This is a genomic window from Kitasatospora sp. CB02891, from assembly GCF_002803145.1.
Taxonomy (GTDB): domain Bacteria; phylum Actinomycetota; class Actinomycetes; order Streptomycetales; family Streptomycetaceae; genus Kitasatospora; species Kitasatospora griseola.
The window spans coordinates 1-56319 of sequence record NZ_NNBO01000018.1 but is presented as its reverse complement, the minus strand read 5'-3'; the positions used below and the strand labels follow the sequence as shown (position 1 = coordinate 56319).

The following is a 56319-nucleotide window of genomic DNA, read 5'->3' as shown; positions in this document are numbered from 1 at the left end:
CCGGTCTTGGTGGAGCGGGCGTCCGCGAGGTACATCCGGCGTCAGTTCCAGATGCCGGTGATGTCGGAGGCGGAGGCGGCGTTGCCCGCGTGGGCGCTCAGGCCGGCCAGGTCCTCCAGGGTGCGCAGCACGTTGTAGTGGTTGTAGGTGGTGGCGCTGGTGGAGCCGGGGATCACGTGCTGCCCGTAGACCACGGTCGGGATGCGGTTGCCGGAGAGGCTGTTGTCCTCGTCGAAGGTGACCACCAGCAGGCTGTTGTGGGTCTGCGCCCAGGTGGCGTACGCGCCGAGGTTGTTCTTGACCCAGGTGTCGCCGGTGGAGACCGAACAGTCGTGCATGTCGCTGCACAGGTTCGGCACCACGAAGGAGACCTTCGGCAGCGTGGTGTAGTCGGTGGGGAACTGGGCGAAGGTGTAGGCGGTGTTGGTCGGCACGTTGGAGAAGCCGAACCACGGGTTGTGCTTCTGCGCGTACTTGCCGCTGGAGCAGACCGTGGAGCCCTGGCTGGGCAGCGTCTCGTTGTAGGAGCCCCAGCTCTGTCCGGCGGCGATCAGCTCGGACGCCAGGTTGGGCGCGGTCATCGAGCCGACCTTGACGCAGCTGTCGTCCGTGCGGCCCTGGTTGGAGCCGGAGAACAGCATGTAGTAGTTCGGCTCGGACGGGTGGGTCAGGCCGTAGGACTGGGTGAGGTTGGCGCCGCCGGCCACCAGGGTGCCGTTCAGGTACGGGGCGCTGGAGCTGCCGATCACCTGGCTGTAGGCGTGGTTCTCCATCACCACCACGACGACGTGGTCGGGCGCGGGCAGCGCGGCGGCCTGCGCGGTGGAGCCGGTGGCGGCCCACAGGCCGAGCGAGGCGGCGGCGAGCGCGACGGTGCTTCCGATCGCGGTGAGGCGGCGCTTGGTGCGGCGGCTGAGCGGTGCAGCGGTCATGGCGAGGTCCCTCCGGGGCAGGGAACGTGCGGGACAGGGCTGGTGGGGCGCGCTTGTTGGAGCGCCGGAAACCCTAGGCGCGGGCGGTGGCCGACGAAGCTTTTGACAGGTTAAGAACAAGCGAACGCTTGGTCGGCCGACAAGGCCGCCCCGGCGCTTTTCGGCCAGCGGAGCGGCGCGGCTCACACCTGTCCCGATTGACCCGCCTCGGACCGACATGGTGGGATCTTTCCGGCCCGGCGCGCACGACCGGCACGGTGAACGAGGAACGGGAGGGCCGGGCGTGACAGCCGCCTTCGCTTCTCCGCCGCCCGCCCCCCGCGTGGTGCTCGGCCTCGGGCTGCGCCGCGGCGCCCCCGCCGCCGAACTGCTCCGCACCGCCGACGCCGCCCTCGCCGCCTGCGGCCTCGACCGCTCCGCCGTCACCCTGGTCGCCACCCTGGACCGCAAGCTCGCCGAGCCCGGACTGCGCGCCGCCGCACGGGAGTTGAACGTCCCCGCGGTCGGCCACCCGGCCGCCGTGCTGGCCGCCGTCCCGGTGGCCGGCTCCGCCCGGGTGGCCGCGGCGGTCGGCACCCCGAGCGTCGCCGAGGCCGCCGCGCTGGCCTCCGCCGGACCGGGCGGCCGCCTGCTGGCGCCGCGCACCGCCTCGGCGGCGGCCACCGCCGCGCTCGCGGAGAGCGCCCCCGCAACCGCCGCCCCGCCCCAGGAGGCCACCAGGTGAACGCCGAGCCCGATCTGCGCCATCACGGCGACGCCGAAGTCCGCTCCGCCGGACTGGTCGACCTCGCGGTGAACGTCCGCACCGGCACCCCGCCGCCGTGGCTGCGCGCGCACCTCGCCGCCACGCTGGACACGCTGGCCGCCTACCCGGACGGCACCGCGGCCCGTGCCGCCGTCGCCGCGCGGCACGGGCGGCCGGTCGCCGAGGTGCTGCTCACCTCCGGCGCGGCCGAGGCGTTCGTGCTGCTCGCCCGAGTGCTGCGGCCGCGCCACGCGGTGGTGGTGCACCCGCAGTTCACCGAACCGGAGGCGGCGCTGCGGGACGCCGGGCACACCGTCCACCGGGTCCTCCTCACACCGGAGCAGGGCTTCCGCCTGCGGCCCGGGGCCGTTCCGGAGGACGCCGACCTGGTGGTGGTCGGCAACCCCACCAACCCCACCTCCATCCTGCACCCGGCCGCCGCACTGGCCGAACTCGCCCGGCCCGGGCGGACCCTGGTGGTCGACGAGGCGTTCATGGACACCGATCCGGGCGAGACCCAGACCCTCGCCGGGGCCCGCGACCTGCCCGGCCGGGTGGTGGTGCTGCGCAGCCTCACCAAGACCTGGGGCCTGGCCGGCCTGCGGATCGGCTACCTGCTCGCCCCCGCCGACCTGGTCGCCGAACTCGCCGCCGCCCAGCCCCTGTGGCCGGTCTCCGCTCCCGCGCTGGCCGCCGCCGAACTCTGCTCCACGCCCGCCGCCCTCGCCGAGGCCGACGACGCCGCCCGCACCACCGCGCTCGACCGCGAGCACCTGCTGAAGGGCCTCGCCGCACTCCCGGACGTCCGGGTGCACGGCGAGCCGGCGGCCTCCTTCGTGCTGATCCGGCTCCCGGACGCCGCCGCCGTCCGCGACCGCCTGCGCACCGCCGGGTTCGCCGTCCGCCGCGGCGACACCTTCCCCGGCCTCGGCCCCGACTGGCTGCGGCTGGCCGTCCGCGACCGCGACACCACCGACCGCTTCCTCGACGCCCTGGCGGCCGCGATCCCCGGCTGACGCCGCGTCAGTGCAGCTCGACCTCGTCCCCGGCCTCCACCGTGCCCGGGGCGAGGATCTGCGCGTACACCCCCAGGCAGGGCAGCGGATCCATGCCGGGCAGCGGCACGACCCGGTTGAGCCGGGCCGGGCGGCGCAGCGCCTCCGGGTCGGCGGGCAGCTCGCCGTGCGCGAGGGTGGGAACGGCGCAGCGCGGGCTGGCGGCGATCAGGCGCAGCCGCAGGTCCGCGCCGACGGTGAGCTCGCGGCCGACCCAGTCGTTCTCCGCGAACGGCTCCCCGTCCGTCTCCAGGACCAGGTTGGGGCGGTAGCGGGCGGCGGGCGTGCCGGCCAGGGTGGCGGTGGTGACCAGGTGCAGCGGGGCGAAGTCGAAGAAGCTGCCGGGGGCCGCCGCCTTGCCGAAGTCCTGGACGGTGTACTCCACTTCGGCCTCGATGCCGTCGGCCAGCACCTGTTCGGGCACCGAGCGCAGCAGCACGGAGCCGGGCGGCCGTTCGGTGATCAGCCGGACGGGTCGGCCCACCAGCGCGCTGATCGCGTCCTCGTCCAGCTCGCCGCCGTCGGGGCCGGTGATCCGCACGCCGTCGTCCTTGGTCTCGGCGCGCAGGGTGAGCAACTGCCGCCAGGCGCGCGGCTGTTTGGCGCTGGCGACCCGGCCGGTGGTGACGTCCAGCAGGGCCCGGCGGCGGTCGCCCTCGACGCCGTGCTCGTCGATCCGGGCCCGGGAGACCTCCTCGCCGAGCATCGACTTCACGGGGTGGCGGTACAGCGCGGCGACTCTCAACGGTCCAGCTCCTCGGCCCAGGCGGTGAGTTGTGCGAAGTGTTCGGGCTGAAGCCCGTACCGGTGGTCGATCTTCAGGGTGAGCGCCGGGCCCGGGTGGTTGGCGGCGATCCACTCGGTGTCCTGCGGTTCGATCTCGTCGTCCACCCAGGCGAACGGCTGCTGGTCGGCCCACGCCACCAGCTGCCGGGTCTTCCAGTGCAGCCCGTCCGGGTCGCCGTGGTGCATCGACTCCCAGTTCACGTACGGGAACCTGGGCAGCCCGAGCAGCGGCGCCAGGAGCTCGTCCGCCTCCTCCCGCCAGGCCGTCGCCCACACCGGGCTGTACGGCAAGGCCAGCAGGGACGGTCCGTGGTCGGGGTGCAGCCAGACCCGCAGCGGCTTCGGCCTGCGCACGCCCTGGTCGAGCTGCCGCCGGTGCCAGGCCCGCGACTGCACCCGGCGCGTCCGGTAGCCGCCGGGCCGCCGGAACCTGCCGTACGGGGCTATCGGGCCGTCGACGTCCAGCATCAGCAGCGGCCGGTCCGCCATGTACGCCTCCTGGGTGCTCGGTGCTCGGTGCCGGATTCTCTCCCGCACCGGGCCCGCCCGGCCACCGCTTTGCGTCAGGACGGCTGCGCGGCCCGCCAGTTGCGGGCGGCGGCGATGCGGCGGGTGGCGCTGGGGTGGGTGGAGAGGAGCAGTTCGAGGACGCGGGGCGGGTTCGGGTCGGCGACGTTGGCGACGGTGAGGCGGCGCTGCATGGCGATGAACTGCTCGGCGTCACCGGTCAGTTCGAGGGCGTGACGGTCGGCACGGGTCTCGATCCGGCGGCTGACCGTGCACTGGGCGGGGGTGCTGGCGGCCCCGAGCAGGGCGGCGAGCGCGGCGAGCAGCGGGAGGGAACGCGGGTCCTGCGGGTGCGCGGCGCCCGCGGCGTCGAGCAGCGGCTGCCAGGCGAGCAGCGCCGCCAGCACCGGCACCACGACGGCCGCGCCGATCGCCCCCAGGACGGTGCCGGTGGCGACGTCGCGGTGCTTGACGTGGCCGAGTTCGTGCGCGGCGACGAGTTCGACCTCGCACGGCTCGGCGGTCCGCAGCAGGGTGTCGTAGACCACGATCCGCCGGGTCGGGCCGAAGCCGGAGACGTACGCGTTCAGCGCGGTGGTCCGGCGGGACGCGTCGGCGACCAGCACGTCGCGCACCGCGATGCCGTCGCGACGGGCCAACTCCAGCAGGGTGGTGCGCAGTTCGCCGTCCGGCATCGGGGTGAAGCGGTTGAACAGCGGTTCGAGGACCAGCGGGTGCAGGAACGACAGCGCCACCGTCAGCAGCGCCGCGGCCAGGGCGCCGGGCGCCCACCAACCGGTCGGCGAGTGCCCGATCAGCGCGTACAGGCCGAGCGCGAGCGGCAGGAACAGCGCCAGGGCCACCGCCGTTCCGCGCACCGCGTCCACCGCCCAGCCCTTCCAGCCCTGGGTGACCAGGCCGAACCGGGCGCGGGCGGTGCGGACCTCGGCAGCGAACGGCAGCGTCACCACCCGTCCGAGAAGCACCAGCGCCGCGCTCCCGGCCAGCACCTCGGCCGCCCAACTGCCCCCGAACCATCCGCCGACCGCCGTTACCAGCCCCGCCCCGGCCGCCGTGAACCCGAGCACCGCCGACAGCGCCAGCGAGGCCAGCTGCCCGCCGAGCGCCCACGGCAGCTGGGCCCGCCGCAACGCCCGGCCGCGGGCCAGCTCCTGCGGGGTGAAGTCGCCGGACGGGACGGAGGGCGGTGTGTCGGCCATGCCCCCAGCGTAGTGACCCGGCGCTCCGTCGAACCCCTGCGCGCGCAGCGCCGCCGTGCACCGCGCGGCCCGTCCTGCCGTCAGGCCGCCGCGCGCAGCGCCGCGGTGAACCACGCGAACACCGGCCCCAGCGACGACGGCGCCGGCCAGCCGTTGATCCGGGCCAGCAGCTCCCAGTAGCGCTCCACCCGGGGGTCGCCCGCCACCTCCAGCCTGGTCAGCAGCCAGGCCCGGAGCGCGGCGTCGTCCGGCCGCCCGAACACCCGCGCGTACCGGGCCGTCAGGCCGGCCACCACCTGTCCGGCCCGGGCCGAGTCCGGGGCGACACCGGCCGCCAGCGCCCCGCCGACGGCCTCGCGGACCTGTTCGGTCAGCCGGTGGTGCAGCCCGGTGGTGTCGCCGGCGGCGCGTTCCGCGGCCTGGTAGGCGGCCATCCGGCGCAGCGAGGCGCGGAAGTCCTCGTCGCGGGTCAGTTCGGCGAGCTCGGCCCAGGCCGCGACCTGGGCGGGGCCGGGCTCCTCGGGCAGTTCCGGCACGGCCGTGCGGAGCAGTTCCACCAGTTCGGGGTTGGCGTCCGCCGTGCCGAAGGTGTCCTCGACGAACTCCTCGATCATGCGGCGGCGTTCCTCGTCGGACAGCTTCGCCAGTCGGTGCATCATCGCGATCTCCTCTCCTTCGCTTCCCTGTTCGGCGACCGCGCGGAGCACGGCCCGGCGCAGCCGCAGCGTCCGGATCTGCACGTCCAGGGCGTCCGCGTGGGCGCGGGCCACCTCGCCGACCGCGCTCTCCCGGTCCAGCACCCGGCGGACGGTCCCCAGGTCGAGGCCCAACTCGCGCAGGGTGCGCACCAGTTGCAGTCGCGCCACGGCCTGCGCCCCGTACCGGCGGTACCCGGCGGGGCTGCGGTCGGTGGACGGCGCCAGCCCGGTGTCCGCGTAGTACCGGACGGTCTTCACCGTCAGTCCGGTCCGCCGCGCCAACTCGCCGATCGTCACCAGTTCTTCGCCGTCCATGGCCCCACTGTGGGGTCTCCCCCCACGGGAGACTCAAGCCGAATATTCCTTCGGGTACATCCGTCGGCCCGGCCTACGATGGCCGGATGGTGGGCGAGGAGAGTTTGCGGACAGCGCTGGAGTTCCGTCGCGGGTTCGCCCGTCGGCAGGCCGACGAGGTGGTGGAACTGCCGGGCGGGTTCGCGGTGTTGAGCGAGCGGTACCAGTATTCGCACGAGCACAATCAGCTGGTCCTGGACGTGCCGCCGAGCGGGGTGGACGTCGCGGGGCTGGCCGAGGAGGTGCTGGGGCACCTCGGGCACCGGCGGATCGCGGTGTTCGACGAGGCGGCCGGGCAGGCGCTGGCGCCGGGGCTGGTCGCGGCCGGGTACCAGCACGAGGTGGAGCTGGTGATGGTCCACCGGGGCCCGGTGCCGGCCCCGGGCGGCGCGGAGCAGGTCGGACTCGCCGAGCTGGCACCGGTGCTGGAGCGCCAGTGGCGCAGCTGGCTGCCGTGGGCGGCGGACGACTCGATCGCCCAGCTGGTGTCGCGGCGGACCGCCCGCGAGGCCGGCGCGGACCGGGTGCTGATCCTGGCCGCCCGGGACGCGGACGGCCAGTTCGGCGCCTGGGCGGACCTGTACCAGGACGCGGCGGGCACCGCGCAGATCGAGGACCTGGCGACGGCGGAGCACCGCCAGCGCCGCGGCCTCGCGGACCGGGTGCTGACCACGGCCCTGCACCTGGCCGCCGAACAGGCCCCGGACGGCCTGCGTTTCCTGGTCGCGGACGCCGAGGACTGGCCGCAGCAGTGGTACGCCCGCCGCGGTTTCGTGACGGTGGGCCGCACCCACGGCTTCGTCCGGATGTGACGACGGCGACGACGGCGCCCGCCGACCCCCCGAGCAGGGGTTCGGCGGGCGCCGTCGTACGACGTGCGGCGGATCAGACCTGGCCGGCCTTCTCCAGGGCCTCGCAGCAGGTGTTGATCATGAGGCGGGTGACCACGTACGGGTCGACGTTCGCGTTCGGGCGGCGGTCCTCGATGTAGCCCTTCTGGTCCACCTCGACCTGCCACGGGATGCGGACCGACGCGCCGCGGTTGGAGACGCCGTACGAGTAGACGTTCCACGGGGCGGTCTCGTGCTTGCCGGTCAGGCGGGACTGGATGTCGTCACCGTACTGGTTGACGTGCTCCAGCACCTTCTCCTGGGAGGCGCCGAGCGACTCGCAGGCGGTGATGATGGCCTCGTAGCCCTCGCGCATCGCCTTGGTGGAGAAGTTGGTGTGGGCGCCCGCGCCGTTCCAGTCGCCACGGGCCGGCTTGGCGTCCAGGGTGGCGTCGATGCCGAACTCCTCGGCGGTGCGGTAGAGCAGGTAGCGGGCGATCCACATGTCGTCCGACACGGTCAGCGCGTCGACCGGGCCGATCTGGAACTCCCACTGGCCGGGCATGACCTCGGCGTTGATGCCGCAGATCGCCAGGCCGGCGCCGATGCAGCGGTCGAGGTGCAGCTCGACGATCTCGCGACCGAAGACCTCCTCGGCGCCCACGCCGCAGTAGTAGCCGCCCTGCGGGGCCGGGTAGCCGCCCTCCGGGAAGCCGAGCGGGCGGGAGCCCTTGAAGAAGGTGTACTCCTGCTCGATGCCGAAGATCGACTCCTGGTCGGCGTAGCGCTCGGCGACCTCGCGCAGCAGGGCGCGGTTGTTGGACTCGTGGGGGGTGCCGTTGGTCTCCAGCACCTCGCACAGCACCAGGATGTGCTCGCCGCCGCGGATCGGGTCCGGAACGACGCGCACCGGGTCGAGCACGCGGTCCGAGGCGTGGCCCTCGGCCTGGTTGGTCGAGGAGCCGTCGAAGCCCCAGGTGGGGATCTTGTCCGCGTTCGGCAGGACACGAGTCTTGGAACGCAGCTTCGCGGTCGGCTTGGTGCCGTCGATCCAGATGTACTCGGCCTTGATTGCCATCGCGGTGAACCTCACTGCTCGGGTGGTGGGTGCCTGCGTAGCCTCGCAAGCCGCCGTTTCCCGGTTGTTCCTCCGATGTAACGCCCATGTGAACCAACGGTGCGCAGTGACATGCTCACTGTCCGGGAGGGTCACTCCCGTTACGCAGGCATGTCACTGGGGCACCGCGGGCGTGCTCAGCGGTGGCGGGCGTGCGCGGCGCGCCGACGACGGGTCATCCACACGGCGGCCCCGCCGGCCACCACCAGCGTGACGCCGCCGGCGGCCAGCGCGGTGGTGCCGGTCGAGCCGGTGTACGCCAGTTCCTCACCGGCGTCCTTCGGCGTCGTCCGGTTCTGCGCCGTCCCCGACGCGGCGCCGGACGGGTTCGGCGCGGCGGACGAGGCCGCGGCCGGCACCACCGCCGCCACCGGCTTCTCGCACGACACCGCGGCGACCGTCACCTTGCCGTCCACCTTGGCGACGTTCAGGTTCAGCGGGTTGATCGACACCTGCACCTCCAGCGCGGAGGCGGCGGCGGTGCTGCTGGTGACGGTCTTCTTCGAGAACTCGACGTCCACCGAGCCGATCGTCGGAACGTCCACGTGGGTGGGCGAGTTGAGGCCCAGCGTCACCGACTTCCCGAGCACCGTGAGCTTCGCCGGGGCGGTCACCTTGGCGGTCGGCTGTCCGTTCACCGGGCAGCTGACCTCGGCGCTCATCGCATCCAGCCCGAGCAGCGTGGTCAGCGGCAGCCCGGGGACGTGCACGTCCGCGCCGACCAACTGCACGGAGGCGGTGGCCTGGTTGGCGTCCGTCTTGGTCACGGACTTGCCGACCTGCGCCTTCACCAGGGTCACCGGCTGCCCGTTGGCCACCCCGTCGACCGCCGCGGTGAGCATCGCCCCGTCCCGCTGGGCCGGCGACTCCACCTTGTTCAGCGCCACGTCGACGGGCACCTTCACCGTATTCAACAGCGTGACGTCCAGGGCGAGTTCGGCCGTCACCGCACGCGCCTTCCCGGGCTTCGCGGGCGTACCGGCGTCGGCGGCGTAGGCCGGCAGCGGAAGCGCGACCGCGAGGGCGGACGCGGCCAGGGCGGACACGGCAACCGTGCGCAGAACAGACATGACAGGAACCCCCACACATGGTGAACGGCAGAGCGCACCCGCGACCTCACCCGGCACCACGCACGGGGAGGGGTTCGCGCTCTCGACTGCCGCCAGTCTTCTCGAACCCTGCGTCACCTCAGCAACACGGAGCGTCAGTTCACTCCTTCGGGTGAGGTTGACGATCCGGACTGACCTTTTCCGGAGAGATTCCGGCACGCATCGGAGCCTTCCCACCGGGAAAGGGCGCGGGCCTGTCCGGACACCACCGGCAACTGGCCATCCGTCAGCCGTCCCAGCGGCGCAGCCGCAGGAGGCCGAGGGCCAGTGCGGCGGCCGTCCAGGCCGACAGCACCAGCAGGCCGCGGAGTTGGTCGTGGGAGCCCACCGTGAGCAGCTCGGCGCCGGCCCGGTCGGGCAGGTAGTGGGCGAGCTGCCGGGTCGCACCGAGCAGCGACAGCAGGTGCGAGCCGGCCAGCACCATGGGCAGCAGGACGACCAGCGGGACGACGGCGTTGCGCGCCGCCGCGGCGAGGCCGGCCGCGAACAGGCTCATCAGCACCAGGTAGCAGGCCGCGCCGAGCAGCGCGACGGGGACGCCGGCGGCGCCGAGGCCCGCGCCGTGCGGGCCGAGCGCGCACTGGGTGACCAGGTAGCCGGCCACCGTCACGGGGGCGCCGACCGCGAGGGCCGCCAGGGCCGTCGCGACGGTCTTCGCCAGGTAGAGCCGGCCCCGGTCGGGCACGGCCAGCAGTGAAGTCCGCAGCAGGCCCGAGCCGTACTCGCCGGCCACCGCCAGCACCGCGAAGACGATCAGGGCGAGCTGGCCGTACTGGATGCCGTCCAGGCCGGTCTGCTCCGGGGTGAAGTCGGCGCGCAGCAGCGGGTTGTGCGCGTCCAGCGCGGAGCGCGCGGAGACCCCGTCGAGGGCGCCGATCCCCAGGCTGACCGGGGCGAACAGCAGCAGCGCGAGGAAGGTGCCGCGCACCCTGCGCAGCTTGACGAGTTCGCCGCGCAGGGCGGCCAGGGTCTCAGGCACGGGCGTCGCTCCTCGCGGCGAGCAGGGCGAGGAAGGTCTCCTCCAACGACTCGGTCCGGGCGCCCAGTTCGTCGAGCGCCAGGCCGCGGGCGGCGGCCAGCCGGCCGATCTCGGCCGCGGGCAGCCCGGTGACCTGGAGGCTGCCGTCCCCGGTGCGCCGCACGGTGGCGCCGACCCGCTGCAACTCGGCTGCCAACGAAGCCGGTTCGGGGGTGCGGACCTGGACGTGCGAGCGGGCGTGCCGGGCCAGGAACTCCGCCAGCGGGGCGTCCGCGACCAGTCGGCCGCGGTCGACCACCACCAGCCGGTCCGCCACCATCGCCGTCTCGGCCATCAGGTGGCTGGACACGAACACCGTGCGCCCGTCCGCAGCCATCGCCCGCAGCAGTTCCCGCAGCCGGCGGATGCCTTCCGCGTCGAGGCCGTTGGCCGGCTCGTCCAGCACCAGCACCGGCGGGTCGCCGAGCAGCGCCGCAGCCAGCCCCAGGCGCTGGGACATGCCGAGGGACAGCGCCCCGACCCGCTTGCCGGCCGCCGCGCCGAGGCCCGTCAGGTCGAGCATCCGGCCGACCCGCTCGGGCGCGATGCCGTTGCTCCGGGCCAGCCAGCGCAGGTGGTCGCGGGCGGTGAGGCCGCGGTGCGCCCCGCCGCCCTCCAGCAGGGCGCCGACCTGCCTTACGGGTAACCGCAGTTGACGGTACGGCAGGCCGTTGATCAGGGCGCTGCCGCCGTCCGGGCGGGTCAGGCCGAGGATCATCCGCATGGTGGTGGTCTTCCCGGCGCCGTTCGGGCCCAGGAATCCGGTCACCGTGCCGGGCCGGGCGGCGAAGGTCAGCCCCTCCACGGCGGTGTGCCGGCCGTACCGCTTGGTCAGGTCGTTGACGTCGATCACGCCGTCCAGTCTCGGCGGGTGGCGCTGGCGCCGCATCGGACCCCGGTCCGGTCCCGCCGGCCCCGGGCCGGCGCCCGAACCCCTACCCGGGGATGAGATTCCGTCAGTACGGCAGCACCGCGCGGACGGTCCAGCCGCCGCCGTCGCCGGGCCCGGCCGTGAGGGTGCCGCCGTGGGCGTGGGCCCGCTCCCGCATGCCGAGCAGGCCGAGGCCGCTGCCGGGCACCGGCCCGGCCGGCCCGCCGCCGGACGGCCCGTCGTCGGCCACCTCGACGGTCAGTCCGCCGTCGGCCGCGACCACCCGGACCCGGCAGCGGGTGGGGGCGGCGTGCTTGGCGGTGTTGGTCAGCGCCTCCTGCACGATGCGGTACCCGGCGAGCGCGACACCGCCCGGCGGCTCCACCGCGCAGCGCGTCGTCAACTCGACCCGGACCCCCGCGAGTTCGGCGGCGCGGACCAGCTCGGGCAGGTCGGCCAGACCCCGGGCCGGCCGCAGGTCGCCCCCGTCGGAGCCGTCCTCGCCGCGCAGCACCACGAGGGTCGCGCGCAGGTCGCTCAACGCCTTCCGGCTGATCTCCTCGATGGCGGTGAGCGCGAGCCCGGCCTCCTCGGGACGGGTGGCGGCGACGTGGTTGGCGATGCCCGCCTTGACCGCGATCAGGCCCACGCTGTGGGTGACCACGTCGTGGATGTCCCGGGCGATCCGCAGCCGCTCCTCCCGCCTGGCCCGCTCCCCGGCCTGCTCGATCGTCCGGCGCACGCCTTCCCGGCGCTCCCGCACGGCGAGGCCGGCCGCCCAGGTGGCGCCGAGCACCAGCACGCCGAAGAGCACCTGCACCGCCTGCGTCCCGCCCGGGTAGTGCGGACTGCCGCCGACGGTCAGCAGGACCACGCCCGCCGTGCTCGTCCCGCCGATCATCGCCGCGCCCCGCCCGAACGGCGGCGGGCCGGTCCGCAGCGCGACCGGGTACGCCGCGAAAGCGGCGGCCAGGAACGCGGTCGGAGCCAGGCCCAGCGGGATCGAGCCCACGGCCACCGCGAGCACCGTGAGGAACACCGGCCACGGCCTGATCCGCCGCACCACCAGGGGCGCCGCGGCCGCCACGGCCGCCGCCCACAGCACCCAGCCCGGCACGCCGTCGCCGGCCTGCCGCCGCAACGGGGACAGCGCCGGGAGCAGCACCAGCCCCACCGCGGCAGCGGCGTCGACCGCGATCAACTGCCGTACAGCGGAGGCCTTTCGGAATGCGGACAGCATGCCGACAACGCTACGGCCTGCCCGAACCGGCGGTCCGCTTCAGAGCTGCGGCATGCCAGGCACGCCGTCGCCGGCCTGCCGCCGCAACGGGGACAGCGCCGGGAGCAGCACCAGCCCCACCGCGGCAGCGGCGTCGACCGCGATCAACTGCCGTACAGCGGCGGCCTTTCGGAATGCGGACAGCATGCCGACAACGCTACGGCCTGCCCGAACCGGAGGTCGGCGTCAGAGCTGCGGCATGCCGGGCTCGGCGATGCCGGCCTCGTAGGCGACGATCACCAGCTGGGCTCGGTCCCGGGCGCTCAACTTGGCCAGCAGGCTGCCGACATGGGACTTCACCGTGGGCAGGCTGATCACCAAATGCTCGGCGATCTCCTGGTTGGAGAGCCCGTTGGCGATCTGGACCAGCACCTCGTGCTCGCGGCGGGTCAGCCCGACCAGCCGCGGCTCGGGCCGGGCCGGTCCGGCGTTCCGGGACACGTCCGCGATCAACCGCCGGGTCACCGTCGGCGACAGGATGCCCTCCCCCGCCGCGACGGTCCGGATCCCCGCCACCAGGTCGGCCGGTGTGGCGTCCTTCAGCAGGAAGCCACTGGCCCCCGCCCGGAGTGCCGGATACACGTACTCGTCCAGGTCGAACATGGTCAGCGCCAGCACCCGGACGCCCGCCGACTCCGGATCGGAGCAGATCTCCCGGGTGGCGGCGATGCCGTCGAGCACCGGCATCCGAAGGTCCATCAGCACGACATCCGGCCGCAGTTGCCGCGCGAGCCGGACGGCCGCCGCCCCGTCGGCGGCCTCCCCCGCGGCCACCAGACCGGGCGTGGAATCCACCAACAGCCGGAAACTGCCGCGCAGCAGCGCCTGGTCGTCCGCGATCAGCACCCGAATCTCGCCCGCCATGGCCCCCACTGTATGCGCCGCGGGCCGGCGCCGAAGCTCCTGCTGCCGGTGGCCCGGTCGGCCGAGGGCGAAGCACGACGCCGGGAGTCCGGGCTCGCCGGTTCACCTGCGAGGCGCCACCTCCGACTTGTCGTCAACTCCCGGGCAGAGCGCCCGAGCCAGCAACGCCCGGGCCGCCGGCAGCGGATCGCCCGGGCCCCAGGCGGTCCAGTCGAGCGTCACCTGGCGGCTGCCGTCGAGGGAGTGGAAGGAGAGCGTGTGGTAGCCGGCCGCGCCGCCGCCGTGGCCGGCGATCGGGCCGCACGGGAGGTCGGCGAGTTCCAGCCCGAGCCCCCAGCCGCCCGCCGACGGGTCGGTCATCGCTCGCAGCAGGGCCGGGGTGAGCAGCTGGCCGGTGAGCAGCGCGGCATAGAAGCGGTCGAGGTCGGCGGTCGTGGAGACGAGGTCCCCGGCGGCCGCGGCGATCGACAGGTTGACGACGGTGAAGTCGACGGGTCGCACGCTGCCGTCGGGCAGGGCGGCCGGCTCGTAGGCGTGGGCGTGCGGGCCCGGGAGGGCGGGGGAGGAACCCGGGAGGCGGGTGTCGCGCAGACCGAGCGGCCGCAGGATCCGGCGGTCGATCTCGGTGGCGTAGGAGTCGCCCGTGGTCCGTTCGATCAGCTCCCCGAGGACCAGGTAGTCGGTGTTCGAGTAGTGGTGCGCCCCGCCCGGCGCGAAGAGCAGCGGCTCCGCGGCGACCCGGCGGATCAGCTCGGCGGCGGTCCAGGTCCGGAAGCGGTCGATCGGCGCATCGCCCCGCACCAGGCCGTCGGTGTACTCGGGCAGGCCGCTCGAATGGTCCAGCAGCTCCTTGACGGTGATCCGCTCGCTGCCGGGCGCGGAGAGCAGGCCGGGCGCCAACGACCGTACGGTGTCGTCCAGGCGCAGCCGTCCCTCCCCGACCAGTTGCAGCACAACCGTGGCGGTGAACGTCTTGGTGACGCTTCCGGCCCGGAACCTGGCGTCGGCGGGCACCGGCCGGCCGCCCGTCAGGGTCGTCCGCCCGCTCCCCGCCCGCCGCACGGCCGCTCCCCGCCGGACTTCGGCGACCGCCCCCACCGCGCCGTCGGCGGTCAACCGGTCGAGCAGCAGCCGCAGTTCGCCCGAGTCCGCCGGGCCCGGACCCCGATCCGCCGCCTGCGCCCCGGGGGCGCCCGCCCCCAGCAGCACGCAGCCGGCGAGCACGGCCGCAGCAGCCGCCCTCAGATGTCGCATGACACCTCAACTCCCCTCGCCCTCACGGACATTCGCCCACCCACCAGGCTCGGCGGACCGGCCGGGTGAGGGGATCGGCCGTACGGACGAGGAGCACCCGGAGGATTCGGCGCCGGGCCTCGGGGTCGGGTGAGGGTTCGCCGGTCGACCACTCCCGGCCGGCCGGACGGGGCCTAGCGTGAAGTCCCGGCGTGTGCCCGGTACTTGGCGAACCGGTCGGCGATCTCCTGCGCCCGGGCCTCCGCCTCCGCGAGGGGCATCTCGTCGCAGGAGTAGCCGATCTCTTCGGTGAGGATCTGCATCGCTCCCGGTTCGAAGCGCACCGTGCCGTCCGGGCGGATCTCGCTGATGCCGTCGGCGAGTTGGCCCGAGACGTTGATGGCGAGGGCCTCCTCCGAGGTCATCCCCTCCGGCAGGCGGAGCTGGATCTTTCCGCCTTCCAGGGCCACCGGGTAGCCGCCGAGCATGCCGTCCGGGCCCGGTGCGTGGACGAGGGCGTCGCGCTCGTCGACCAGGGGTTCGAGGACGCTGAGGGCCGAGGTGGCGGTCATGGCGTGGCCGGCCAGGCCGCCGGTGCGGCGGTATTCGTGCGGAAGGCGCTTGAGCAGGGCCGGCAGGTCGAGGTCCGCGGTGATGTCGTGGCCCTGCCGCAGCACGGCCAGGCCCATGGCGGCGGGGTCGCTGTCGCCGTGGCGGGACAGCCGGTGGGAGACGTAGTGGTGGGCGACGAGTCGCACCTCCAGCTCCGCGGCGGCGCAGCCGAGGGTGTCGGCCACCACGGCCTGGATGCCGGGGACGTTGTTGGCGACATTGCCGATGCCGAGGTCCGGCGAGAGTCCGGCCGCGGAGAGCGCGGGGTGGACGGCGTCCGGGTAGGCGGCGTTCACCACGACGGCCTGGCTGCCGGACAGCTTGACCGCTTCCATGGCCTTCATCACGGGGACCAGGTGCATGGGCAGCCAGGGGCCGAAGTTGGCGGCGTACAGCCGCGCGAAGGAGTCCTGGGGCAGGGTCGAGATCACCCACCAGGACTGGTAGCTGACGGCGAGGAAGATGACGTCGGGGGCGAACTCCGCGATCCGCTCGGCGGTGCGGGCGGTGTCGGTCAGGTCGCTGACCGAGCCGCTGACCGTGGACGAGAATCCGCGCTGCAGCGCACAGAACCTGGCCAGGTTCACGGCTCGTACGACGGCTTCCTGGTCCCTGCCGACGAGTTCGACGTGGCGCCCACGGCTGGTCTGCGCCAGTTCGTGGAACACGCGGCGGCCGATGTCGCCTGCACCCAGGACCATGACCTTGCGTGCGTCGTCCATCATGATGTGCCTCCGGGAGGAGCAGTGGATAGGGGCGGGTGGCCGGGGTCGTTCCGGGACCGGGGCTACAGCTCGGCGATCAACCGGGGCAGGTCCCGCATCGAGAAGAAGGGCCGCACGTCGTCCCGGTGCGGGGTTCCGGCCGGATCGGCGGTGTACTGCAGGACCCGCATGCCCGCGCCGAGCGCGGCGTCGACGCCGACCCGGCTGTCCTCGATGACGACGCAGTCGTCGGCGGGGACGCCGCATTCCGCGGCGGCCCAGCGGAACAGGGCGGGGTCGGGCTTCCAGGCGGCGACCTCGTAGGCGGAGTAGATCCGGGTGCCGAAGTGGCGGAGCACCCGGGCCTTCGTCAGCCGGCGTTCGATGATGTCGCGGGGGCTGTTGGACGCGACGCACATGGCGAATCCCCGGTCCGCCAGCGCTTCGAGGGCCTGCGCCACGCCGTCGATGGGGTCGATCCGGTCGCCGATGAGTTCCTCGCACCTGGCCCGGGCGAGCGGGACGGCGTCGGCCGGCGGGCTCGTCCGGGCCAGGTCCGCCATCAGGTCGATGCACTCCTGCATCTTCTTGCCGGAGAACAGCTCGTGTTGACGCTCCTCGTCGAGGGTGAGCCCCATCAGCTCCCCCACGTACGCGATTCCGGCGTTCTCGGCCGCCTGGGTGTCGACCAGGACGCCGTCCAGGTCGAAGATCACCAGCTTGGGGGCCCGCGACGTCAGGGGCTCAGTACTCATAGCTGATCCAGTCCGCACTCTCGATCGCGGCCACCGTCGCCGCCAGTTCCTCATGGGTCGCGACGGCCCCGGTGACGGCCGCCACGTTGGCCTCCGCGCCGATCTGCCAGCCGACTTCGGTGCCGGGCTCGGTCAGCACGGAGACCCGTTCCACGTTCGGCAGTCGCCGCAGGGCGCCCACGTCGCCGATCGCCCGGACCCGTCGGGCGTCCGCGGGCGGCACGATCAGGTAGTGGAAGGCGATCGGGCCGGCCGTGCTGATCTCCGGGGTCTCGCAGGGCCGGCCGAGCGCCGCCCGGATCGCGGTGTCCGCGGGGTCGCTGGTGCGCGAGCGCACCGCGAGGTCGTCGACCCAGGCGCCGAGCCGGCCGTTGACCTCGATGACCCGCGGCCCGGCGGCCGTCAGTTTGATCTCGACGTCCGCGACGCCGTGGATCCGCAGCGCGCGAACCGCCGCGCACGCCAGGTCGATCACCGCGCGCACCTCGTCCTTCGGCACCACGGAGTACCCGCCGTAGCCGCCGCGTTCGCGGAACGGCTCGGCGAGGGCGAACTTGCTGGTGACGAACACCGGGCGGACGTCGTCCCCGAACGCGACGCAGTCCACGGCGATGTAGTCGCCCCACGGGCGCGGTTCGGGCCGGCCGACGAGGAGTTCCTCCACCATCACGGCCGTCTCCACCGGCCCGCCGGAGTCCTGGTCGAACATCCGGGCCAGCGCGGCGCGGCACTCCTCGGCGGTCGCCACGGCCACGGTGTTCCGGCTGGACGCCCCGACGACCGGCTTGATGATGGCGGGGAGCCCGACCAGCTCGATCGCCTCGTCGGCCTGCGCGGCGGAGGTGACGGTGTGGAACCCGATGCTGTCGATGCCGGCCTGCGCGAAGCGCTCCCGCTGCCGGTCCTTGTGCGTGATCGCGTCCAGGTCCGCGGTCCGGTGGTACGGGAGTCCGAGCGCTTCGGCCAGCCGCGCCGTGGTGCGGATCTGGTCCTCGCCGAAGGTGAGGATGCCGGCGGGCCGCAGCTCGCGCAGGCTCCGCAGGACGTCCTCCTCGGTGCGGTCCACGGTGTTCACCACCGCGCCGAACATCTCGAGGATCACGATCATCTCCTGCGCGTGCTCCGTCTCCGGGGCGACGAACACGACGTCACATCCGTTGCTCCGGGCGGCCTCGGCGATCCGGGTCGGCGCGAGGCTCCCGGTGTCGTAGACGACGAGCAGCACCGGCTTCTGGCTCATGGGTAGACCTCGCGTTCTGGGCCGTCCGGGCGCACGGCGGCGCCACGGCGTGACGTTTGGCTTGGTGGTGGACGGCGGCGCGGTGCGTCCCGCGCCGGCGCCCTTCGTTCTCGGCAGCCGCGGCCGGCGCCTGCCGACCGCGACCGCCCGCGACAAGGCCCCGCTCGGGCCTCGTTCGGGCCGTGGTCAGGCCGCGACGAGGTCGGCCCGCGGCTCGGTCGGGAAGTCCCGAACCCGCCGCAGGGGCCCGGCCAGCAGGATCAGCCCGAACAGCACCAGCAGGATCGTCATGATCCACATCGTGGGGCGGGTGCCGATGACGCTTCCGAGGAAGCCGCCGAGCAGGGCGCCGAGCGGAACCGTGCTGTAGTTCAGGAACATCGTGGTGGCCACCACCCGGCCGAGGATGTTCGGCGGGCAGTACCGCTGCCGGAAGCTGTTGAGGAAGGCGTTGCTGGCCACCACGCCGACCATCGGCGCCATCGACCCGATGGCGAAGAAGACCAGTCCGACGCCCGGCGTCGTGAGCGGCATCAGCAGGGCGAACGGGGCCGCCCCCAGCTGGCAGATCAGCATGCCCCGGGCGGTGCCGAAGCGGTCCCCGATCGGCTTGGCGATCATCGCGCCGAGGACGCCGCCGATGCCCGCGGCGGCGATCAGCCCGCCGACCACGGCCGGGTCGGCGCCGACGGTGCGGATCAGGAAGATGATCTGGACGGCCTGGTAGCCGTCCAGCGCCAGGTTCGCCAGCGCGCCGTACATGACGATGGGCAGCAGGTACGGGTCACGGACGGTGAACCGGAGCCCCTCGGCGATCTGCTGCCGCAGGGAGTCCTCGCGCTCCGGCTCGGTGGGCTCGGGCTCGCGGGACCGGATCAGCAGCAGGCAGACGGTCGAGATCAGGAAGGTGACCGCGTTCGTCAACAGGCCGATGACGGCGCCGGCCCACTGGGCGATCAGTCCGCCCGCACCGGGACCGACGACCTCCATCACCGACTCGGCGCCCTGGAGCTTCACGTTCGCCTCCATCAGGTCGTCCTCCGCCACGATGGACGGCAGGTAGACGTGATAGGCGGTCGAGAAGAACACCGACGCGGTGCCGGTGACCATGGCCACCACGAGCAGGTGACCGATCGTCAGGACGTCCAGCCACCAGGCGATCGGGACGCTCGCGAACAGCACGGTCGAGACGATGTTGCAGGTGATCATCACGGGACGGCGGGGCAGCCGGTCCACCCAGGCCCCGACCGGCAGGCCGACGATCAGCCACGGCAGCCAGACCGCCGCGGCCAGCACGCCCACCGCCATCGGGCCGGCGTGCAGCGCCACCACCGCGATGAGCGGCAGGCTCACGGTGGCGATGCCGTTGCCGAACGAGCTGCTCGTCTCGCCGAACCAGAGCAGGCGGAAGTCCCGCTGCGCGAACACCCCGCCGCGCTTCCTGACCCCCGTCCCGCTGTCCGAGGACTGCGGCGCCTCGGCAGTGGCCACCTCGGCCGCGGATCCCTGGGATTCGTCCACGGTCTTCTCCATCACACAGATTCCGCTCTACTGGTAGTAACCGGCCGCACTGGGGGCGATCGGCTAGGGGCGGTCGACGCTCTCGGGCCACTTCGTGGTCTCGCCGACCCGGGACACCAGCGGAATGTCGCGGATGTCGTGGTGGTCGAGCACCCACATCAGGAACCGCTCGACGCCCATGCCGAAACCGGCCGTGCGCAGCGGCATCTCCTGCTTCATGTCCACGTACCAGGCGTAGTCGTGCTCCGGGACGTTGTGCATGGCCAGCGACTTGCGGACGGGCTCCGCGTCGGTGTGCCGCTCGCCCGAGCCGACGATCTCGCCCAGCCCGAACAGCAGGTCGGCGTTCTTCGCGGTGCGGCCCTCGTTGTCCCCGAAGGCCTGGTAGAAGGGGACGGTGAGGTGGTCGAAGTGCGTCACCCAGACGAACTCGTTCACCCGCTCCATCAGCAGGCGCTCGCCCTTGCGGTTCAGCGTCCGGCCGTCGCCCTCGTAGCCGATGCAGCCCTCCTCGTCGCGCAGCAGCCGCTCGGCCTCGTCGAAGGTGAGCCGCTCGAACCCGCCGGCGGAGTTCGCCATCCGCTCCAGGTGGGAGACGTCGCCCCGCGCCTCGGCGAGCCGGTCCCCGCACCGGTCGAGGATCGATCCGGCCAGCGCCTTCACGTACCCCTCGACGTAGTCGATCAGGTCGTCGAGTCCACCCGGGATCTCGGCCTCGCTGTGCGTGAACTGGCTGAGGTGGGTCGCGTCCGGCACCTCGTTGCGGAACGACGGCAGGATGCCGTAGCAGCCGCCCGGGGCGATCTGGCAGCCGTACTCCAGCAGGAACTGCGCCGAGTCGGACAGGTAGGTGTCGACCCCGCTGACGTTCACGGCGACCGGCTCGGTGTCGCTCCCCAGCCCGGACGGGCAGGTGATGGTGCGGGTGGTGAGCGGCAGGCTGAGCGCCTTCAGCCCGCGCGATCGGGCGTAGTCCGCGGTCGCCACCTGCACGGTGTCCTGGAGCTCGGCGACCAGGGAGTACCAGGGCGAGCGCAGGGTCGTGAGGAAGGCGCCGGCGCCACTGTCCCAGGTGGCCGGAGGCTGGACGGACGGCCGGAACTGACTGAGCTTCGTCATTGGAAGTACTACCTCTCGGACGGAAGGTGCGCGGTGCCCGACGTGGGCCGGATGTTCTGGTTGCTCCGCAGGACATTGCGCGGGTCGTAGCTGTTCTTGACGGCCGCCAGCCGCCGGTAGCGCGCCTCGCCGTACACCTCGACGACCCGGTCGGCGGGCTCGTCCTGGAGGTAGTTGACGTAGGCGCCGCCGTACGTCCAGGCGGCCAGCCGCGCCACGGTGTTCCGGGTCCAGGCGATGTTCTCCGCGTCGTGCTGCGGGTCGATCCACTGCGCGGACGCGGTGCAGATGTACGGCGCCTCCCGGCGGGGGAAGGCGGAATCCTCGTTCGCGGGCCCGGAGATCGCGCCGCACAGGAACTCGAAGTCGATGGAGGAGAGCGGCGACCGGATGTCACGGGCGGCCTCGACCAGCTCCGCCACCGGGTCGGACGCCAGGTCCGACAGGTAGCAGGACTTGGTGAAGTACCGGTTCCCATGCGGCTCCCCGTGGTCACCGAGGCCCTGCAGCTCCAGGTACGGCATCACCCGGGCGACCGAGCCGGCCGGCTCCACCGTGCCGAACAGCGGCGCGACGGCCGCCGGTCCGTCCGCCGGATCCCCCAGCCACACCGCGGTGAGGAACAGCGCCGGCTCACCCCGCAGGCGCTCCGGGATCCACTCCTGCTGCCCGGCGACCTTGAACGCGCCGACGGCGTGCATGTCGGACGACTGCCCCGCGGCGAACCGCCGGTACTGCTCCAGCGCCGCCGGAGCCTCGTTCGGACCGAACACCGCGGCGTGGTGGTACACCGGGCCGACCGGCCGCAGCCGAAGGGTGAACCTGGTCACGATGCCGAAGTTGCCGCCACCGCCGCGCAGCGCCCACAGCAGCTCCGGGTGCTGACTCTCGCTCACCTCGACGACCGACCCGTCCGGCAGGACGACCTCCGCGGCCAGGATGTGGTCGCAGGTCAGCCCCCACTTACGGGCCAGCCAGCCGTAGCCGCCGCCCAGCGCCAGACCACCGAGCCCGGTGTGCGACACCACGCCCGCCGGGCAGGCCAGCCCGTACGGCGCCGTGGCGGCGTCCACCTCGCCCAGCAGGCAGCCGCCCTCGGCCTCGGCCTGCTCGGCCGCCGGATCGACCGTCACCGCGCGCATCAGCGACAGGTCGATCATGACGGAGTCGTCGGAGACCGCCGTCCCGGCGACGTTGTGGCCGCCGCCGCGCACCGTCACCGGAACGTCCGCCGCGACCGCGTGCCGCAGCACCGCGCTGACGTCCGACGCGGTCAGACAGCGGGCGATCAGCGCCGGCCGGCGGTCGTGCATGCCGTTCCAGACCCGCCTGGCCTCGTCGTAGCCGGGATCCCCGAGCACCAGGACCGGGCCCCGGTGCTCCGACCTCAGGTCGGTGAGAGCGATGCCGCTGAGTATCTCTTCGTGCACGTCTGTCACTTGATCTCTTGTCTTTCCAGCGTTTCCGAGGCCGGACGGCCTCTGATGTCGGTCAGGGGAGCAGGTCGAGTCGGTCGAGTCGCCGGGTTGCGTCGGTGGCCACGCTCTCCAGGAGGCGGAGCAGCCGGTCGGCCATGGCCTGGACGGTGGCGTGCTCGAACAGGTCGGTCGCGTACTCCAGCACCACCCGCAGACCGGCCGGCTCGCGGTCCCCGTCCCGGAGGTCCTCGAAGCTCGCCGTGAGGTCGAACTTCGCGATCGGCAGCCGCACCGCCTCGGGCACGAAGACTCCCTCCTCCGGCTCGGCGGTGCTCCCGCCCTCCAGCGCGACCATCACCTGGAAGATCGGATGGTGGGCCAACGAGCGTTCGGGGTTGAGGAGTTCGACGAGCCGCTCGAACGGGATGTCCTGGTGGTCGTAGGCCTGGAGGTCGGCGGTGCGGGTCCGCGAGAGGAGATCGGCGAAGGTCGGGTTGCCGGAGGTGTCGGTCCGCAGGACCACGGTGTTGACGAAGAATCCGACCAGGTCGTCGAGGTCCTCGTCGGTCCGTCCGGCGACCGGAGTGCCGATCGGGATGTCCTCGCCCGCACCGGAGAGCGTGAGGAGAACGGCGACCGCCGCCTGCAGGACCATGAACAGCGTGCTGTCGTGGGCGCGGGCCAGCGCGAGCAGCCGCCGGTGAAGATCGGCAGTGGCGGTGAGAGTGACCACCGCGCCGCGGTAGCCGGCGATCGGCGGGCGGGGCCGGTCGGTGGGGAGTTCGAGCTCCTGCGGGATACCCGCGAGAGCGGCGGCCCAGTGCTCGACCTGGCGGGCGAGGAGGCTGCTGGGGTCGTTCTCGTCGCCGAGGGTCTCGCGCTGCCAGACGCTGTAGTCGATGTACTGCACCGGCAACGGCGCCCAACTCGGGGCAGTGCCACGGGTCCGCGCCGCGAAGGCCGTCGCGAGATCGTCCATCAGCGGACGCATCGACCAGCCGTCACCCGCGATGTGATGCAGCACCAGCAGCAGAGTGTGCCGATCCGGGCCGGTGGTGAACAGCGAAGCACGCAACGGCGGTTCGGTCGTGACGTCGATCGCCTCCGCCGCGGCGCCGACCAGCGCGGACTCCAACTCCTCGACCGTGCAGGAGACACGACGCAGCACGGGGCGCGCATGTTCGTTGTCCAGAACGTGCTGGTAGGGCAGACCGTCGACGGACGGGAAGATCGTGCGCAGAGTCTCGTGGCGCTGCGTCACATCGGCGAGCGCCGCTTCGAGGGCATCCGCGTCGACCACGCCGGTCAGCCGGACGGAGACCGGGATGTTGTAGGTGGAACTCGGCCCTTCGAGCTGGGCGATGAACCAGAGCCGCTGCTGCGCGAACGACGGAACAGGGTGCGCCGTCCGGGCGACGGGCGCGAGCGTGCCCACCTCCCTGGCAGGCCCGCCGGCCGCAGCGAGCGTCTCCGCGATCCCCGCGATCGTCGGCGCCCGGAACAGGTCGCGAATGCCCAGATCGGCGCCGAGGGTCGAGCGAACCCGGCTGATCAGGCGCATCGCCAGCAGCGAATGACCGCCCAGGTGGAAGAAGTTGTCGTCGATCCCGACACCCGACACTCCCAGCACCTCGCTGAACAGCGCATGCAGCGCACGCTCGGCGGGGGTGCGGGGAGCTCGGCCCGGAGTGGTCAGCGTCGTGTCGGGTGCGGGGAGCGCTGCCCGGTCCAGCTTGTCGTTCGGCGTGACCGGGAGCCGGTCCAGCACCACGAAGAACGACGGAACCATGTAGTCCGGCAGCTTCCCGCTGACCAGCGCCCGCAGCCCCGCGACGTCCACCTCACCCGATTGGGGAACGACGTACGCCACCAGCCGCTTGTCACCAGGCCGGTCCTCCCGCACCACCACCGCCGCGTGACGAACCGTCGGATCGAGCTCCAGAACCGCCTGGATCTCGCCCGGCTCGACCCGGAACCCCCGCACCTTCACCTGATGGTCGACACGACCCACGAACTCCAGCTCACCACGCGTGTTCCACCGCACCAGATCACCCGTGCGATACATCCGCTCCCCCGCAGCACCGAACGGATCCGCCACGAACCGCTCCGCCGTCAGATCAGGCCGACCCGCGTACCCGCGCGCCAACCCCGACCCCGCCACGTACAACTCCCCCACCACGCCCGGCGGGACCAACCGCAGCCCACCGTCCAGCACGTACACCCGCATGTTCACGAGCGGCTTGCCGATGGGGACACGTGCGCCGTTGAGGGAGTCCTCCGAGGTGATCACCGAGATCGACACGTCGTCCGAGCACTCGGCCGGCCCGTAGACGTTGACCAGCGGGGTGTCCGGGAACCGCGCGAACCACCGACCGACCAGGTCCGGAGGGAGCGCCTCCCCGTGCACGAGCATCCAGCGCAGCCCGGCGAGGCGGGCCGTGCTGCTGTCGTCCACGTCCCATTCGTCCAGGATCGCCCGCAGCAGGACGGGGACGATCTGGAGCACGGTGATCCCGTGCTTCTCGACGCTCGCCAGCAGGTCCAGCGGGTCGCGCGCGGTGTCGTTGTCGATGATGTGGACCCGGCCACCGACCGCGAGCAGCGTGAGGGTCTGCCAGATCGACACGTCGAAGGTCAGCGGGGCGTTGAACGCGATGACGTCGTTCTCGTCGAGACCGTAGAGCTCGATCACCGCTTCCAGGTGGTTCGACAGCCCGCGGTGCGGGATGAGCACGCCCTTGGGCCGCCCGGTCGAACCGGAGGTGAAGACCGCGTAGGCGAGCGAGTCCGGCGTGTCGCGGAGGTCCGGCGGCGTCCAGGACGCCGTGTCGGCCGGGACGTCGGTGTCCGGCAGAACGACGTCGTGCACGGTCGCGCACGCGATCGCCGCCGCGCTCTCCGCGAGTTCGGGAGCGGCCACCAGGTGTCGCACACCGGCGTCACCCAGCATCTGCGCCGCCCGGGGCAGCGGGGTGCCGGGGTCGAGCGGCATGTATCCCGCCCCCGCGCCCAGGATGCCGATCACCCGGGCGACGAACCAGGGGCCGCGATCCGCGAGCACGGCGACCAGGGCGTCCGGCCCCACGCCCGCGGCGGCCAGCCGACCGGAGATCCGATCCGCGGTCCGCGCCAGCTCACGGTAGGTCAGGTTCCCGGAGGCGTCCGAGACCGCGACGGCGTCCGGGCGCTCCGACGCGAACTTCCGGACGAGCGCCGGGAGGTCGAGGGGCTTCTCGGCCGTGCTCGGCCCGTTCCAGTCGACCAGCAGCCGCCGGCTCTCCTCCGGGAGGAGCAGGTCGAGCTGGTCGAGGCGTCGGGTGGGATCGCCGGCCACGCTCTCCAGGAGGCGGAGCAGTCGCTCGGCCATGGCCTGGACGGTGGCGTGCTCGAACAGGTCGGTCGCGTACTCCAGCACCATCCGCAGACCGGCCGGCTCGCGGTCCCCGTCCCGGAGGTCCTCGAAGTCCACGGAGAAGTCGTACTTCGCGATGTCGATGCTCTGGGCCATGATCTCGGCCTCGACCCCGGGCAGCTGGAACTCCGGCACTGCGAGCCCCGCGTCCAGCAGGGCGACCATGACCTGGAAGATCGGGTGACGGGCCAACGAGCGTTCGGGGTTGAGGAGTTCGACGAGCCGCTCGAACGGGATGTCCTGGTGGTCGTAGGCCTGGAGGTCGGCGGTGCGGGTCCGCGAGAGGAGATCGGCGAAGGTCGGGTTGCCGGAGGTGTCGGTCCGCAGGACCACGGTGTTGACGAAGAATCCGACCAGGTCGTCGAGGTCCTCGTGGGTGCGGCCGGCGACCGGGGTGCCGATCGGGATGTCCTCGCCCGCACCGGAGAGCGTGAGGAGAACGGCGACCGCCGCCTGCAGGACCATGAACAGCGTGCTGTCGTGGGCGCGGGCCAGCGCGAGCAGCCGCCGGTGGAGGTCGGGGGTGGTGGTGAGGGTCACCTCCGCGCCTCGGTAGCCGGCGATCGCGGGGCGGGGCCGGTCGGTGGGGAGTTCGAGCTCCTGCGGGATGCCCGCGAGGGTGGTGACCCAGTGCTCGACCTGCCGGGCGAGGAGGCTGCTGGGGTCGTTCTCGTCGCCGAGGGTCTCGCGCTGCCAGACGCTGTAGTCGATGTACTGCACCGGCAACGGCGCCCAGTCCGGGGCACTCGCGCGAACGCGCGCCGCGTAGGCGGTCGCGAGATCGTCCATCAGCGGACGCATCGACCAGCCGTCACCGGCGATGTGATGCAGCACCAGCAGCAGAGTGTGCTGATCCGGGCCGGTGATGAACAGCGAAGCACGCAACGGCGGTTCGGTCGTGACGTCGATGGTGTCCGCAGCTGCGTCAGTGAGGCTGCGCTCCAGCTCCTCCGGCACGCAGGCGATGCGGCGGAGAGTGGGCCGCGCGTGCTCGTTGTCGAGAACGTGCTGGTAGGGCAGGCCGTCGACGGACGGGAAGACGGTGCGCAGGGTCTCGTGGCGCTGGGTGACGTCGGCGAGCGCGGCCTGGAGAGCGTCCGCGTCCACCGCGCCGGTCAGACGGAGGGAGATGGGGATGTTGTAGGTGGAGCTGGGTCCTTCGAGCTGGGTGAGGAACCAGAGCCGCTGCTGCGCGAACGACGGAACAGGGTGCGCCGTCCGGGCGACGGGCGCGAGCGTGCCCACCTCCCTGGCAGGCCCGCCGGCCGCAGCGAGCGTCTCCGCGATTCCGGCGATCGTCGGCGCCCGGAACAGGTCGCGAATGCCCAGATCGGCGCCGAGGGTCGAGCGCATCCGGCTGATCAGGCGCATCGCCAGCAGCGAATGGCCGCCCAGGTGGAAGAAGTTGTCGTCGATCCCGACACCCGACACTCCCAGCACCTCGCTGAACAGCGCATGCAGCGCACGCTCGGCGGGAGTCCGGGGAGCACGCCCCTCCGTCGTCAACGCGGTGTCCGGCGCCGGCAACGCCCCTCGGTCCAGCTTTCCGTTCGGCGTGACCGGGAGCCGGTCCAGCAGCACGAAGAACGACGGAACCATGTAGTCCGGCAGCTTCCCGCTGACCAGCGCCCGCAGCCCCGCGACGTCCACCGCCGCACCCGAGTGGGGAACCACGTACGCCACCAGCCGCTTGTCACCAGGCCGGTCCTCCCGCACCACCACCGCGACATGACGAACCGTCGGATCGAGCTCCAGAACCGCCTGGATCTCGCCCGGCTCGACCCGGAACCCCCGCACCTTCACCTGATGGTCGACACGACCGACGAACTCCAGCTCACCACGCGTGTTCCACCGCACCAGATCACCCGTGCGATACATCCGCTCCCCCGAACCACCGAACGGATCCGCCACGAACCGCTCCGCCGTCAGATCAGGCCGACCCGCGTACCCGCGCGCCAACCCCGCCCCCGCCACGTACAACTCCCCCACCACACCCGGCGGGACCAACCGCAGCCCACCGTCCAGCACGTACACCCGCATGTTCGCCATCGGGCGGCCGATCGGCACGGTCCGGGCTTCGCCGTGCTCGGCGCGCACGGTCTGACAGACCGACAGGATCGTGCACTCGAGCGGCGAGTAGCCGTTGACGACGCGGAGCTCCGGGAACTCGCGGAGGGCTCGGCGGACGTAGGCGGGTGAGACGGGTTCGCCGCCGGTGAAGGCCAGCCGGACGGTGTCGAACGCCTCCGGGTGCTCGTCGACCATGAAGTTGAAGAGGCTCGACGACATGTACGTGGTGGTCACCCGGTGCCGGACGGACAGCGCCGCCATCTCCGCCGGCTCGGGGATCTGGCCCGCCTGGAGCACACAGGCGCCGCCGGCCAGCAGTGGGCCGAACAGTTCCAGCGCGAACACGTCCCAGGAGACGGGGGAGCACTGGAGGACCACCGCGTCCGGGCCGAACCGGGTGAACTCCCGGTCGTGGAAGAAGCCGACGATCGCCCGGTGCGAGGTGGCCACGCCCTTGGGCGTGCCCGTGGATCCCGAGGTGAACATCACGCAGGCGAGGTCGTCGGGCTCGACGCCGACCACCGCGGTGGCCGTCTCGGGAGCCGGCTCGGACTCCGAAGTGGCCGACATCTCAAGGAAGGTGACGCCCGGCCAGTCGAACCACTCGGCCGGCCCGAGCCCGGTGACGACCAGTTCGACGGACGCCTCGCGGACGACGGTCGCCAGCCGGCCTGCCGGAAAGGCGGGGTCGAGCATCAGGTACGCGCCCCCGGCCTTGAGGACGCCGAGGAGGGCGACCACCATGTCGGGGCTGCGCTCCAGATGGACGCCGACGACCGCACCGGGGCGCACTCCGCGGCGCACCAGCCGTCGCGCCATCTCGTCGGCGCGGGCGTCCAGTTGGGCGTAGCTGACCTCGTCGTCGGCGAAGAGCAGCGCCGTCGCCCCGGGGGTGCGCCGCGCCTGCGCCTCGAACAGCTCATGCACGCACGCGTCGGGGCAGTCGGCCTCGGTCGCGTTCCACACGGTCGGGTCCGGCGCGTCCTGCGGGTGGGACGAAGACACTGATGCTCCCTTTCACGGACAGGACGAACCAGCAGGGGCCCGCCCACGGCGCGATGCGCCGCCGGACCTCCCGCACAGCCGTACGAAGGCTCCAGAACAATGGAGAGATGAATTCGCGCACGAGTAATTCACATGCGCATGTGCCGCGATCACCCCCCGGTGCAGCAACCCCCTACGGGGTCAAATATTTGCCAAGATTCCGTCAAGTCGACCGCACCTCCGGGAGGGAGGCGCCGGGTCGGCGAGGAAGATCAGCGAGCGGTTAGCTTGCCAACTTGGCGGGTTGATGTCAACAGTTGATCGAAGTTGCTCGGATCGTCGGAACGGCGGCGTGTCAAGCGGTTTATTTTCGATGGTTGCCGACCGTCCCGGTGCTGTGCCACAGTGCCGGTCGGCCTCTGGACCGAACAAAGAGCTGCCCGATTTTGTCGGATACACGCGCCTTGTGGTCGAAAGGGGGAGCTTCGGGGAGGAGCGGGTGCCGGCAGGCCGTGACGTGCGGCTTCCGGCCCGGCGGCCCGGCCGGCGAGCGGGTGTCCTCGGTCACATCGCGAACGCCTCCGACCCGCCCGCCCCCGTCGGCCGCATTTCTCTCCCGAGCAGACCCCGCCGTGTCCGGCCGGCGTCACCCTGAAAGGAAGATTCGAAATGCCAAACCCGTTCGAGGATGATTCGGCCCGTTACCTGGTGCTCATGAACGAGGAGCAGCAGTATTCGCTGTGGCCGCAGGGAACCGGGATTCCGGACGGCTGGGAAGTGGTCGTCGAGAACGAAACCCGGGCCATCTGTCTCGAATACGTCAGGGAGAACTGGATCGACATGCGTCCGCGCACTCTCGCCGAATCCGGACGGGTCCGGTAGCAGCAGGCATCGCATTTCGTGGAATGTCCGGTCGGGCTCCACGGGAGTCGGCTGCGGTCGGGCCCGCAGGAATCGACCGAAGAGGAAGCGGGGAATCGTGATTCAGGAAAACAGCAAGTCCTCCGTGCTCGCGGAGTTCCGACGGAGTGCGGAGTCATGGCCGGACCGGACCGCCGTGGTGTCCGGGGAGGTGTCGCTCACCTTTGCGGAGCTGGCGGATCGGGTGGAGCGTCTCTCGGAGGTGCTGCGGAGCCTCGGGATCGGCCCCGAGCAGTCCGTTGTGTCATGTCTCGCACCAAGTGCCGGGGTGCCGGTCGCCATGCTCGGCGTCTGGAGCGCGGGCGGCGCCTACATCCCGCTCGATCTCCAGGTGCCCTCCGACCGCCTCCGCTACGTGCTCGACGACTGCCGGGCGCAGGTGCTGATCGTGGCGAAGGGGACGGCCGTCGATCAGCCCGGCGTCCGGATCGTCGAACTGGACGACACCGGTGCGCCCGTGCAGGCTGCTCCGGAGCGGTTCGAAACACCAGTCACACCAGCACCGAATGACCTCGCCTACATCATCTACACCTCTGGTTCCACGGGTCGGCCGAAGGGCGTTCTGGTCGAGCACGGCAACCTGGCCGAAATGACGGCCAACTACGAGGCGGCCCTCTACGGTCCGCTGGACCGGCCCGTTCGGCGGATATGCGTCAACAATCCGTTGATCACCGACTCCGCGGTGTCCGATCTGGTCCATATCGCTTTCGGTCGGACCCTGTACTTCGTCAGCCCCTCGGTCCGGCGCGATCCCGACCGCATGGCAGCCTTCCTGACGGAGCATCGGATCGAGCTGCTGGACGCGACGCCCACCCAGATCAGGGCACTGCTGATGGCCGGCCACGCCGATGCCCTGCGGTCCCTCCGGGTGCTGATCGTCGGCGGCGAGAGCACCGACAGCTCACTGTGGGCCGCGCTCCAGGGCCTGGAGGGCGTCGCGGTGTTCAACCTCTACGGCCCCACCGAGTGCACCGTCGCCGTGACCTTCGCCGACGTCAGGGCCGACAACCTGCCCACCATCGGCGCCGAGTTCCCGAACTGCCCGGTCTTCCTGCTCGACGACGGGCTCCGGCCGGTGCCGGCCGGGGAGACCGGCGAGATCTGTGTGTCCGGCGTCCAGGTCGCCCGCGGCTACCTGAACGCGCCCGAGCAGCAGGCCGACCGGTTCGTCTCCTTCACCCCTCCCGGGCAGTCGGAGGCGGTGCGGATCTACCGCACCGGCGACCGCGCCCGGCGCACCGCGGCCGGCACCCTGGAGTTCTTCGGCCGCACCGACGACCAGGTGAAGATCAGGGGCTACCGGGTCGAACTGGGCGAGCTGGAGGCCGTCCTGCGGCAGTGCCACGGGGTCTTCGACGCAGCGGCGGCCCTGGACCGGACCGGCTCCGAGCCGGTCCTGCGCGCCTTCGTCGTACTGGCCGGGGGAACCTCCGAAGCCGAGGTCCAGCAGTACCTGAAGGACACCCTCCCCGCGCACATGCTGCCCAGGCTCAGCACGGTGCCGGGCATCCCCTCCGGCCCCACCGGCAAGGCCGACCGAAAGACGCTGCTCGCCGCGCTCGCGGACGGCGGAGCGGAGGCCGTGGCGGTCACGCCGCCGCAGGGGAGCGGTGACCCGCGGGTCGATCTGCTCCGCGACATCTGGTGCCAGGTGCTGCACCTGACCGACGTCGCCGCGGACGACGACTTCTTCACCCTCGGCGGCGACTCGCTCAAGGCGACCCGGATGACCCTGAAGGTGCGCAAGCAGCTCACCGCCGCCGCCCCGGTCAGCGCCGTCTTCGAGCACCCGGACTTCCGGGGCTACTGCGCGGCGATCACGGCGCTCCGGTAACCGCTCCGGGGGCGGGTCGCAGCGGGCCCGCCCCTCCCGCGTCGACGCTCCGTCAGGGCAGCCGCCAGTCGACGGGTCGGCCGTCCTGACGGACCAGCAGGTCGTTGGCGCGGCTGAACGGGCGGGAGCCGAAGAAGCCGCTGTCGGCGGAGTAGGGGCTGGGGTGCGGCGATTCGATGCTGGGGACCTGGCCGAGCCACGGGCGCAGTTCGCGGGCGTCGCGGCCCCAGAGGATGGCGACGAGCGGGCCGCCGCGGGCGGCGAGGGCCTTGATGGCCTGCTCGGTGACAGCCTCCCAGCCCTTGCCGCGGTGGCCGTTGGTCTTGCGGGTCTGGGTGGTGAGGGCCCGGTTGAGCAGCAGGACGCCCTGGTTCGCCCACGGCGTCAGATCGCCGTTGGACGGCGGCGGGAAGCCGAGGTCGCTGCTGTACTCCCGGTAGATGTTGACCAGGCTCGGCGGTATCGGCCGCACGTCCGCGCCGACCGAGAAGCTCAGGCCGACGGCGTGGCCCGGCGTCGGGTACGGGTCCTGCCCGACGATCAGCACCCGGACGTCCGCGAACGGCTGCTGGAAGGCCCGTAGCACCTGCGGCCCCGGCGGCAGGTAGGTGCGGCCGGCGGCGATCTCGGCGCGCAGGAAGTCGCCCATCGCGGCGACCTGTCCGGCGACCGGTGCGAGGGCCTGGGCCCAGCCGGGTTCAACGATTTCGTGCAAGGGTCGAGCAGCCATGACGGAAGCCTATCGGCCGCACCGACAACGCCAGTTCACGAGGTCGGACGCACCCGCCGCAAGGCGCCGTCGTCGGACGTACGGCGGCTCGCGAAGCGGAAGGGCGCCCGGCCGCCCGGCGCGCTGCCGCCACCGCGATGCGCGGCCGTCCGTCGACGCGTTCGTCCGAGCCGAGGCGGCGGGTGGCGGTGCTCCGGTGCACCGTCTCCAGCGGGTGGTCCCGGGTCTCCCCGATCGCGAGCGGTTCCACGAACCGGTCGTGCGCGGTGTCCCCGTCCTGATCGCGCGGACGTTCCGGCCCGGCCGCAGCTCTTCGTCCACCTGGTCGCGGACTTCGGCGGGCAGCGTCTCCCCCGTTACCTTCTTCGTGGCCCCGCAACGGGGCTCCCGGCCTCCGGCTCGGCATGACTGTTCCCCCCTGTAGTTCGCATGATCCGGGGGGTGGTGTCACCGGGCCGGAGGCACCGGTAGACCGCTGATAGGGGCAGGACCACCAGGCTCGCTGGGAGGCTCTTCGTAACGTGGATGCCGGCGACTGGTGCCACGCCAACGAGGCCGGGACAGCACGACCTCGTAAGGGAACAGCGTGATCGACACCGGCGACGTGGACGTCTTCCTCGGCCTGGACGTCGGCAAGGGCGAGCACCACGGAACCGCCCTGACTCGGGCGGGCAAGCGGGTCTTCGACAAGCGGCTGCCGAACAGCGAGCCCAAGATGCGGGCCATGCTCGACAAGCTCACCGCCAAGCACGGCACTGTCCTGGTCGTCGTCGACCAGCCGGCCTCCATCGGCGCCCTGCCCTTGGCGGTCGCCCGGGACGCCGGCTGCCGCGTCGCCTACCTGCCCGGTCTGACGATGCGCCGCATCGCCGACCTCTACCCCGGCGAGGCCAAGACCGACGCACGCGACGCCTTCGTCATCGCGGACGCCGCCCGCACCATGCCGCACACTCTGCGCGGCATCGAGCTCACCGACGAGACCATCGCCGAGCTGGAGATGATCGTCGGCTTCGACGACGACCTGGCCGGCGAGGCGACCCGCATCGCCAACCGCCTGCGCGGATTGCTCACCCAGATCCATCCGCACCTGGAGCGCGTGCTGGGGCCCAGGATCGACCACCCGGCGGTGCTGGCCCTGCTGGAGCGGTTCGGCTCACCGACCGCCCTGCGCGAGGCCGGACGTCGCCGCCTGCTCGGCGTCGCCCGGCCCTTGGCCCCGCGCATGTTCGAGCGTCTCGTCGAGGACATCCTGGTTGCGCTCGACGAGCAGACCGTCATCGTCCCGGGCACCGAGGCGGCCGCGCTGATCGTGCCGAGCCTGGCCGGCTCGCTGCGGGCCGTCCTCGATCAGCGCAGACTCCTGGAGAAGCGGATCCAGGAACTGCTGGACGAGCATCCGCTGTCGCAGATCCTGACCTCCATGCCCGGCATCGGGACCCGGACCGGTGCCCGCGTCCTGATCGACGTCGGCGACGCGAGCGCGTTCCCGACCGCTGCCCACCTCGCGTCCTACGCCGGCCTCGCCCCGGCGACCCGCAGTTCCGGATCCTCCATACGCGGCGAGCAACCCTCCCGACGGGGCAACAAGCAGCTGAAACGGGCCTTCTTTCTGGCCGCGTTCGCCTCGCTCGGCGACCCGGCCTCCCGCGCCTACTACGACAAGAAGATCGGCCAGGGCAAGCGCCACACCCAGGCACTCCTCTGCCTGGCCAGACGCCGGACCGACGTCCTGTTCGCCATGCTCCGAAACGGCACCCTCTACGAATCCCGGCCCGCGGCCGCGACGTGATGCCGCCTCTTGTTCACCGGCAGCAGCCGTGATCCGCTCTGCCCATGAGCACCGACAACTCCGAGCACATGAGGACCATCGACCGCTGGCTCGCTGGCGAGGTGGTCAACAACACCATCGGCATCAAGGTCGTCGGCGGCCCGTTCGACGGCCGGACCAAGATCGTGCTTCTCGGTGAGGACGGGAGGCCGCCCGCCGTCATACGCGCATCCGGCGGGCCAGCCGGCCCGAGTCGGCATGCCTACGAAGCGGTCCGCTCCACCGACGTCCGAGCCGGTTGGATCTACACCTACACCGGTCCTGAGCCAGCCACCGAGAGCTGAGGAACAACCTCGAACCGCTTGACCGAACACATAGGCCCCCCCGGGCGAGCGCCTGCTCCTCCGTCGTCCGCCCCGCTCACACCACCGCGCCGTTGAGCACGACGTGCCTCGGCGCGCCCAGCACTCGCAGGTCGGCGCGCGGGTCGGCGTCGTAGACCACCAGGTCGGCGGGGGCGCCCTCGGTGAGGCCCGGGCGGCCGAGCCACTCGCGGGCGGACCAGGTGGCGGCGGCGAGGGCCTCGGTGGGGCTCAGGCCGGCCTTGGTGAGTTCGAGCGCCTCCTCGCCGACCAGGCCGTGGGCGAGCGAGCCGCCCGCGTCGGTGCCGACGTAGATCGGGATGCCGGCGTCGTGGGCCGCGCCCACCGTCGCGTAGCGGTTCTCGTGCAGGCGGCGCATGTGCGCGGACCACTGCGGGAACTTGGACTCGCCGCCGTCCGCGAGGGTCGGGAAGGTGGCGATGTTGACCAAGGTGGGGACGATCGCCACGCCGCGTTCGACGAAGGCGGGGATCAGCTCCTCGGTGAGGCCGGTGGCGTGCTCGATGCAGTCGATGCCGGCGGCCAGCAGGTCGGGCAGCGATTCGGTGGCGAAGCAGTGCGCGGTGACCCGGGCGCCCTCGGCGTGCGCGGCGGCGATCGCCTCGGTGAGCGCGTCGCCGGGCCAGCAGGCGGCGAGGTCGCCGACGCCGCGGTCGATCCAGTCGCCGACCAGCTTGACCCAGCCGTCGCCGCGCCGGGCCTCGGCGGTGACGTACGCGGCGAGGTCGCCGGGCTCGATCTCGTGCGCGTAGTTGCGGATGTAGCGGCGGGTGCGGGCGATGTGCCGCCCGGCCCGGATGATCTTCGGCAGGTCGGCGCGGTCGTCGATCCACCGGGTGTCGGCGGCGGAGCCGGCGTCGCGGATCAGCAGGGTGCCGGCGTCCCGGTCGGTGAGGGCCTGCTTCTCGCTGGTGGCCCTATCGACGGCGCCGTGCGCGTCGAGTCCGACGTGGCAATGGGCGTCCACCAGGCCGGGCAGTGCCCAGCCGGTGAGGGTGGCGGCGGGTTCGGCGGCGGGCCGCGCGAAGGTCACCCGGCCGTCCACCGCCCAGAGTTCGTCCCGGACGTCCTCCGGTCCGACCAGTACCCGGCCCTTGATGTGCAGCACCCCACCGTCTGTCATGCCTGGCACTGTACTCGGCACCTGTGCGGGCGCACGGGGCGATCTGCGGCAGACTGTTCGACGGCGACCCCTTCGTCGCCCCGGCGAAATCCTCCGCTGCCCGAAAGGCCTCCCCGCATGCTGCTCGACCTCCCGCCGATGACCGCCGCCCAGTTCGCCGCGATCGAGGACAAGGTGGCGGCGCTGCTGCACACCCAGGCCGACGTGATCGTCACCCAGGGCGAGGCGCTGCTGCCGCTGGAGGCGGCGATCAAGGGCGCGGCGCACCCGGGTTCGACCGCGCTGAACGTCGTCACCGGCCCGTACGGCCAGACCTTCGGCGGCTGGCTGCGCGACGCGGGCGCCAAGGTGGTCGACCTGGCCGCGCCGTTCGACGCCGCGGTCACCGCCGAGCAGGTCGCGGACGCGCTGCGTGCCGACCCGGAGATCGACTTCGTGTCGCTGGTGCACGCCGAGGCCGCCACCGGCAACACCAACCCGGTCGCCGAGATCGCCGCCGTGGTGCGCGAGCACGGCGCGCTGCTGATGCTGGACGCGGTGGCCTCGGTGGCCGCCGAACCGCTGCTGACCGACGCCTGGGGCATCGACCTGTGCGTGATCGGCGGCCAGAAGGCGATGGGCGGCCCGGCCGGCGTCTCGGCCGTCTCGGTCAGCGAGCGCGCCTGGCAGCGGATCGAGGCCAACCCGGCCGCGCCGCGCCGCTCCTACCTCTCGCTGCTCGACTGGAAGGCCCGCTGGACCGACGCCGGCCGCACCCAACTGCCGCACGCCCCCGCCCAGTTGGAGATGCTCGCGCTGGACGCCTGCCTGGACGCGATCACCGCCGAGACCCTCGACGCGGTGATCGCCCGGCACCGCGCCGCGGCCGCCGCCACCCGTGCGGGCGCCACCGCCCTCGGCACCGTCGCCCCGTTCGTCCGGCTCGCCGAGCACGCCGCCCCGGTCGCCACCACGCTGCGCACCGCCGAGGGCCTGGACGCGACCGAACTCGCCGCCGAACTCCGCCGCCACGCCCCGCAGTTGCCGATCCAGGCCGGCGGCGGCGCACTCGCCTCCACCATGCTGCGCCTCAACCACTACGGCCCGGCGGCCACCGCCGAGACGGTCGTCGCCGCCCTGGAGGCGCTCGCCCAGGCCACCGGCGTCCCGGCCGCGGCTGCGGTCACGGCGGCCACCGAGGCCTGGGAGCGGGCGATCTGACGCTCCGTCAATTGTCGAGCGCCGGAAGTGCTTCGCACACGGCGTCCAGCGCTTCCTCGTCCACGGCCCGGACGGCCAGCCAGGCGCCTCCCAGGAGCGCCAGCAGGGCGTCCGGGCGGGCGAAGTAGCGGGTGTCCACCCCGGGTGCGTGGACGCGCGGCAGTTCGGTCCAGCCGGTCAGATCGGCCGGGTCGACCCCGCCGCCGTCCACGTGGGCGCTGTCGTCGAGCAGCGGCTCGGTCAGCAGGATGCCCAGGCATTCGGCGGAGAAGCTCGCCGTCCACGGGGTGATATCCAGCTGGACGGACGGCGCGACATCCGGCCAGGCCACGGTCGGCGGGTCCGCCCGGTCGAGGGCGGCGAGCGGTATGCCCCAGTAGGCGCAGGACTGGTTCTCCACGCGGTAGACCAGGCAGCCCTGGTCGACGTAGAAGCGGTCCGGCGGCAGCAGGGTGTCCTGGTTGCCGGTCAGGTCGGGGCGGTTGCCGATCAGCCGGTACGCCTCGCGCAGCGCGGCGGGCAGTTTCAGGCCCAGCCGGGCTTCGGCGGCGTCGAGTTCGGCGTCGGTGCAGCCGCCGCCGGGCAGCAGCGGGGCTCCCCAGAAGGCCGCGATGTCGGCGATCAGCCGCCAGGCGGCGGCGCGGTCGGCGAGGGCGGCGGGCAGGTCGCGGACGAGGTCGAGCGTCATGACTGCACGCTAGCGCCCGCCACGGACAGGGTTCGGCTGCCGGTGGCCGACCGTTCACCGGCCGGGCAACCGGTGTACGCGAACGGGTATTTGGCTGAGCAGCCACGCCAAGTTGTCTGTACAACCGGAGGCTGCTCCCATGTCCGTCCCCCACCCCTACTGGCTGCGCGACAACTGCCCGTGCGCCGAGTGCCGCAACCCGCGCAGCGGGCAGAAGCGGTTCCGGATCGGCGACCTGCCGGACGACCTCACCGCCGCCGAGGCCACCGAGGACGGGGCCGGGCTGAGCGTGCTGTGGTCCGACGGCCACCGCTCGTTCTACCCGACCGGCTGGGACGCCGCCGATCAGGACGGCGACCACCGCACCGAGCACGGCAAGCGACTGTGGGAGGCCGCCGACTTCGCCCGCGGCCTGCCCGAGGCCGACTGGTCGAGCTACCTGGCCGACCCGGAGGAGAAGATCGCCGTCCTCTCCGCCGTCCGCCGGTCCGGCTTCGCGGTGCTCCGCGGCGTCCCCGTCGAGGAGCGCCAAGTCCTCGCCGTGGCACGGAGTTTCGGCTACGTCCGGGACACCAACTACGGCGAGCTGTTCGACGTCCGGGTGGAGCCCGACGCGGTGAACTTCGCCTTCACCGACGCCGCCATCGCCCCGCACACCGACAATCCGTACCGCGACCCCGTCCCCACCCTCCAACTGCTGCACTGCCTGCGCAACGAGGCCGCCGGCGGCGACTCCGGCCTGGTCGACGGCTTCCGCGCGGCCGCGCTGCTCCGCGAGGAGGACCCGGAGGCGTTCGCGCTGCTCGCCCGCACCCCCGTGCCGTTCCGCTACCGCGACCGCACCGCCGACCTGGCCGCCGAAATGCCGATGATCGGGCTCGACCCGCGCGGCGCGATCCGCGAGATCCGCTTCAACAACCGCTCCATCGACACCCTGCGCACGCTCCACGGCGCCGAACTCGACGCCTTCTACGCCGCCTACCGCCGCTTCGCCGGGATCACCCTCCGACCCGAGCTCCGACTGGAGTTCCGACTCGGCCCCGGCGACTGCCTGATCTTCGACAACACCCGTCTGCTGCACGCCCGCACCGCCTTCGAGCAGGCCGGCGGCCGCCACCTCCAGGGCTGCTACGCCGACCTCGACTCGCTCTCCTCCACCCTCTCCGTGCTGCGCCGCAACGTCGCCGCGCTCGACGAACTGGAGGCCCTGTTCGCCGGCGAGGGCGCCGGCGAGTACCTCGGCGAGGCCGTCACCATGGCCGAACACATGCTCCAGGCAGGCCGGTTGGCCCGCGCCGCCGACGCCCCGCCCGCACTGGTGGCCGCCGCCCTGCTCCACGACATCGGCCACTTCCACGGCAGCGGCCTGGAGTTGATGGCCGGCGCCGACAACCGCCACGGCGCGACCGCCGCCGTCTGGCTCTCCCGCTGCTTCCCGCCCGCTGTCACCGAACCCGTCCGCCTGCACGTCCCCGCCAAGCGCTACCTGTGCACCGCCGAACCGGACTACTTCGCCAAGCTCTCCCCCGCCTCCGTCCACACCCTCGGCCTCCAGGGCGGCCCGATGACCTCCGCCGAGGCCGAGGAGTTCGCCGCCGGCCCGTTCGCCGCGGACGCGGTGGCCGTCCGCCGCTGGGACGAGGCCGCGAAGGACCCGTCGGCCGGTGCCCCGACGTTCGCCGAATTCCGGCCGCTGCTGCTGGAGTTGATGAGCTGAGCCGGCTCGGCCCGCTGCTGCCCGCAGTCCCGGGCGGTGTCCGCCGCGTCCCGGCGCCGCGCACGTCGCCGCGCTGCCGGACGGACACCGCCCCGTCGCTGCTACCAGCGCCACTCCTGCTGACCGTAGAGGTGGCCGGCCTTGATGCCGCGGCCGCGGCACCACTCCAGGAACTCCTCGATCTGCTTGATCTGGTAGGTGTCCTCGTTGTACGTGGTGGCCATGACGTGGCCCAGCCACGGCTCCTCGCCCATCGCGTAGACGTAGGCCTCCTCGACGCCGAGCTCGGTGAGGATGTCGCCGGCCTGCTTGGCGTCGGAGCCGGACAGCTTGCGGGAGTTGCTCATCTTCTTGGTGACCGGCTTGGTCAGCAGCGCCTGGTACAGCCAGGTCAGCGGCGCGCCGTCGCACTCCATGCCGACGAAGGCGATGTCGGCCCTGCCCAGGTGGTTGCGGATGTAGCGGTAGAGCTTCGGCTCGATGCCGGAGGAGTCGGCGCCGACGAAGATCCTGCGGCCCGCCAGTTCCACCCAGTAGGTCGACTTGCTGCGGATGTCCAGGTCGCAGTGTTCGCCGAGGAACGGGGTCGCGGTGACCTTGCCGCCGGGGAACGGCACCTCGTCGAAGTCGTCGACCTCGATGACCTCGAAGCCGAGGTGGCGCAGTACCAGGGCCATCGACGGGTCGGCCAGGTTGCCGCGGGAGGGGCGCGGAACGACGATGGCGCCGACCCGGCCGCGCAGCTGAAGCAGTGTCTCCAGCACGATGTGGTCCTGGTGGCCGTGGGTGATCAGCACCAGGTCGATGAAGTCCGGGAGGTCGTCGAGGGTGTAGCGGTCGCCCTGCGAGTTGTCCGCGGAGATGAAGGGGTCGGTGACGACGGCGCCCTCGGGGGTCTGCAGCACCAGGCAGGCGTGGCCGAAGTAGCGGATCCGGCCGCCCTCGCCGATGTGACGGTCCGTCGACAGGCTCGGTTCGTCGGCCAGCAGGCCGAGCAGCTGCTCGGCCCGGGCGTCGTCGAGGCCGAGGGCGGCGCGCAGGTGGCCGAGGGTGGCGCCGTGCACGCGGGACTTGAACAGCTCGGTCAGGCCCGGGTGGTTGAACGGGATCGGGAGATCGAGCACGTTCGGGTCGGTGAGGCGCGGGGTGCTGAGGATGAACGGGCGCTCGGTGTCCGGCTCCAGGGAGAGCTGCACGGACTGCCGGGCCTCGGTGTAGGCCGGGCTCAGGTAGGCGAGCGGCTCCATGAACCGGACCGCGGCCTGGTTGTCGGTGTCGTAGGCGAGTTCGACGATGCCGCCGAGCTCGGCGGGCAGCTGCGGGTAGAGCGGGGTCAGGTCGAAGCCGGTGGCGTTGGCGCGCAGCAGCTCCTGGCCCTCGGCGATCGCCTCGGCGAAGCGGAGCATGTCGGCGCGGTCGCGCTTGATGGTGGCGAGCAGCTCGCGCACCTCCTCGACGCGCTCCTCCGGGATGTTGACGTAGTAACCGCCGCGCAGCTCGGGGTTGCTGCTCGCCGCGATGTGGACCTGCGGCGACTGCAGGTACGACTCCAGCAGCGGAACCTGCCGGAACGCCAGGTTCATCGCCGCCTGCACCGGCGCGACGGTGTAGAGCCAGGCGTAGAACCGGTCCACCAGCGGCTCGACGATGGTCCGGGAACGCAGGTACTTCAGCTGTTCTTCCATCAGTGATCTTCCACGGTTGTCGGAAACACGAATTCGGCCGGCCCTTTCCGCGCGGGGAGTCCGGAGCGTCCCGCCGGACGGGCCCCGGTCACCGTGGCACCGGGCGCCGGAAGCGAGGTGGAGAACTACTGGAAGCCACTGCTGGAGTCGACGAGCCGGAGCCGGTCCGACCGACCTTGCCGGACCGGCCCTAGCGCCCCCGGGGCCACAGTTCGAACCACACCGTCCGCCCGCCGGCCCGGGGCTCGGCCCCCCAGCGGTCGGCGCGCCAGGCCACCATCAGCAGACCGCGGTCGGCCTCCTCGTCGAGCGGGTCGACCACCGCCAGGACGGGGAGCCGGTGGTGGTCGTCGGTGACCTCGACCAGCAGGCGGTCGGTGTGCACCAGACGCACCCTGACCGGTCCTCCGGCCACCAGTACGGCGTCGGCGATCAGTTCGCCGGCCAGCAGTTCGGCGGCGTCGACGTCGACCTCCAGGCCCCAGTCGGTGATCCGGTCCCGGACGAACTGCCGGGCGGCCCGCACCTCCCGGGCCCGGGCCGGCAGTTCGTAGTGCGCCACCCGGTCCGCGGGGATGCCGTCGAGCCCCACCACCAGGAGGGCGAGGTCGTCCCTGCGCGCCGTCGCGGACAGGTCGTTCAGCAGGTCCTCGCACACCTGGTCGGGTGTGGACTCCGGCCCGATCAGGTCGGCGCAGCGGTCGGCGAACTCCCCGAGCCCGTCGTAGTCGCGCAGCGGGAGCAGGTTGTCGGAGCCGAGCACCAGCACGGATCCGTCCGGGACGTCCACCGTGACGGCGCCGAACGGCAGCCCCCCGATCCCGACCGGGAGGTTGGAGGGCAGGTCGAGCCAGTCGACGCTGCCGTCCGGGTGCCGCAGCAGTGGGGGCAGATGGCCGGCCGAGGCCATCTCGCACCGCCGGGCGATCGGGTCGTACACCAGGTAGAGACAGGTGGCCGGCTGGGCGACGCCGAGGCGCAGGACCAGGTCGTCGAGGTGGCGCAGCAGTTGTGCGGGCGGTACGTCGAGCAGGGCGAAGGCCTGCACCCCCGCGCGGAGCCGGCTCATCGTCTGGGCGGCCTCCAGGCCGTGGCCCATCACGTCGCCGACCACCAGGGCGACCCGGTTGCCGGCCAGTTGGATGACGTCGAACCAGTCGCCGCCCACCCCGGCCCTGCGATCGCCGGGCAGGTACTGGTGGGCGGTCCGCACTCCGGCGATCCGGGGCGGGTCGAGCGGGATCATCGAACGCTGCAGGGCCTCGGCCAGCCGCGCTTCCGCCTGGTGCAGCCGCGCGCTGTCCAGCAGCAGCGCCCCGCGCTCGGCGAGTCCGTGCAGCAGGAGGACGTCGGCGGACTCGAACGGCGCTCGGCCCGACAGCCGCACCAGTTGCAGCACCCCGAACACCCGCCCCCGAACCATCAGCGGGAGCGCCAGCACCGACGACTCCGGGCCGGCCCCGGACAGCCGTTCGTCCACCGGGGCGAGCACGGGTTCACCGTCCTTCAGGGCGCGCCCGGCCGGAGTGCCGGGCTCGATCCGCAGCAGCGCGCCCATCCGTGGGGACCGCCCGAGCAGGCGAACGCTGTCCCCGCCGTGGCCGACCACCTGGAAGGTGGAGGTCCACACCGACGGCTCGCCCTCCGGGTGGGAGCCGAAGACGAAGGAGGTCCGCAGGTAGACCGTGGCCAGGTCGGCCCAGGCCGGCACGAACACCTCGCACAGCTCGGCGGCCGTGGTGTCCAGGTCCACGGTGGTGCCGACCCGGCGGGCGAACTCCCGCGTCAACACCGCGCCCGGCGACTCCAGCTCCGCCCGGTATCTGAACTCCCTTTCATGGCGGGCCCGTTGCGTGGCCAACGCGGCCTCGGCGGCCAACAGGCGGGCCTCCAGGCGGACGCACTGCTCCTCCGCGTCGTGGCGAAGCGTCTGGGCTCGCGCCAGCTCGGCCCGAAGCAGGTCCAACTCCCGCTTCAGGAAGCGCAGTTCCTCCCGCACCTGCTCGGTCTCCGGCCCGTCCGCCCAGCGCTCCAGCTCGCCGGCCCCGTAGCGGGCGGCGGCCCGGTCCGCTTCCAGCCGGCGATAGCGCTGCTCGGCCTGCTGCGCCTGCGCCTCCGTCGCCTCCAGGGAGCGCAGCAGGTGCCGTTCCCGCACGCCCGCCAACTGGAGTTCGCGCTCCGCCGCACCCAGCCGGTCCCGCAACTGCTCGACCTCGTGCCGGGAGGCGTTGCGGACCCGCAACGCCTCCATCCGCAGCCGGTGGACGTGTTCCTGGACCTCGGGGGTGACGGACTCCCCGGTGGTCTCGGCGACCTGGCGCAGCAGCTCGTCGACGAAGTCCTTCGGGGCGATCCGCGCCCCGCTGAAGTAGCGCGAGACGCTGCCCTTGTCGCGGTTGCAGCGAGCCGCGTAGCGGGTGAGCGAGATGCGCAGCCCCTGGAACAACTGCCCCAGGAAGGCGGTGAACGCCGCCACCTCCGGCTCGCCGCCCTGCGGTTCGAGCGTCATGGAGTCCTCTCCCCGACCGTTGCCGGGAAGTGGCAATCCGTTGCACCTGGTGCAACCCCGGCCTGCACCGAACAGTAGGAGAAAACCTCAACGGTCCGCAGCGAAAGGCGCATTGATGTTCACCGGAGTCGTCCGACAGCTGGCCGCCTGCCAGCGCGCAGTGGTCGTGTCCCTGGCCCTGGTGCCCGTGGTCCTGGTGACCGTGGCGTGCCTGCCCGCCGTCCTGGTGCTGCCCGCGTTCCCGGGCGGGATGCAGCGCCTGGGCGCACTGCTCACCTCACTGCGCCGCTGGACGGACACCGTCCTGTCCCGGAGCTAGGGCAGCGCCGCCGTCAGGTCGATCTCCACCAACTGGCCGCGGTAGCCGAGCGCGGCGACGCCGAGCAGCGTGCTGGCGGTGGCGAACGCCGGGGCGAGCGGGCCGGCCTGGAGGTGGGCCCAGGCGGCCCCGAGCACCTCGCTCCGGTCACTGACGACGTAGATCACGGAGCGGACCACCCGATCCGGGCCGACCCCGGCGGCGGCCAGGGCGACGAGCGAGTTGGCCACCACCTGGTCGATCTGGGCGAACAGGTCGCCCTCGCCGACCAGGGCCTCGTCGCGGTCCAGCGGGCACTGGCCGGCCAGCTGCGCGGTGCGGCCGGCCTCGACGACGGTGATATGGGCGTAGCCGGCGGTGGAGTGGAGTTCGGCGGGGCTGATGCGAGAGATGTCGGTCATCCGTCGATGGTCGCCCGCGCACCGGACAGCCCGCATCCGAATATCAGTCGCTCTCCCGGGCGTGCCGCGAAAGCGCCGACGAGGCAAGGGAGTTGTGGATCGAGAAGGCGACCGTCCCGGGCAGGTAGCGGTCCTGGGACCACTCGACGGGGGTGCCGGTGGGGTCGGTGGTGCGGCGCTTCTCGCGCAGCAGCGGGCTGCCGCGGCGGCAGCCGAGCAGCCGGGCGTCGTCGGCGTTGGCGCCGACCACGTCGATGGTGTGGTCGGCGTCGCTGAACAGGATGCCGTGTTCGCGCAGCGGTTCGGTGTGCGAGACGGCGTCGGGCGGCAGTTGGGCGACGAGTTCGCCGACCCGGGGCGGGTAGACGGTGCGTTCGACCATGACGGGGGTGCCGGACAGGGTGCGCAGCCGGAGCATCGCGTACACCTCGGCGCCGGGGTCGAGGCGCAGTTGTTCGCGTTCGGCGGCGTCGGCGGGGCGGCGGACGATGGACTCCAGCCGGCCGCCGGGCTCCTCGCCCATGGAGCGGGCCCAGTGGGTGAAGGAGAGCAGCTCGGAGAAGGACTGGACGCGGGCGCTGCCGAGGACGACCCGGCGGGTGCCGCGGCGGGAGGTGACCAGTCCGTCGGCGCGCAGCAGGGCGAGGGCCTGACGGACGGTGCCCCGGGAGACGCCGTACTGCTCGGCGAGGGCGCCCTCCGCCGGCAGCCGTCCGGCGTCGCCGAACGAGCCGGAGGTGATCGCTTCGCGCAGGTCGGCGGCCACCTTGCGGTAGAGCGAGCCGGCCCCGCTGTCCTGTTCGAGTGCCACGTGCGTCGAGTTCCCTTGGCTGGTAAGGAGATTGGGCTGTGTCCGCGGCGTGATCGCGCGTACACCATTGACTGTAGCCGCTGCCGCCGCACCGTCCGGCGTCGGGCGCGACCGTTCCGACAGCCGCCCCCTGTACTGGGCCGTCCGTTCACTTTCCCGTCACCGGCCTCGGGCGTACTTACCTCGGGCGACGGAAGTTGGCTGGCCAACTTGGCCGCGACATGCCGCGCTTCGCACCGAACGCCTTCTCGTGATCTCTGCAGCTCCCCTTCCTCCAGGAGACCTCCCCGTGACCGTGCACCGCCACCGCGCCGCCGCCCTCGCGGCCGTGCTGACCGCTGCCGCGCTCTCCCTCTCCGCCTGCGGCTCCGCCGGCTCGACCGCCAAGTCCGGCGACGCCAAGGGCGGTTCGGGCAACGCCAGGACCGCCACCTCGCTCGCCGACTTCGGCGGCATGGACGGCCTGGTCGCCGCCGCGAAGAAGGAGGGCAAGCTGCACGTCATCACCCTCCCCCGCGACTGGGCCAACTACGGCAAGCTGATGGACGACTTCAAGGCGAAGTACGGCATCGAGATCGAGGACGAGAACCCGGACGGCTCCAGCCAGGACGAGATCAACGCGGTCAAGTCCCGCAAGGGCCAGGACCGTGCGCCCGACACCCTCGACCTGGGCTCGGCGTTCGCGCTGTCCGCCGCCAAGGAGGGCCTCCTCGCCCCGTACAAGGTCGCGGGCTTCGACAAGATCCCGGACACCATGAAGGACCCGGCCGGTCTGCGGGTCAACGACTACGGCGGCTACGTCTCGATCGGCTGCGACGCCAAGAAGGTCGCCAACTGCCCGAAGACCTTCGCCGACCTGCTCAAGCCCGAGTACAAGGGCCAGGTCGCGCTGAACGGCAACCCGACCAAGTCCGGTTCGGCGTTCGGCGGCGTGTACGCGGCCGCGCTCGCCAACGGCGGTTCGCTGGACAACATCCAGCCCGGCATCGACTTCTTCGCCAAGCTGAAGCAGTCCGGCAACTTCAACCCGGTGGAGTCCACCCCGGCGACCGTCGAGAAGGGCGAGACCCCGATCTCGATCGACTGGTCGTACCTGAACGCCGGCTACACCGACGAGTTCAAGGGCAAGGGCATCGACTGGAAGGTGTCGATCCCCTCCGACGGCTCCTACGCCCAGTTCTACAACCAGGCCATCAACAAGGACGCCCCGCACCCGGCGGCCGCCCGCCTGTGGATGGAGTACCTGTACTCGGTCGAGGGCCAGAACGGCTTCATGGGCGGCTACGCCACCCCGGCGCTGTTCGACGCCATGAAGAAGGACGGCTCCCTGGACGCGGCCGCCGCGGCCAAGCTGCCGGTCGTCGAGAAGCCGTTCACCACCTTCCCCAGCTCGGAGCAGATCGACGCGGCCAAGAAGGTCGTGACCGAGAACTGGGCCAAGGCGATCGCGGGCTGATCACCGACATGACCACGGCTCCCACCCCGGTGCCGGCCCCGGCCGCCGCTGACCTCAGCGGCGGCCCGGTGGCCACCGGCACCGCCACCACCGCCCCCACCCCCGAGCCCGCCGGACGCCGCCTGCTGCGCGGCAAGTCCTGGCTGGCCACCGTCCCACTGCTGCTGTTCTTCCTGATCGGCTTCGGCCTGCCGGCCGTCGCCATCGTCACCGGGGCGTTCACCGTCTCCAGCGACGCGGAGACCGGCGCGGGCTCGTTCACCACCGCCAACGTCACCGACTCGGTGCAGGGCGCCTACTGGACGGCGCTGCTGTCCAGCATCAAGCTGTCCGCGCTCACCGCGCTGATCGGCACCGCGGTCGGCGTGCCGATCGCCCAGGCGGTGCTCACCTCCCGGTTCCGGATGCTGCGCGAGGCGGTGCTGACCGCCTCCGGCGTGCTCGCCAACTTCGGCGGCCTGCCGCTGGCGTTCGCCTTCGTCGCCACCCTCGGCAACGCCGGCGAGCTGACCAAGATGTTCCACCTGACCGACCACGGCTGGTCGCTGTACAGCTTCACCGGCCTGACCGTCGCCTACCTGTACTTCCTGGTGCCGCTGATGGTGCTCACCATCACTCCTGCCCTGGAGGGCCTGCGGGTCCAGTGGCGCGAGGCCGCCCAGAACAACCGGGCCACCGGCCTCCAGTACTGGCGGCACGTCGCGCTGCCGATCCTGTTCCCCTCGCTGCTCGGCGGCTTCGTGCTGCTGTTCGGCTCGGCGTTCGCCGCGTACGCCACCGCCGCCGCGATGGTCGGCGCCACCGTCCCGCTGATCAGCCGTCAGATCGCCGACGCGCTGTCCGGCAACGTACTGGTCGGCCAGGGCAACCTGGCGCTGGCGCTCAGCCTGGACATGATCATCGTCGCCGTCCTGGTGATGGCCGTCTACCTGCCCCTCCAGCGCCGGAGTGCCCGATGGCTCAGCTGATCTCCCGTCTGCGGGTCTGGCGCGGGGCGGTCCTGCTGCTGGCCGGCCTGTACTTCCTGATCCCGATGGCCGCCTCGGTGTGGTTCTCGATCGACGATGTCAACGGCATCTCCTTCGACGCCTACACCGGCCTGCTGTCCGCCCCCGGCTTCACCGACAGCCTGGTCCTCACCCTGGAACTCGCCGTCGTCACCGTGGTGGTGCTGCTGCTCCTGCTGGTGCCCGCGATGATCGCGGTCCGGCTCGGCTCGCCGAAGCTCCGCCCGGTGCTCGAAGTGGTCTGCACCCTGCCGCTGGTGGTGCCGCCGGTCGCCCTGACCGCCGGCCTGATCGGCGTGCTCCGCTGGGGCCCGGACTACCTGATGGACACCCCGTTCTTCCAGACCTTCGTGTTCATCCAGCAGCCGCAGTTCCCGCTGGTCCTGGTGATCGCCTACGTGCTGATGGCACTGCCGCTCGCCTACCGTGCCCTGGACTCCGGCCTGCGCGCCGTGGACGTCCGCACCCTGGTCGAGGCCGCCCGCAACTGCGGCGCGAGCTGGCCCCGGGCCGTGTTCTCGGTGATCCTGCCGAACCTGCGCGGCGCGCTGCTGAACGCCTCCTTCCTCACCCTGGCCCTGGTCCTCGGCGAGTTCACCACCGCCTCGATCCTCGGCTACCAGCCCTTCGCCGTGTGGATCTACTCGGTCGGCAACAGCCAGGGCCAGATGTCCGTCGCGGTGTCCGTGCTCAGCCTGCTGATCACCTGGGTGCTGCTGCTCCTGCTGGCCGCCGCCGGCCGCGAGCGCCGCCACAAGACCGCCACCGCCTCCTGAGCCTCCCCGGAGACCACCACCCATGAGCACCGCCACCGTCGCCCCCACCACCAGCGCCACCGTCGAATTCCGCTCGCTGCGGCGGCAGTTCGGCACCACCACCGCCCTCGACGGCCTCGACCTGACGGTCGAGCCGGGCGAACTCCTCGCCCTGCTCGGCCCGTCCGGCTGCGGCAAGACCACCGCGCTGCGCATCCTCGCCGGGTTCGAGACCCACGACTCCGGCGAGGTCCTGGTCGACGGCGAGGACATCACCCGGATCCCCGCCCACAAGCGCGACGCCGGCATGGTGTTCCAGTCCTACAGCCTCTTCCCGCACCTCACCGCCGCCGACAACGTCGCCTTCGGCCTGCGCATGCGCGGCGTCGCCAAGGCCGAACGCCGTCGGCGCGCCCAGGAGTTGCTGGAACTCGTCGGCCTGCCGCAGCGCGCCGAGCACTACCCGCACCAGATGTCCGGCGGCCAGCAGCAGCGCATCGCCCTGGCCCGCGCCCTCGCCCTCCAGCCCCGCGTGCTGCTCCTCGACGAGCCGCTCTCCGCGCTCGACGCGAAGGTCCGCCTCTCGCTGCGCGAGGAGATCCGCCGCCTCCAGCAGGAACTCGGCATCACCACCCTGTTCGTGACGCACGACCAGGAGGAGGCCCTCTCGATGGCCGACCGGGTCGCCGTGCTGCGCGCCGGACGGCTCGAACAGTGCGCGACGCCCTCCGAGCTGTACTCGCGGCCGGCCACCGCGTTCGTCGCCGAGTTCGTCGGCACCATGAGCCGCATCCCGTGCGTGCGCACGGCCGACGGCCGGGTCGAGGTGCTCGGCCGCCGCCACCCCGTGGACGGCGACCTCCCCGCCGACGGCGACCTGGACGTCCTGGTCCGCCCCGAGAACGTCGAGCTCGCCCCCGCGGCGGACGGCCCCGCCCAGGTGATCGCCGCCTCCTTCCTCGGCGCCGTCACCCGCCTCACCGTCCGCCTCCCCGACGGCACCGAGATCAAGTCCGACCTCCCCACCGAGACCGCCGGCGCCCTCCCCCTCGGCACCCACGCCGGCCTCACCCTCCCCGACCGCCCGGTCCTCGTCGACCGCAGGTCCTGACGGACGGCGACTCGCGCCCGGTCGGAGAGACGTCGCCCTCCGGGCCGGACGGCCCGGCACTCCGAAGTCCCGGGCCCACGAAGGTCGGCGCCACTGAAGTCCCGTGCCCCGCCAGGGGCGTGGGGAACTGCGCGAAGCGGAGGACCGCACGCCGCAGCCGCCCGCCGACAGCCGGGTGCACCGCCCAACGCCCCTGCGCCCCGTCGCCCGATGAGCCCACGTAAGGTACCGCCATGCCTGCATCCCGCCCCGCCGCCGTCCTGTTCGACATGGACGGCACCCTGGTCGACACCGAGCACCTCTGGTGGCAGGCCGCAGCCGAACTCGCCGCCGAGCTCGACCTCACCCTCACCGACGCCGACCTCCCGGAGGTCCTCGGCCAGGCCGTCGAGCACACCGCCGCCCACCTGCACCGCAGCAGCCTCACCTGCCGCCCCGAGGCCGATCTGGTCGAGCACCTGAACAATGCGTTCGCCGCCAAGGTCGAGGCCGAGATCGTCCCCCGCCCGGGTGCGCTCGCCCTGCTCGCCGCGCTCCGGGAGGCACGGGTCCCCGCCGCGCTGGTGTCCGCGTCCCCGCGCCGCGTCGTCGATCTCGTCCTGAACGCTCTCGGTCCGCACTGGTTCGCCACCACGCTCGCCGCCGAGGACACCCCCCGCACCAAGCCCGCGCCGGACCCGTACCTGGCCGCCGCCGAGCGCCTCGGTCTCGCCCCGGCCGCCTGCGTCGCCGTCGAGGACACCCCGACCGGTGTCGCCTCCGCCCGCGCCGCCGGCTGCGCCGTCCTCGCGGTGCCGTCGACCGTCCCGATCCCGGCCGCCGACGGCATCACCGTGCTGGACAGCCTCGAACACGCCGATCTCGCGTTCCTCGGCGCCCTCACCGCCGGCCCGGCGTCCTGATGCCGTACCTGCTGCTCGCGCTCGCGATAGCCAGCGAGGTCTGCGCCACCAGCCTGCTGAAGCTGACCGACGGCTTCTCCCGGCTGTGGCCCAGCCTCGCCGTCGGCGCCGGCTACGTGCTGTCGTTCTACCTGCTGGGCCGCGCCCTCAAGCACATACCGGTCTCCGTCGCCTACGCCGTCTGGTCCGGCGCGGGCACGGCCGCCGTGGCGGCCATCGGCGCCACCTTCTTCGGCGAGTCCCTGGGCCGGCTGCAGTGGTGCGGCATCGCCCTGGTGATCGCCGGCGTGGTCCTGCTCAACCTCCGCTCCACCCACTGAGCTGCGCACCCCCGGATTGACCGCCGCGCCGCCGGTCGACGAGCATCCCTGCATGCCGCTGCACACCGCCCTCGCCCGCGCCGACGCCGATCTCGCGGCGGGCCGCGTCCCGATGGCCCGGCAGCGGCTGCGCAGCCTGGTCGAGCACTACCCGACCGACCTGACGGTGCGTCGCCGACTGGCCGCCGTGTACCGCCTGTACGGCGAGCCGGCCGAGGCGGGGCGCTGGAACTACCTGGACGAGTCCGCCGACCCGGCGGAGACCGCGGCGTTCGAGGCCCGGCACCCGGATCCGCTGCGCCGGATGATCGCCCTGTGCTGGCGCGCCCCCGAGGACCACGCCCCGACGGAGACGGCCCGGGCCCGGCTCGCCGCCCTCCGCGGGACGGCCGTCGGCGGCGACGGCGGCCCCGTCGCCTGGACCGATCTGTACATCGCCGCGGCGGACAAGGTCCCGAAGGACGAGCCGCGGGACTTCCTCCTGCCCTGCTGCCTGGCCGTCGCGGCCGTCCTCCTCGCGCTGGCCGTGATCGGCGCGGTCACCACCGTCCGATGGCTCCTGTGACGGGACGGGCCGGCGCCGGAAAGCCGGTTGACGCCTCGTCCGCCCGCCCGGAACGATCACCGTCATGAGCGTCGAATCCACCCTGGCCAAGGCCGAGACGGACCTGCGCGAGGGTCGGCTCGGCCTGGCCCGGCGCCGACTGCGCGGCCTGCTGGAGAGCCGCCCGACCGACCTGGCCGTCCGTCACCGCCTCGCCGGGTCGTACCGCTGGATCCACTGCCTCGACGAGTCGGGCCGGTGGAACTACCTGGACGAGTCGCTGACCGCCGACGAACTCGCCGCCTTCGAACGCCGGTTCCGCGCCCCGGCCCGGCGCCTGGCCGTCCTGCACTGGCCCGACCCCGAGCACATCCCGCCGGCGACCCCGCTCGCCCGCCGCCGTCTCGCCGCCCTGCACCGGCAGGCCACCGGCCGGCAGCCGGACTGGCCGGACCACCCGGACGACGCGGCGACGGTCGCCCCGCCCCTGCCGCCGCGTCCGATGCCACGGCAGCCCGTGTACCGGGCGCCGGTCCCCCGGTTCGCGCCGCGCCCGCCCGAGATGCCGATGCATGTCGCCGCGTTCCGACTGACGCTGTTCATCGCCGCCGGGGTGGCCCTGATCGCGCTGGTCCAGCACCAACTCGGTTGACGCCCACCGGAAGGCCGGCCGGGTGTTCGGGGCTGCCTCAAACCTCCTGCGCCGTCCGCTACTTGAGCGAGTCCCGCAGCGCGTCCACCCGGTCCGCGGAGGCGGTGAACTCGTCGCGGTCGAGGTCCCCGGAGTCCAGCGCGCCCGCCAGGGCCGCGGCGGCCTGGTCGCCCTGGCCGACGTCGCGGGCGGAGCAGAGGATCAGGTCGACCCCGGCCCGGGCGACGGCGAGGGCGCGCTTGTCGGTGCCGCCGACGGGGTCGAGGGCCTTGGCCTCCAGGGCGTCGGTGACGGTGACGCCCTGGTAGTTCAGGCGGGTGCGGAGCTCGTCGTGGACGACGGTGCCGGACAGGCCGGCGGGGGTGCCGGGGTCGAGCGCGGGGTAGATCGCCCAGGCCAGCATCACCAGGTCGACGCCGGCGGCGACCGCGTCCCGGTAGGGCCGTTCGTCGACGCTGCGCAGCTGGTTGAGCGGGACGGTGAGGGTGACGGGCTCCTCGTCGGTGTTGGCGCCGGCGGGAGCGCTGCCGAGGCCCGGGAAGTGCTTGGCGGTGGCGGCGACGCCCGCGCCCTGCTGGGCCTTGATGAAGGCGGAGCCGAGCGTGCCGACGACCGCGGGGTCGGTGCTGTAGGAGCGCTGGGCGCTGTCGGCGAAGTCGCCGGGGGTGCGGTAGACGTCGAGCACGGGCGCCAGGTTGAGGTTCAGTCCGAAGCCGGCGAGCGTCGCGGCGGCCTGGTTGCCGGTGGCCGTGGCCGCGGCGGTCGGATCGGCGGCGCGGCCGACGTCCTTCGCGGACTGCGCGGGCCCGCCGGGCAGCCGTCGGACCAGGCCGCCCTCCTGATCGGTCATCAGCAGCAGCGGCCGGGGGTGCGGGCTCTGCTGTTCGGCCTGCCGCAGCTGGTTGACGGCGGTGCGCAGCACTGACGGGTCGCTGCCGACGTTCTCGGCGAAGAAGATCACCCCGGCCACCCGGCCCTCGCGGATGCGTTGCAGCAGCGCGGCGGGCGGGGTGGTGCCGGGGTAGGAGTAGACGATCCGCTGCCCGGCGAGGTCGGCGGAGTTCGCTCCGGCGGTGGGGGACGGCGTCGGCTCGGGGCTGGTCGTCGGGCTCGGCGACGGGCTTGCGGGCAGGGGGCTCTCGGTCGGCGCGGCGTCGGTGGTCGCGGGGGCCGGCGACGGGCTGCTGCCGCCGGCGCCGGGCGATCCGCAGGCGGTGAGCAGCGTCAGGCCGAGAGCGAGCAGGCCGACCGACCTCAGTGAGAGCGACATACCGTCAGATAAGCACGTCAATACGCCGGGAGCCAGCACCAGCGGCCCCGGGGCGTCGCCGCCCCGGGGCCGTACGGAGCATTGACGCGGCGTCAGCCGAGCAGCACCGCGGGCAGCTCGGCGATCGAGCCCAGCACGTGGGTGGCGCCGTCGGCGCGCAGCCGGGCCTCGTCGTGGGCGCCGGTGAGCACGCCCGCCACCACGGACGCGCCCGCCCGGGTGCCGGTGAGCATGTCGTAGCCGGTGTCGCCGGCCACCGCGATCTGCCGGACCGAGTCGGTGCGGGTGCGCAGCAGCGCGGTGAGCACCATGTCGGGGTAGGGGCGGCCGCGGCCCGCGTCGGCGGGGCACAGCGTCAGGTCGGCGATGTCCTGCCAGCCGAGGGCCGCGAGGATGCTGTCCTGGGTGGTCCGGGAGAAGCCGGTGGTGAGGACGACCTTCCGGCCCCGGCCGCGCAGCTCGGCGATCGCCTCGGCGGCGCCGGGCAGCGCCTCGCAGCGGCCCTGGCCGACCAGGCTGTCGTAGCCGGCCTCGAAGGCCAGGTTGGCGGCCCGGGCGCGGTCCTCGGCGCCGAACAGGTGACGGAACACCGAGATCTTGGACTCGCCCATGGTGGCGCGGACGTGCGCCAGCATCGTGGCGTGCTCGGGGCTGCCGGGCTCGACGCCCTGGGAACGGGCGGCGGCCTCGAAGGCGAGCTCCACCAGGCCGTCGTCGGCGACGGTGGTGCCGGCCATGTCGAGCACCACCAGGGACACATCGTGCGTGGTCATGTTCTGCCCTTGCAGTCGAACGGGAGGGGGAGGCTCAGAGGCCGGCGAGGTTCGCCGTGGTCTCGGCGATCGCGGGCGAGCAGGTCATGCCGCGCCCGCCGGGGCCGGTGACCAGCCAGGTGCCCTCGGCGACCTGCTGGCGGTGCACCACCCGGGTGCTGTCCAGGCACTGGGCGTAGACGCCGGCCCAGCGGCGGCGGATCTTCGGCAGCGGCCGGCCGAGCAGCGCCTCGGCGACCTCGGCGACGTGCTCGTACGGGTCCTCGACCACGTCGAAGCCGAACGGCTGGTCGTACTCGTGGGTGTCGCCGACGGTGAGGCCGCCGTCCTTGCGCTGGACCATCAGCAGCTGCATCTTGTGCTCGGCGGCGACCGGCGGCTGCGGCTGGGAGGCGCGCAGCGCGTCCAGCTCGGGGCCGGCGAAGGCGGGGTAGTAGCGGAACGAGTCGCCGTCGGCGACCGAGGTGGTGAGGGTCTCGTCCAGCGGGTCGGTCTGCATCATCTGCAGGCGCACCCGGCGCACCGGCAGGTCGGGGGCGAGTTCGCGGACCAGGCCGCCGAGCCAGGCGCCGGTGCACAGGATCACCTGGTCGCCCTGGTGCAGCTGCCCGTGGTCGTCGCGGACGGCGGCGGCGCCGACCACCTCGCGGACCTCGCGTCCGGGCAGGAAGGTGTAGCGGCCGGTGGCCTCCAGCGCGGCGCGCAGCGCGGGCTGGGCGACCCGGGACTCGACGGCGCCGTCGCGGGTGCAGTGCAGGCCGCCGAGGAAGCTGCCGCGCAGCGCCGGGTTGACGGCGCGGACCTGGTCGGCGTCCAGCAGCCGGTAGCCGCGGGCGGCGGCGTCGGGCAGCTGCACGGCGGCCTCGGCGACGGCCAGCTCGGCCTCGGTGCGGGCCAGCGTGAGCGAGCCGTTGGGGCGGAACCACAGGCCGGGGACGCGGGCGCCGATCTGCTCCCACAGTTCGCGGGCGCGCAGCGCGACCTCGAGTTCCTCACCGGCGGCGCGGCCGCTGACCCAGACCAGTCCGAAGTTGCGGACCGAGGCGCCGCGCGCCTCGGCCTCGCGCTCCAGGTGGACGACCTCGTGGCCGCGCTCGACGGCCTGCCAGGCGTGCATGGTGCCCAGCACGCCTGCTCCTACGACGATTACCTTCATGCGGACAGGCTCGGGCGTCGAGGTGGCCGCAGGTCGTCCGGCTCTCGTCGGGCAGGTGAACCGCCCGCAAGAGTTGTCCATACAACCTGCGCGCGGCTACGCCACTCCGGCGCCGAGCACGGGGCCGAGCGGGCCGGTGCGCAGCCGGTCGACCAGCGGTGCGGCCCGGCCGGCCAGCGCGGCCAGCGGGAGCGCCACCAGGACGCCGACCACCGCGGCCACGGCCACGTCGTGCGGGTAGTGCGCGCCGACCCAGACCCGGGAGGCGCCCATCAGCACGGCGGCGAGCAGGCCGATCCAGCCGAGCCGGCGGTCGGCGTACCAGAGCGCGGCGGCGGCGGCGAACGCGATCACCGTGTGGTTGCTGGGGAAGGACCAGTCGCCGGGGGCCGGGCAGGCCTCGATGGTGAAGCTGCCCGGGATCTGCTGGCAGGGCCGGTTCTCCTCGACGATCCCCTTGAAGACCGAGTTGACCAGGTACGCGGCCACCACGATCAGCGGCGAGGCCAGCACCCGGGCCATCATCACCGAGTCGGCGGCCCGGGCCCGCCACCAGCCCCACACCATCAGCAGCGCGAACACCGCGAGGCCGTACGCGGACCACTCCTTGGTCAGCTGGTCGAACCAGTGCGGGGCGGACTCGGCCCACTCGGTGATCCGGGTGTAGAGGCTGCCGTCGATGCCGCTGCCGTCGTAGGCGAGCAGGCGGGCGTAGGGATGAACGTTCGGAGTCACAGGGACAACATGTACCAGAACGGACACCGCGGACGGCTCGTTCGCGGTTCCGAGCAGGAGTGACTGGGGCAAGGCTGGCGGACCTCCCGTTACCGTGGGGGGTGGCCGATCGCGGGCCGCCCCCGTGCGTCTACAGTGTTGTAGACGTCGATCGACAGGACTGTAGACGAATCCCGGAGGTTCGCGCGACATGACGGATTCACCCGCCCGTCGCCCGGCAGGAGAGCTCGAGGCCCAGGTGCTCGCCGCCCTCTGGGCCGCCGGCGCCCCGCTCACCCCCCAGCAGGTGCAGGACGCCGTCGACGCCGACCTGGCCCGCACCACGGTCGCCACCATCCTGGCCAGGCTGCACGAGAAGGGCACCGTCGCCCGCAGCAAGGCCGGCCGGTCCTTCGCCTACACCCCCACCGTCCAGGACGCCGACGGCCTCGCCGCCCGCCGGATGCGCACCGAGCTCGACCGCGGCCGCGACCGCTCCACCGTCCTCGCCCGATTCGTCTCCGACCTGTCCGACGAGGACGAGCGACTGCTGCGCGACCTGCTCGGGGACCAACCGTGACCCTCGCCGTCTGGATCCCGCTGCTGCTGCCGCTGCTCGCCGCCCCGCTGGCCCGCCGGCTCGCCGAGCAGCTCGCCCCGCGCGCCGCCGCGCTCACCCTGGCCGCCACCGCCGCCGCGCTCGGCACCGCCGCGCTGGCCTCGCTCGGCCTGCTCGCCGTCACCGGCCTGCTGCACCTGCCGTACGCCGCCGCCCTCGCCCACTTCTCCCCCGCCCACCGCCTGCCCGACGCGCTGACCGGGACGCAGTGGGCGCCCGCCGCCACCGCCGCCGTGCTCGCCCTGCTGCTGATCGGCGCGCTCGCCGGCCGCACCGCCCACCACCAGCTCGCCGACCTGCGCCGGGCCCGCCGCGCCATCGGCGACGCCCCCGTCGGCCTGCGCGAACGACTGCGCCGCACCGGCCCGGCCACCGCGCTCACCGTGCTCGACGACGACCGCGCCGACGCCTACGCGCTGCCCGGCCGCCCGCCGCGGATCGTCGCCACCACCGGCATGCTGGCCGCGCTCAGCGCCCCCGAGCGGGCCGCGCTGCTCG

51 protein-coding genes and 1 pseudogene (1 of these 52 only partly in view) are annotated in these 56319 nt (G+C 72.8%); 20 read left to right on the top strand and 32 right to left on the bottom strand.

The genetic code is table 11. The features are described 5' to 3' along the window. Together CG736_RS30810 and CG736_RS30805 are read right to left on the bottom strand one after the other, a co-directional pair. Window positions 1–35, bottom strand: the 5' portion of a protein-coding gene (locus tag CG736_RS30810) for an MFS transporter (RefSeq protein ID WP_100589430.1). It extends 1243 nt beyond the left edge of the window; the window shows 35 of its 1278 coding nt (coding positions 1–35); it begins with the start codon at window positions 33–35; its stop codon lies beyond the left edge, outside the window. Window positions 36–41: 6 nt separating this feature from the next. Then, window positions 42–932 (bottom strand): alkaline phosphatase family protein, encoded by an 891-nt coding sequence (locus CG736_RS30805; RefSeq protein WP_100589429.1) that lies wholly within the window; start codon window positions 930–932, stop codon window positions 42–44. Window positions 933–1215: 283 nt separating this feature from the next. On the opposite strand from CG736_RS30805, the gene CG736_RS30800 reads away from it, so the two are divergent. Together CG736_RS30800 and cobC are read left to right on the top strand one after the other, a co-directional pair. Continuing rightward, window positions 1216–1656: a cobalamin biosynthesis protein gene (locus CG736_RS30800; RefSeq protein ID WP_157815807.1), complete on the top strand. Its 441-nt coding sequence runs from the start codon at window positions 1216–1218 to the stop codon at window positions 1654–1656. Continuing rightward, entirely contained in the window at window positions 1653–2693 is a 1041-nt protein-coding gene (cobC, locus tag CG736_RS30795) for an Rv2231c family pyridoxal phosphate-dependent protein CobC (RefSeq protein ID WP_100589427.1), read from the top strand. Before CG736_RS30800 ends, cobC begins: the two co-directional genes overlap by 4 nt. A gap of 7 nt (window positions 2694–2700) precedes the next feature. Here the strand turns inward: cobC and CG736_RS30790 are convergent, their stop codons facing one another. From CG736_RS30790 to CG736_RS30775, 4 genes are all read right to left on the bottom strand, one after another. Next, window positions 2701–3477, bottom strand: a complete 777-nt coding sequence (locus tag CG736_RS30790; protein ID WP_100589426.1) for an MOSC domain-containing protein — start codon at window positions 3475–3477, stop codon at window positions 2701–2703. Then, on the bottom strand, window positions 3474–4007 hold the full coding sequence (locus CG736_RS30785; protein WP_100589425.1) for a hypothetical protein: 534 nt from the start codon (window positions 4005–4007) through the stop codon (window positions 3474–3476). Before CG736_RS30785 ends, CG736_RS30790 begins: the two co-directional genes overlap by 4 nt. 74 nt (window positions 4008–4081) lie before the next feature. After that, entirely contained in the window at window positions 4082–5245 is a 1164-nt protein-coding gene (locus tag CG736_RS30780) for a M48 family metalloprotease (protein WP_100589424.1), read from the bottom strand. Window positions 5246–5325: 80 nt separating this feature from the next. Then, window positions 5326–6258 carry a MerR family transcriptional regulator gene (locus tag CG736_RS30775; RefSeq protein ID WP_100589423.1) on the bottom strand — a complete coding sequence of 311 codons (933 nt, stop codon included), beginning with the start codon at window positions 6256–6258 and terminating at the stop codon, window positions 5326–5328. An 86-nt stretch (window positions 6259–6344) separates the two neighbouring features. Between CG736_RS30775 and CG736_RS30770 the strand changes: the two genes are divergently transcribed. Beyond that, a complete protein-coding gene (locus CG736_RS30770) occupies window positions 6345–7109 on the top strand; it encodes a GNAT family N-acetyltransferase (protein ID WP_100589422.1) in 765 nt (254 codons plus the stop codon). Window positions 7110–7182: 73 nt separating this feature from the next. Here the strand turns inward: CG736_RS30770 and glnII are convergent, their stop codons facing one another. The 15 genes from glnII to CG736_RS30700 all read right to left on the bottom strand — a co-directional run bounded on the left by glnII (window position 7183) and on the right by CG736_RS30700 (window position 28474). Further along, window positions 7183–8205, bottom strand: a complete 1023-nt coding sequence (gene glnII / locus CG736_RS30765; RefSeq protein WP_100589421.1) for a glutamine synthetase GlnII — start codon at window positions 8203–8205, stop codon at window positions 7183–7185. A gap of 176 nt (window positions 8206–8381) precedes the next feature. Beyond that, on the bottom strand, window positions 8382–9314 hold the full coding sequence (locus CG736_RS30760) for an SCO1860 family LAETG-anchored protein (RefSeq protein WP_157815806.1): 933 nt from the start codon (window positions 9312–9314) through the stop codon (window positions 8382–8384). A 265-nt stretch (window positions 9315–9579) separates the two neighbouring features. Further along, entirely contained in the window at window positions 9580–10332 is a 753-nt protein-coding gene (locus CG736_RS30755; protein WP_100589419.1) for an ABC transporter permease, read from the bottom strand. Further along, a complete protein-coding gene (locus CG736_RS30750) occupies window positions 10325–11224 on the bottom strand; it encodes an ABC transporter ATP-binding protein (protein ID WP_100589515.1) in 900 nt (299 codons plus the stop codon). The genes CG736_RS30755 and CG736_RS30750 overlap by 8 nt, the downstream gene beginning before the upstream one ends. Window positions 11225–11327: 103 nt before the next feature. Further along, entirely contained in the window at window positions 11328–12482 is a 1155-nt protein-coding gene (locus CG736_RS30745) for a sensor histidine kinase (RefSeq protein ID WP_100589418.1), read from the bottom strand. Between the two features lie 39 nt (window positions 12483–12521). Then, complete coding sequence (locus CG736_RS36665; RefSeq protein WP_157815805.1) at window positions 12522–12668, bottom strand: hypothetical protein; 147 nt, start codon at window positions 12666–12668, stop codon at window positions 12522–12524. Window positions 12669–12707: 39 nt separating this feature from the next. Continuing rightward, complete coding sequence (locus tag CG736_RS30740; RefSeq protein ID WP_100589514.1) at window positions 12708–13385, bottom strand: response regulator transcription factor; 678 nt, start codon at window positions 13383–13385, stop codon at window positions 12708–12710. Window positions 13386–13487: 102 nt separating this feature from the next. Continuing rightward, window positions 13488–14639 carry a serine hydrolase gene (locus CG736_RS30735; protein WP_100589417.1) on the bottom strand — a complete coding sequence of 384 codons (1152 nt, stop codon included), beginning with the start codon at window positions 14637–14639 and terminating at the stop codon, window positions 13488–13490. A gap of 173 nt (window positions 14640–14812) precedes the next feature. Beyond that, entirely contained in the window at window positions 14813–15955 is a 1143-nt protein-coding gene (locus CG736_RS30730; RefSeq protein WP_100589416.1) for a hypothetical protein, read from the bottom strand. Between the two features lie 62 nt (window positions 15956–16017). After that, window positions 16018–16689, bottom strand: a complete 672-nt coding sequence (locus CG736_RS30725) for an HAD family phosphatase (protein ID WP_157815804.1) — start codon at window positions 16687–16689, stop codon at window positions 16018–16020. After that, on the bottom strand, window positions 16679–17929 hold the full coding sequence (locus CG736_RS30720; protein ID WP_100589414.1) for an ATP-grasp domain-containing protein: 1251 nt from the start codon (window positions 17927–17929) through the stop codon (window positions 16679–16681). Before CG736_RS30720 ends, CG736_RS30725 begins: the two co-directional genes overlap by 11 nt. 186 nt (window positions 17930–18115) lie before the next feature. Then, window positions 18116–19450, bottom strand: a complete 1335-nt coding sequence (locus tag CG736_RS30715; protein ID WP_232734291.1) for an MFS transporter — start codon at window positions 19448–19450, stop codon at window positions 18116–18118. Between the two features lie 63 nt (window positions 19451–19513). After that, window positions 19514–20569, bottom strand: a complete 1056-nt coding sequence (locus CG736_RS30710; RefSeq protein ID WP_232734290.1) for an amino acid--tRNA ligase-related protein — start codon at window positions 20567–20569, stop codon at window positions 19514–19516. Between the two features lie 8 nt (window positions 20570–20577). After that, window positions 20578–21999: an FAD-binding oxidoreductase gene (locus tag CG736_RS30705; protein WP_198520669.1), complete on the bottom strand. Its 1422-nt coding sequence runs from the start codon at window positions 21997–21999 to the stop codon at window positions 20578–20580. 61 nt (window positions 22000–22060) lie between these two features. After that, window positions 22061–28474: a non-ribosomal peptide synthetase gene (locus tag CG736_RS30700; RefSeq protein WP_100589412.1), complete on the bottom strand. Its 6414-nt coding sequence runs from the start codon at window positions 28472–28474 to the stop codon at window positions 22061–22063. A gap of 648 nt (window positions 28475–29122) precedes the next feature. Here CG736_RS30700 and CG736_RS30695 point away from each other — a divergent pair. Together CG736_RS30695 and CG736_RS30690 are read left to right on the top strand one after the other, a co-directional pair. Then, window positions 29123–29335: an MbtH family protein gene (locus CG736_RS30695; RefSeq protein WP_100589411.1), complete on the top strand. Its 213-nt coding sequence runs from the start codon at window positions 29123–29125 to the stop codon at window positions 29333–29335. A gap of 97 nt (window positions 29336–29432) precedes the next feature. Then, window positions 29433–31208, top strand: coding sequence for a non-ribosomal peptide synthetase (locus tag CG736_RS30690; RefSeq protein ID WP_100589410.1), 1776 nt, complete (start codon window positions 29433–29435; stop codon window positions 31206–31208). Window positions 31209–31260: 52 nt separating this feature from the next. Here the strand turns inward: CG736_RS30690 and CG736_RS30685 are convergent, their stop codons facing one another. Next, window positions 31261–31938 (bottom strand): uracil-DNA glycosylase, encoded by a 678-nt coding sequence (locus tag CG736_RS30685; RefSeq protein WP_100589409.1) that lies wholly within the window; start codon window positions 31936–31938, stop codon window positions 31261–31263. A 586-nt stretch (window positions 31939–32524) separates the two neighbouring features. Between CG736_RS30685 and CG736_RS30680 the strand changes: the two genes are divergently transcribed. Continuing rightward, window positions 32525–33727, top strand: coding sequence for an IS110 family transposase (locus CG736_RS30680; protein WP_100589408.1), 1203 nt, complete (start codon window positions 32525–32527; stop codon window positions 33725–33727). A 44-nt stretch (window positions 33728–33771) separates the two neighbouring features. Beyond that, window positions 33772–34050, top strand: coding sequence for a hypothetical protein (locus CG736_RS30675; RefSeq protein ID WP_100589407.1), 279 nt, complete (start codon window positions 33772–33774; stop codon window positions 34048–34050). Window positions 34051–34126: 76 nt separating this feature from the next. On the opposite strand, the gene CG736_RS30670 is transcribed toward CG736_RS30675, so the two are convergent. Beyond that, on the bottom strand, window positions 34127–35212 hold the full coding sequence (locus CG736_RS30670) for an amidohydrolase family protein (RefSeq protein ID WP_100589406.1): 1086 nt from the start codon (window positions 35210–35212) through the stop codon (window positions 34127–34129). Between the two features lie 117 nt (window positions 35213–35329). Between CG736_RS30670 and CG736_RS30665 the strand changes: the two genes are divergently transcribed. Next, window positions 35330–36412 (top strand): alanine--glyoxylate aminotransferase family protein, encoded by a 1083-nt coding sequence (locus CG736_RS30665; RefSeq protein WP_100589405.1) that lies wholly within the window; start codon window positions 35330–35332, stop codon window positions 36410–36412. A gap of 7 nt (window positions 36413–36419) precedes the next feature. Here CG736_RS30665 and CG736_RS36660 read toward each other — a convergent pair whose 3' ends face one another. Next, complete coding sequence (locus CG736_RS36660) at window positions 36420–37100, bottom strand: SMI1/KNR4 family protein (protein WP_157815803.1); 681 nt, start codon at window positions 37098–37100, stop codon at window positions 36420–36422. A gap of 139 nt (window positions 37101–37239) precedes the next feature. Here CG736_RS36660 and CG736_RS30655 point away from each other — a divergent pair, with 139 nt between their 5' ends. Continuing rightward, the gene (locus tag CG736_RS30655) at window positions 37240–38817 is read left to right on the top strand and encodes a TauD/TfdA family dioxygenase (protein WP_100589404.1); all 1578 of its coding nucleotides are present in this window, start codon (window positions 37240–37242) and stop codon (window positions 38815–38817) included. Between the two features lie 101 nt (window positions 38818–38918). Here CG736_RS30655 and CG736_RS30650 read toward each other — a convergent pair whose 3' ends face one another. Together CG736_RS30650 and CG736_RS30645 are read right to left on the bottom strand one after the other, a co-directional pair. After that, a complete protein-coding gene (locus tag CG736_RS30650) occupies window positions 38919–40502 on the bottom strand; it encodes an MBL fold metallo-hydrolase (protein WP_198520668.1) in 1584 nt (527 codons plus the stop codon). 190 nt (window positions 40503–40692) lie between these two features. Further along, entirely contained in the window at window positions 40693–43011 is a 2319-nt protein-coding gene (locus CG736_RS30645; RefSeq protein WP_100589403.1) for a SpoIIE family protein phosphatase, read from the bottom strand. 115 nt (window positions 43012–43126) lie between these two features. On the opposite strand from CG736_RS30645, the gene CG736_RS30640 reads away from it, so the two are divergent. Then, window positions 43127–43330, top strand: a complete 204-nt coding sequence (locus tag CG736_RS30640; protein ID WP_100589402.1) for a hypothetical protein — start codon at window positions 43127–43129, stop codon at window positions 43328–43330. Here CG736_RS30640 and CG736_RS30635 read toward each other — a convergent pair. Then, window positions 43327–43731 carry a RidA family protein gene (locus CG736_RS30635; RefSeq protein WP_100589401.1) on the bottom strand — a complete coding sequence of 135 codons (405 nt, stop codon included), beginning with the start codon at window positions 43729–43731 and terminating at the stop codon, window positions 43327–43329. The two genes, CG736_RS30640 and CG736_RS30635, sit on opposite strands and share 4 nt — an antisense overlap. 43 nt (window positions 43732–43774) lie before the next feature. After that, window positions 43775–44542: a GntR family transcriptional regulator gene (locus tag CG736_RS30630; protein WP_043910058.1), complete on the bottom strand. Its 768-nt coding sequence runs from the start codon at window positions 44540–44542 to the stop codon at window positions 43775–43777. A gap of 289 nt (window positions 44543–44831) precedes the next feature. Between CG736_RS30630 and CG736_RS30625 the strand changes: the two genes are divergently transcribed. From CG736_RS30625 to CG736_RS30590, 8 genes are all read left to right on the top strand, one after another. Next, window positions 44832–45998, top strand: a complete 1167-nt coding sequence (locus tag CG736_RS30625; protein ID WP_100589400.1) for an ABC transporter substrate-binding protein — start codon at window positions 44832–44834, stop codon at window positions 45996–45998. Window positions 45999–46006: 8 nt separating this feature from the next. Further along, the gene (locus CG736_RS30620; protein ID WP_100589399.1) at window positions 46007–46966 is read left to right on the top strand and encodes an ABC transporter permease subunit; all 960 of its coding nucleotides are present in this window, start codon (window positions 46007–46009) and stop codon (window positions 46964–46966) included. After that, entirely contained in the window at window positions 46954–47781 is an 828-nt protein-coding gene (locus CG736_RS30615; protein ID WP_198520667.1) for an ABC transporter permease, read from the top strand. The genes CG736_RS30620 and CG736_RS30615 overlap by 13 nt, the downstream gene beginning before the upstream one ends. Before the next feature lie 22 nt (window positions 47782–47803). Next, the gene (locus CG736_RS30610) at window positions 47804–48871 is read left to right on the top strand and encodes an ABC transporter ATP-binding protein (RefSeq protein WP_100589398.1); all 1068 of its coding nucleotides are present in this window, start codon (window positions 47804–47806) and stop codon (window positions 48869–48871) included. Window positions 48872–49104: 233 nt separating this feature from the next. Then, complete coding sequence (locus CG736_RS30605) at window positions 49105–49773, top strand: HAD family phosphatase (protein ID WP_100589397.1); 669 nt, start codon at window positions 49105–49107, stop codon at window positions 49771–49773. Beyond that, complete coding sequence (locus tag CG736_RS30600; protein ID WP_100589396.1) at window positions 49773–50093, top strand: multidrug efflux SMR transporter; 321 nt, start codon at window positions 49773–49775, stop codon at window positions 50091–50093. Before CG736_RS30605 ends, CG736_RS30600 begins: the two co-directional genes overlap by 1 nt. A 52-nt stretch (window positions 50094–50145) precedes the next feature. Then, on the top strand, window positions 50146–50658 hold the full coding sequence (locus tag CG736_RS30595) for a DUF6584 family protein (protein WP_100589395.1): 513 nt from the start codon (window positions 50146–50148) through the stop codon (window positions 50656–50658). A gap of 64 nt (window positions 50659–50722) precedes the next feature. Then, complete coding sequence (locus CG736_RS30590) at window positions 50723–51289, top strand: DUF6584 family protein (protein WP_100589394.1); 567 nt, start codon at window positions 50723–50725, stop codon at window positions 51287–51289. 58 nt (window positions 51290–51347) lie between these two features. On the opposite strand, the gene CG736_RS30585 is transcribed toward CG736_RS30590, so the two are convergent. From CG736_RS30585 to CG736_RS30570, 4 genes are all read right to left on the bottom strand, one after another. Further along, window positions 51348–52559 (bottom strand): glycoside hydrolase family 3 N-terminal domain-containing protein, encoded by a 1212-nt coding sequence (locus CG736_RS30585; protein ID WP_100589393.1) that lies wholly within the window; start codon window positions 52557–52559, stop codon window positions 51348–51350. A gap of 92 nt (window positions 52560–52651) precedes the next feature. After that, window positions 52652–53332: a phosphonatase-like hydrolase gene (locus tag CG736_RS30580; RefSeq protein ID WP_100589392.1), complete on the bottom strand. Its 681-nt coding sequence runs from the start codon at window positions 53330–53332 to the stop codon at window positions 52652–52654. A 34-nt stretch (window positions 53333–53366) separates the two neighbouring features. Further along, a complete protein-coding gene (locus CG736_RS30575) occupies window positions 53367–54488 on the bottom strand; it encodes a TIGR03364 family FAD-dependent oxidoreductase (protein WP_100589391.1) in 1122 nt (373 codons plus the stop codon). A 96-nt stretch (window positions 54489–54584) separates the two neighbouring features. Continuing rightward, complete coding sequence (locus tag CG736_RS30570) at window positions 54585–55223, bottom strand: phosphatase PAP2 family protein (protein ID WP_100589390.1); 639 nt, start codon at window positions 55221–55223, stop codon at window positions 54585–54587. 190 nt (window positions 55224–55413) lie between these two features. On the opposite strand from CG736_RS30570, the gene CG736_RS30565 reads away from it, so the two are divergent. Then, window positions 55414–55782: a BlaI/MecI/CopY family transcriptional regulator gene (locus CG736_RS30565; RefSeq protein WP_100589389.1), complete on the top strand. Its 369-nt coding sequence runs from the start codon at window positions 55414–55416 to the stop codon at window positions 55780–55782. Further along, window positions 55779–56319: pseudogene (locus CG736_RS30560) on the top strand (M56 family peptidase); the annotation flags it as partial. The gene CG736_RS30565 and the pseudogene CG736_RS30560, both read left to right, overlap by 4 nt.

Coding starts and splice junctions, on each gene's coding strand:
- CG736_RS30805 (WP_100589429.1), bottom strand. CDS start 932: ATGACCGCTGCACCGCTCAGCCGCCGCACCAAGCGCCGCCTCACCGCG.
- CG736_RS30785 (WP_100589425.1), bottom strand. CDS start 4,007: ATGGCGGACCGGCCGCTGCTGATGCTGGACGTCGACGGCCCGATAGCC.
- CG736_RS30780 (WP_100589424.1), bottom strand. CDS start 5,245: ATGGCCGACACACCGCCCTCCGTCCCGTCCGGCGACTTCACCCCGCAG.
- CG736_RS30775 (WP_100589423.1), bottom strand. CDS start 6,258: ATGGACGGCGAAGAACTGGTGACGATCGGCGAGTTGGCGCGGCGGACC.
- CG736_RS30770 (WP_100589422.1), top strand. CDS start 6,345: ATGGTGGGCGAGGAGAGTTTGCGGACAGCGCTGGAGTTCCGTCGCGGG.
- glnII (WP_100589421.1), bottom strand. CDS start 8,205: ATGGCAATCAAGGCCGAGTACATCTGGATCGACGGCACCAAGCCGACC.
- CG736_RS30760 (WP_157815806.1), bottom strand. CDS start 9,314: ATGTCTGTTCTGCGCACGGTTGCCGTGTCCGCCCTGGCCGCGTCCGCC.
- CG736_RS30745 (WP_100589418.1), bottom strand. CDS start 12,482: ATGCTGTCCGCATTCCGAAAGGCCTCCGCTGTACGGCAGTTGATCGCG.
- CG736_RS36665 (WP_157815805.1), bottom strand. CDS start 12,668: ATGCTGTCCGCATTCCGAAAGGCCGCCGCTGTACGGCAGTTGATCGCG.
- CG736_RS30740 (WP_100589514.1), bottom strand. CDS start 13,385: ATGGCGGGCGAGATTCGGGTGCTGATCGCGGACGACCAGGCGCTGCTG.
- CG736_RS30735 (WP_100589417.1), bottom strand. CDS start 14,639: ATGCGACATCTGAGGGCGGCTGCTGCGGCCGTGCTCGCCGGCTGCGTG.
- CG736_RS30730 (WP_100589416.1), bottom strand. CDS start 15,955: ATGATGGACGACGCACGCAAGGTCATGGTCCTGGGTGCAGGCGACATC.
- CG736_RS30725 (WP_157815804.1), bottom strand. CDS start 16,689: ATGAGTACTGAGCCCCTGACGTCGCGGGCCCCCAAGCTGGTGATCTTC.
- CG736_RS30720 (WP_100589414.1), bottom strand. CDS start 17,929: ATGAGCCAGAAGCCGGTGCTGCTCGTCGTCTACGACACCGGGAGCCTC.
- CG736_RS30710 (WP_232734290.1), bottom strand. CDS start 20,569: ATGACGAAGCTCAGTCAGTTCCGGCCGTCCGTCCAGCCTCCGGCCACC.
- CG736_RS30695 (WP_100589411.1), top strand. CDS start 29,123: ATGCCAAACCCGTTCGAGGATGATTCGGCCCGTTACCTGGTGCTCATG.
- CG736_RS30685 (WP_100589409.1), bottom strand. CDS start 31,938: ATGGCTGCTCGACCCTTGCACGAAATCGTTGAACCCGGCTGGGCCCAG.
- CG736_RS30675 (WP_100589407.1), top strand. CDS start 33,772: ATGAGCACCGACAACTCCGAGCACATGAGGACCATCGACCGCTGGCTC.
- CG736_RS30670 (WP_100589406.1), bottom strand. CDS start 35,212: ATGACAGACGGTGGGGTGCTGCACATCAAGGGCCGGGTACTGGTCGGA.
- CG736_RS30665 (WP_100589405.1), top strand. CDS start 35,330: ATGCTGCTCGACCTCCCGCCGATGACCGCCGCCCAGTTCGCCGCGATC.
- CG736_RS36660 (WP_157815803.1), bottom strand. CDS start 37,100: ATGACGCTCGACCTCGTCCGCGACCTGCCCGCCGCCCTCGCCGACCGC.
- CG736_RS30655 (WP_100589404.1), top strand. CDS start 37,240: ATGTCCGTCCCCCACCCCTACTGGCTGCGCGACAACTGCCCGTGCGCC.
- CG736_RS30650 (WP_198520668.1), bottom strand. CDS start 40,502: ATGGAAGAACAGCTGAAGTACCTGCGTTCCCGGACCATCGTCGAGCCG.
- CG736_RS30645 (WP_100589403.1), bottom strand. CDS start 43,011: ATGACGCTCGAACCGCAGGGCGGCGAGCCGGAGGTGGCGGCGTTCACC.
- CG736_RS30640 (WP_100589402.1), top strand. CDS start 43,127: ATGTTCACCGGAGTCGTCCGACAGCTGGCCGCCTGCCAGCGCGCAGTG.
- CG736_RS30635 (WP_100589401.1), bottom strand. CDS start 43,731: ATGACCGACATCTCTCGCATCAGCCCCGCCGAACTCCACTCCACCGCC.
- CG736_RS30620 (WP_100589399.1), top strand. CDS start 46,007: ATGACCACGGCTCCCACCCCGGTGCCGGCCCCGGCCGCCGCTGACCTC.
- CG736_RS30615 (WP_198520667.1), top strand. CDS start 46,954: ATGGCTCAGCTGATCTCCCGTCTGCGGGTCTGGCGCGGGGCGGTCCTG.
- CG736_RS30610 (WP_100589398.1), top strand. CDS start 47,804: ATGAGCACCGCCACCGTCGCCCCCACCACCAGCGCCACCGTCGAATTC.
- CG736_RS30605 (WP_100589397.1), top strand. CDS start 49,105: ATGCCTGCATCCCGCCCCGCCGCCGTCCTGTTCGACATGGACGGCACC.
- CG736_RS30600 (WP_100589396.1), top strand. CDS start 49,773: ATGCCGTACCTGCTGCTCGCGCTCGCGATAGCCAGCGAGGTCTGCGCC.
- CG736_RS30595 (WP_100589395.1), top strand. CDS start 50,146: ATGCCGCTGCACACCGCCCTCGCCCGCGCCGACGCCGATCTCGCGGCG.
- CG736_RS30590 (WP_100589394.1), top strand. CDS start 50,723: ATGAGCGTCGAATCCACCCTGGCCAAGGCCGAGACGGACCTGCGCGAG.
- CG736_RS30585 (WP_100589393.1), bottom strand. CDS start 52,559: ATGTCGCTCTCACTGAGGTCGGTCGGCCTGCTCGCTCTCGGCCTGACG.
- CG736_RS30580 (WP_100589392.1), bottom strand. CDS start 53,332: ATGACCACGCACGATGTGTCCCTGGTGGTGCTCGACATGGCCGGCACC.
- CG736_RS30575 (WP_100589391.1), bottom strand. CDS start 54,488: ATGAAGGTAATCGTCGTAGGAGCAGGCGTGCTGGGCACCATGCACGCC.
- CG736_RS30565 (WP_100589389.1), top strand. CDS start 55,414: ATGACGGATTCACCCGCCCGTCGCCCGGCAGGAGAGCTCGAGGCCCAG.